At 45.2% G+C, this 57,671-nt stretch carries 43 protein-coding genes (2 of these 43 cut by a window edge); 19 read left to right on the forward strand and 24 right to left on the reverse strand.

The window, feature by feature from the left end; genetic code table 11:
• From sstT to malT, 6 genes are all read right to left on the reverse strand, one after another.
• On the reverse strand, positions 1-13 hold the 5' portion of the coding sequence (gene sstT / locus vsple_RS18785; protein ID WP_032550540.1) for a serine/threonine transporter SstT. 1,208 nt of this gene lie to the left of the window's left edge; 13 of the gene's 1,221 nt are visible here — the first part of the coding sequence; it begins with the start codon at positions 11-13; the stop codon falls past the left edge of the window.
• A gap of 546 nt (positions 14-559) precedes the next feature.
• Positions 560-1,627: a ribosome small subunit-dependent GTPase A gene (gene rsgA / locus vsple_RS18790; RefSeq protein WP_261883398.1), complete on the reverse strand. Its 1,068-nt coding sequence runs from the start codon at positions 1,625-1,627 to the stop codon at positions 560-562.
• 483 nt (positions 1,628-2,110) lie between these two features.
• A complete protein-coding gene (locus vsple_RS18795) occupies positions 2,111-2,701 on the reverse strand; it encodes an SCO family protein (protein ID WP_261883399.1) in 591 nt (196 codons plus the stop codon).
• Positions 2,698-3,135, reverse strand: a complete 438-nt coding sequence (locus vsple_RS18800) for a hypothetical protein (RefSeq protein ID WP_261883400.1) — start codon at positions 3,133-3,135, stop codon at positions 2,698-2,700. Before vsple_RS18800 ends, vsple_RS18795 begins: the two co-directional genes overlap by 4 nt.
• Positions 3,136-3,349: 214 nt before the next feature.
• A complete protein-coding gene (locus vsple_RS18805) occupies positions 3,350-4,273 on the reverse strand; it encodes a polyprenyl-phosphate transporter (protein ID WP_261883401.1) in 924 nt (307 codons plus the stop codon).
• 539 nt (positions 4,274-4,812) lie between these two features.
• Complete coding sequence (gene malT / locus vsple_RS18810) at positions 4,813-7,521, reverse strand: HTH-type transcriptional regulator MalT (protein ID WP_255232160.1); 2,709 nt, start codon at positions 7,519-7,521, stop codon at positions 4,813-4,815.
• 567 nt (positions 7,522-8,088) lie between these two features.
• Between malT and vsple_RS18815 the strand changes: the two genes are divergently transcribed.
• The 3 genes from vsple_RS18815 (at position 8,089) to glgB (ending at position 15,210) form a co-directional block, all read left to right on the forward strand.
• Entirely contained in the window at positions 8,089-10,542 is a 2,454-nt protein-coding gene (locus vsple_RS18815) for a glycogen/starch/alpha-glucan phosphorylase (protein WP_261883402.1), read from the forward strand.
• Positions 10,543-10,673: 131 nt separating this feature from the next.
• Entirely contained in the window at positions 10,674-12,854 is a 2,181-nt protein-coding gene (gene malQ / locus vsple_RS18820) for a 4-alpha-glucanotransferase (RefSeq protein ID WP_261883403.1), read from the forward strand.
• 175 nt (positions 12,855-13,029) lie between these two features.
• The gene (glgB, locus tag vsple_RS18825) at positions 13,030-15,210 is read left to right on the forward strand and encodes a 1,4-alpha-glucan branching protein GlgB (RefSeq protein WP_255232157.1); all 2,181 of its coding nucleotides are present in this window, start codon (positions 13,030-13,032) and stop codon (positions 15,208-15,210) included.
• A 71-nt stretch (positions 15,211-15,281) separates the two neighbouring features.
• Here the strand turns inward: glgB and vsple_RS18830 are convergent, their stop codons facing one another.
• The 6 genes from vsple_RS18830 to vsple_RS18855 form a co-directional block, all read right to left on the reverse strand.
• Positions 15,282-15,752, reverse strand: coding sequence for a TetR family transcriptional regulator (locus vsple_RS18830; RefSeq protein WP_261883404.1), 471 nt, complete (start codon positions 15,750-15,752; stop codon positions 15,282-15,284).
• Positions 15,753-15,931: 179 nt separating this feature from the next.
• Positions 15,932-16,771, reverse strand: coding sequence for an energy-coupling factor transporter transmembrane component T family protein (locus tag vsple_RS18835; protein WP_261883405.1), 840 nt, complete (start codon positions 16,769-16,771; stop codon positions 15,932-15,934).
• Complete coding sequence (locus tag vsple_RS18840) at positions 16,768-18,462, reverse strand: ABC transporter ATP-binding protein (RefSeq protein WP_261883406.1); 1,695 nt, start codon at positions 18,460-18,462, stop codon at positions 16,768-16,770. The genes vsple_RS18835 and vsple_RS18840 overlap by 4 nt, the downstream gene beginning before the upstream one ends.
• Positions 18,463-18,469: 7 nt before the next feature.
• Entirely contained in the window at positions 18,470-19,018 is a 549-nt protein-coding gene (locus vsple_RS18845) for an ECF-type riboflavin transporter substrate-binding protein (RefSeq protein WP_032550524.1), read from the reverse strand.
• A 286-nt stretch (positions 19,019-19,304) separates the two neighbouring features.
• Positions 19,305-20,435 carry an HlyD family secretion protein gene (locus vsple_RS18850; RefSeq protein ID WP_261883407.1) on the reverse strand — a complete coding sequence of 377 codons (1,131 nt, stop codon included), beginning with the start codon at positions 20,433-20,435 and terminating at the stop codon, positions 19,305-19,307.
• Positions 20,435-20,833 (reverse strand): DUF3302 domain-containing protein, encoded by a 399-nt coding sequence (locus tag vsple_RS18855; protein ID WP_261883408.1) that lies wholly within the window; start codon positions 20,831-20,833, stop codon positions 20,435-20,437. Before vsple_RS18855 ends, vsple_RS18850 begins: the two co-directional genes overlap by 1 nt.
• Before the next feature lie 202 nt (positions 20,834-21,035).
• Here vsple_RS18855 and vsple_RS18860 point away from each other — a divergent pair, with 202 nt between their 5' ends.
• Positions 21,036-21,923, forward strand: coding sequence for a DMT family transporter (locus vsple_RS18860; protein WP_261883409.1), 888 nt, complete (start codon positions 21,036-21,038; stop codon positions 21,921-21,923).
• Between the two features lie 97 nt (positions 21,924-22,020).
• On the opposite strand, the gene vsple_RS18865 is transcribed toward vsple_RS18860, so the two are convergent.
• The 4 genes from vsple_RS18865 to deoD all read right to left on the reverse strand — a co-directional run bounded on the left by vsple_RS18865 (position 22,021) and on the right by deoD (position 27,522).
• Entirely contained in the window at positions 22,021-23,601 is a 1,581-nt protein-coding gene (locus vsple_RS18865) for a GGDEF domain-containing protein (RefSeq protein WP_261883410.1), read from the reverse strand.
• The gene (locus tag vsple_RS18870; RefSeq protein WP_261883411.1) at positions 23,582-25,069 is read right to left on the reverse strand and encodes a tetratricopeptide repeat protein; all 1,488 of its coding nucleotides are present in this window, start codon (positions 25,067-25,069) and stop codon (positions 23,582-23,584) included. Before vsple_RS18870 ends, vsple_RS18865 begins: the two co-directional genes overlap by 20 nt.
• Positions 25,070-25,260: 191 nt before the next feature.
• Positions 25,261-26,730 carry a lactate dehydrogenase gene (locus tag vsple_RS18875; RefSeq protein ID WP_261883412.1) on the reverse strand — a complete coding sequence of 490 codons (1,470 nt, stop codon included), beginning with the start codon at positions 26,728-26,730 and terminating at the stop codon, positions 25,261-25,263.
• An 81-nt stretch (positions 26,731-26,811) separates the two neighbouring features.
• Positions 26,812-27,522 carry a purine-nucleoside phosphorylase gene (gene deoD, locus vsple_RS18880; RefSeq protein ID WP_032550517.1) on the reverse strand — a complete coding sequence of 237 codons (711 nt, stop codon included), beginning with the start codon at positions 27,520-27,522 and terminating at the stop codon, positions 26,812-26,814.
• A 343-nt stretch (positions 27,523-27,865) separates the two neighbouring features.
• Here deoD and vsple_RS18885 point away from each other — a divergent pair, with 343 nt between their 5' ends.
• Positions 27,866-28,834, forward strand: a complete 969-nt coding sequence (locus vsple_RS18885) for a L,D-transpeptidase family protein (RefSeq protein WP_261883413.1) — start codon at positions 27,866-27,868, stop codon at positions 28,832-28,834.
• A 125-nt stretch (positions 28,835-28,959) separates the two neighbouring features.
• On the opposite strand, the gene vsple_RS18890 is transcribed toward vsple_RS18885, so the two are convergent.
• The gene (locus vsple_RS18890; protein WP_255232146.1) at positions 28,960-29,226 is read right to left on the reverse strand and encodes an Lpp/OprI family alanine-zipper lipoprotein; all 267 of its coding nucleotides are present in this window, start codon (positions 29,224-29,226) and stop codon (positions 28,960-28,962) included.
• 360 nt (positions 29,227-29,586) lie between these two features.
• Between vsple_RS18890 and vsple_RS18895 the strand changes: the two genes are divergently transcribed.
• From vsple_RS18895 to vsple_RS18930, 8 genes are all read left to right on the forward strand, one after another.
• On the forward strand, positions 29,587-30,918 hold the full coding sequence (locus tag vsple_RS18895; protein WP_261883414.1) for a DEAD/DEAH box helicase: 1,332 nt from the start codon (positions 29,587-29,589) through the stop codon (positions 30,916-30,918).
• 389 nt (positions 30,919-31,307) lie between these two features.
• Positions 31,308-32,240: an esterase/lipase family protein gene (locus vsple_RS18900; protein ID WP_420833819.1), complete on the forward strand. Its 933-nt coding sequence runs from the start codon at positions 31,308-31,310 to the stop codon at positions 32,238-32,240.
• Positions 32,241-32,266: 26 nt separating this feature from the next.
• The gene (locus vsple_RS18905) at positions 32,267-33,139 is read left to right on the forward strand and encodes a lipase secretion chaperone (protein ID WP_261883416.1); all 873 of its coding nucleotides are present in this window, start codon (positions 32,267-32,269) and stop codon (positions 33,137-33,139) included.
• A gap of 183 nt (positions 33,140-33,322) precedes the next feature.
• Positions 33,323-35,335, forward strand: a complete 2,013-nt coding sequence (locus vsple_RS18910; RefSeq protein ID WP_261883417.1) for a prolyl oligopeptidase family serine peptidase — start codon at positions 33,323-33,325, stop codon at positions 35,333-35,335.
• Positions 35,336-37,480, forward strand: coding sequence for a TonB-dependent hemoglobin/transferrin/lactoferrin family receptor (locus tag vsple_RS18915; RefSeq protein ID WP_261883418.1), 2,145 nt, complete (start codon positions 35,336-35,338; stop codon positions 37,478-37,480).
• Between the two features lie 9 nt (positions 37,481-37,489).
• Positions 37,490-39,742: a proprotein convertase P-domain-containing protein gene (locus vsple_RS18920; RefSeq protein ID WP_261883419.1), complete on the forward strand. Its 2,253-nt coding sequence runs from the start codon at positions 37,490-37,492 to the stop codon at positions 39,740-39,742.
• A 33-nt stretch (positions 39,743-39,775) separates the two neighbouring features.
• The gene (locus vsple_RS18925) at positions 39,776-41,209 is read left to right on the forward strand and encodes a DUF1566 domain-containing protein (RefSeq protein WP_261883420.1); all 1,434 of its coding nucleotides are present in this window, start codon (positions 39,776-39,778) and stop codon (positions 41,207-41,209) included.
• A gap of 1 nt (position 41,210) precedes the next feature.
• Positions 41,211-41,777: an Lcl C-terminal domain-containing protein gene (locus vsple_RS18930; protein ID WP_261883421.1), complete on the forward strand. Its 567-nt coding sequence runs from the start codon at positions 41,211-41,213 to the stop codon at positions 41,775-41,777.
• 66 nt (positions 41,778-41,843) lie between these two features.
• Here the strand turns inward: vsple_RS18930 and vsple_RS18935 are convergent, their stop codons facing one another.
• Positions 41,844-43,487 carry a methyl-accepting chemotaxis protein gene (locus tag vsple_RS18935; protein WP_261883422.1) on the reverse strand — a complete coding sequence of 548 codons (1,644 nt, stop codon included), beginning with the start codon at positions 43,485-43,487 and terminating at the stop codon, positions 41,844-41,846.
• A 439-nt stretch (positions 43,488-43,926) separates the two neighbouring features.
• On the opposite strand from vsple_RS18935, the gene vsple_RS18940 reads away from it, so the two are divergent.
• The 6 genes from vsple_RS18940 (at position 43,927) to vsple_RS18965 (ending at position 51,277) form a co-directional block, all read left to right on the forward strand.
• Positions 43,927-44,748, forward strand: a complete 822-nt coding sequence (locus vsple_RS18940; RefSeq protein WP_255232141.1) for a phosphate ABC transporter substrate-binding protein — start codon at positions 43,927-43,929, stop codon at positions 44,746-44,748.
• A gap of 98 nt (positions 44,749-44,846) precedes the next feature.
• Complete coding sequence (gene pstC, locus vsple_RS18945) at positions 44,847-45,779, forward strand: phosphate ABC transporter permease subunit PstC (protein ID WP_255232140.1); 933 nt, start codon at positions 44,847-44,849, stop codon at positions 45,777-45,779.
• 16 nt (positions 45,780-45,795) lie between these two features.
• Positions 45,796-46,659, forward strand: coding sequence for a phosphate ABC transporter permease PstA (gene pstA / locus vsple_RS18950; protein ID WP_032550502.1), 864 nt, complete (start codon positions 45,796-45,798; stop codon positions 46,657-46,659).
• Positions 46,660-46,768: 109 nt separating this feature from the next.
• Positions 46,769-47,518, forward strand: coding sequence for a phosphate ABC transporter ATP-binding protein PstB (gene pstB / locus vsple_RS18955; protein WP_255232139.1), 750 nt, complete (start codon positions 46,769-46,771; stop codon positions 47,516-47,518).
• 285 nt (positions 47,519-47,803) lie between these two features.
• The gene (locus vsple_RS18960; RefSeq protein WP_261883423.1) at positions 47,804-49,948 is read left to right on the forward strand and encodes a sensor domain-containing diguanylate cyclase; all 2,145 of its coding nucleotides are present in this window, start codon (positions 47,804-47,806) and stop codon (positions 49,946-49,948) included.
• Between the two features lie 135 nt (positions 49,949-50,083).
• On the forward strand, positions 50,084-51,277 hold the full coding sequence (locus tag vsple_RS18965) for an ISL3 family transposase (RefSeq protein WP_261883310.1): 1,194 nt from the start codon (positions 50,084-50,086) through the stop codon (positions 51,275-51,277).
• A gap of 75 nt (positions 51,278-51,352) precedes the next feature.
• Here vsple_RS18965 and vsple_RS18970 read toward each other — a convergent pair whose 3' ends face one another.
• The 6 genes in view from vsple_RS18970 to vsple_RS18995 are tightly spaced (at most 8 nt apart) and all read right to left on the reverse strand, a layout consistent with a single transcriptional unit that may run on beyond the window.
• Positions 51,353-53,002: a BatD family protein gene (locus vsple_RS18970; protein WP_261883424.1), complete on the reverse strand. Its 1,650-nt coding sequence runs from the start codon at positions 53,000-53,002 to the stop codon at positions 51,353-51,355.
• A 2-nt stretch (positions 53,003-53,004) separates the two neighbouring features.
• The gene (locus tag vsple_RS18975; protein WP_261883425.1) at positions 53,005-54,930 is read right to left on the reverse strand and encodes a vWA domain-containing protein; all 1,926 of its coding nucleotides are present in this window, start codon (positions 54,928-54,930) and stop codon (positions 53,005-53,007) included.
• Positions 54,923-55,900 (reverse strand): vWA domain-containing protein, encoded by a 978-nt coding sequence (locus vsple_RS18980; RefSeq protein ID WP_261883426.1) that lies wholly within the window; start codon positions 55,898-55,900, stop codon positions 54,923-54,925. The genes vsple_RS18975 and vsple_RS18980 overlap by 8 nt, the downstream gene beginning before the upstream one ends.
• Positions 55,897-56,364, reverse strand: a complete 468-nt coding sequence (locus vsple_RS18985; RefSeq protein ID WP_261883427.1) for a DUF4381 domain-containing protein — start codon at positions 56,362-56,364, stop codon at positions 55,897-55,899. Before vsple_RS18985 ends, vsple_RS18980 begins: the two co-directional genes overlap by 4 nt.
• Positions 56,354-57,286 carry a DUF58 domain-containing protein gene (locus vsple_RS18990; protein ID WP_261883428.1) on the reverse strand — a complete coding sequence of 311 codons (933 nt, stop codon included), beginning with the start codon at positions 57,284-57,286 and terminating at the stop codon, positions 56,354-56,356. Before vsple_RS18990 ends, vsple_RS18985 begins: the two co-directional genes overlap by 11 nt.
• 8 nt (positions 57,287-57,294) lie before the next feature.
• Positions 57,295-57,671: the end of an AAA family ATPase gene (locus vsple_RS18995; protein WP_261883429.1), read on the reverse strand. Its footprint extends 580 nt past the window's final position; only the last 377 of its 957 coding nucleotides appear in the window; its start codon lies beyond the right edge, outside the window; the stop codon is at positions 57,295-57,297.

A 57,671-nucleotide genomic window follows, 5' to 3' on the forward strand; every position in this document is an offset into this window, starting at 1 on the left:
TGTGATTTTGCATAAATTACCTGCAATTGTTAACTTATTATAGTGATATTTCTTTTATAAAATGGAACCATTTTGAACTATACACTAGTCGAATGGGCGCTCATATTAGCTTGATTAATCTCAGTGTCTAGGATTAGTTTCATTTTAGTGTAATTGTTTGCGCTGTGTAGGTGTTTTGGCTTTAATTGTTAAATTTATGTATAACATATAAGATATAAATCTTTACAAATATGCATGCTCAGTTGATGTATCTGTGATTGGATCTGGCAAGAAATGGTTATGCAAACTATGTATTCAGAATTGATACCAATCACAGTAAGTAAGTGATCAAAAATAGCGCAGGAAAAAGGCTTGAGAACAAGGCAGCATTTTTCGATAAGTAGTTATTCTACAATCAAAAATTCTAACGCAGTTATCGAGCATTTTAACAAGCTAGGGTGAGCAATTATTTACTACGATTGGTATGATATCTAAAATATAAAAATGCTGCCGAGTAATCACTCACCGGCAGCATATATGGCTTTATCTTAGTTCGCTATTTGATGACTAAGTATGCATGTTAATCATCAAACTGTTTTCGATGACGGCTTTCGCTTTGAACATTGCGATACATCTTAGTCAACTGCTTAAAATTTGCGCGTTGCTGGGCTAGCGTTGCGCTGTTTCTCGCTTGTTCACGGAGCAGTTTCTGGTAGTTCTTAAACCGACGTTCAGTAAGTTCGCCACTTTCTAGCGCACGCTGAATCGCACATCCAGGCTCAGATTGATGTTGGCAATCTGAGAAGCGACAACGCATGGAAAGTTCTTCAATGTCGGCAAAGGTTTCACTGACACCTTCAGCACAGTCAGAAAGTTGCAGCTCTCGCATTCCTGGAGTATCAATCAACAAACCACCGTCTTTCAGTAAATGAAGAGAACGTGATGTGGTTGTGTGTCGACCTTTACTGTCGTCTTCACGGATCCCCCCCGTCGCTTGAGCCTGTTCAGCCATCAAAGAGTTGACGATTGTCGACTTACCCACACCAGACGAACCCATCAAAGCCACCGTTGCGCCAGATGTGCACCAAGGTGTTAGCACTTGAACCGAGTCCAAATCGAGACCGTTGACGGTTTCAATCATGAGCAACGGATCTAGAGTCTGAACTTGGCTGACTTTGGTCTCCGAGTCGTCACATAAGTCTTTTTTGGTTAAGACGATGACAGGCTCTACTTTCGCTTCATTAGCCAGTGCTAAGTAACGCTCAATACGGCTTAGATTGAAATCGTGGTTCAAGGATACGACGATGAACACGGTCGTAACGTTGGCCGAGATCAGTTGTTCTGCGACTCGAGTACCTGAAGCCTTTCGGCTGAAAAGTGACTGGCGATCCAATAATCGCTCAAATTGTTGGTTGGGTTTGAGTATCACCCAGTCACCCACTGTCATAGCGGGCAGGGCATGGTGAATCGCGAGATGGATTTCTCCTTTCTCAGAAGCAAGTGTATAACCGCTTCGGTGATGTGCGATGACGCGAGCTGCGAAGTTTTCTTGCTCGTAATCTTCAAGTGTTAGCTGTTGTTGAAAAATAGGTTTCCATCCAAGTTGCGAGAGTGAAATTGGATCGGAAAATGCGTTTTTAGAATTCATTGCTATACCTCGACATACAACTCGCGACTTTGGCGCTATTGCGATGTCAAAAAATGAGAATATGGGTCGAATTCAATAGATAGGACCCCGGGTTTTGTGCTTGTCTGCAGCGCAAACCGGGTAAAAGAAGGTGGTAATAGATTTTTCAGCTTAGTGTGAGTGATGTTTACACAATGCTTTACAACAAGTTACAGATACATGAAGTAACTTATTGGTCGTAAGGGAAAGTAAGTGGTTGTTGCCTTACGAGTAGTACGCTTCTTTTACTACGGGCGCTAATAGGTTCATTACAATCATGGACGTTCTCCTTGGTGAGTTATTGACAGTAGTAAGTATAACTCAATGTCATACCACTCGATCTTAAATTGCTTGACAACTTTAACAAAAAACCATGACAACGAGAAGCTGTCATGGTTTTAATTGTGCGAAATTGAACTGAAACTTTCACTTAATCGTGAGAGTGGTCCAAGTTCTTCATTCTATTTATAGCTTTTTAATTGCATCAACAATTGGTGCTGGCGTAAGCGTATGTGGGACCTTAGTAATCAAGGTGCCATCAGGCTTTAAAAAGTAGAAATATGAGCTGTGATCGAGTGTGTATTCAAGCTCTGAGCCTTCTAACTCTGATTTACGGAAGATCACACCGTAGTTATGAGCCAACGCTGTTGTGATATCAAGAGGGCCGCTTAATCCTTCCATATTCGGGTGGAAGTATTGCGCGTATTCATAAGATGCTTCTGCAGCATCACGTTCTGGGTCTAAAGAGATAAACATCGGGCGAACGTTCGCAACCTCTTCTTCAGATAGCTGATTGAGCGCCCCAGCCAACATGGCAAGTGACGTTGGGCAAACGTCGGGGCAGCGTGTGAAGCCAAAGTACACAATGCGCACTCGAGCATCACTTTCGTCGAAGATCTCTACCGGTTGGTTATCTTTACCAAATAGGGTAGTTGCCGAGATCTGTTGCTCTTTCTCTAGTTGCATCTGAGCTTTACTCTGTTCATCAAGGTAGGTTTTGATCCCGAATCCGAGTACGAATGCAACGACTAATGCGAGTGACCAGTTTTTACTCATCTTTCCATCCTTATTGCAGGGTGTACCGTATTATTGCCGTCGGTTAATTCACCGAGCCATGTCATCTTGTCCATGGTACACACAGGTAAAATGACGTCACCTTGGAATGTATTCCCTTCGGTGCGCTTTAATTGAAATCTTGCCGTACCCATCTCCATTTCTAAACCACTGAGTGATAACTGAAGTTGGTCAGAACTGGTGCCATCCCAAGTGACGGTTAGAGTGGCAGGAATCAGAGGTTGAGCGGTATCGTGCTCAAACACCATGGTGACCGAGTCTTGAGCGCACTCTTGCGTGCTCAACATACAGTACTGACTGATGTCTTGCTCTGTTTGAGTGTCTAGCGCGTGAGTAACTTGCTCGAGTAGTTGTGGGCCAAAGAAGCCGGCAAGCAGGGCGGCGCTTACCATCGCAACCTTAAGTGCTGGGTGCATAGGGGCTCTCATCATTCCTTATATTGAGGGGCGATGGTATCACAAAGCTCATTACGTGCTTGTATCAAAAAACAATTTTGTGCGGAGGGTAGAAGCTTTGTTGTGGTGATTAAGCGGGATATTGATCAATGGGTTCGTTGGATAAATCAGATATAAAAAAGCGAAGCTGCTTGCTTCGCTTTGAGTGCTTGTTTGCTGATTACTATCTACTGCTCTATTGATGACCGTTTCGCTCTGCGAATTTCTCTAGGCCAAGTACCAATAGAATCGCTGCCATCATCATGATTACCGCTAGAACCAACTGTGATGGTTGAGAAGTAATAGATTCAAATTCAAATGGAGAAAGATTTTCTTGAATCAACGGCACTTGCTCGCCCTTGGAGTTAGTGCGCCAGCTGATGGTCTCTTTCCAAGGCCAGATTTTTGGCAAGGTGCCAATCATTAAGCCTGTTAGGAATACTAATGTTATATCTCTGAATGAGCGCAGTAGCCAAGAAAGCACGTGAGAGAAGCTTAACAGACCGATTACACAGCCAGAAAGAAACAGCAGTAGGATGTCAATTTGGAATCCCTTTACAGCAGCAAGTACAGGTGTGTACATGCCGATAAGTAGCAAAATGAAACTGCCGGAGATACCTGGAAGGATCATCGCACAGATTGCAATCGCGCCTGCAAGCATGACATTAATGCTGGTTGGTTCCATATGCAGTGGTTTAAGAACCGTGATGCTATAAGCAAAAGCAATACCGAGTAACAGAAATAGACCACGTATTGCGTCGCGCTTTTGAACTTGCTTGAGTATATGGAAGACCGATACCAATATTAGACCGAAGAAGAAAGACCATAACGGTACAGGGTGCGCGACCAATAACCAAGAGATCAGTTTTGCTAAGGTAGCGATACTGGTGAATACACCACCAAATAGAGCAATTAAGAAAAAGCCATTAATGTGGTCGAATGCTGCTTTGAAGCCTTCACGTTTCCAGATGCCTAAAACACTGGGGTTGATTCGACGAATGCTTTCTAGCAGCGTGTCATAAATGCCAGTAATAAAAGCAATCGTGCCACCCGACACACCAGGCACAACATCGGCTGCACCCATCGCCATGCCTTTAAAAAAAGTACTTAAGTAGTTCATTTGTCTTTAAGAGTTAATAATGGTTTGGAGCAGTATACAAACTTTGGTGTAAAAAAAGTATGAATATGCATTCAGGGGAGATCACTTTAATTTTTTGTTCACAGAATCTGGATAGGCTGTCTCATTAAATTCATGTCAGGAAGCAAATTTATCAACCTGACGCTGCACTTCAGTTTGATTTATCTTTTGTTGAAATGAAATTGATTTCTTATTTATATTGCGTTTTATTTGCATAATGCAATTGCGTTTTGCAATTTTAGTATTGCTTAGGGAGGTTTTTTTGCGATGTTCTCCCCAAAAATCTGCGCTTTTAAAGTTGGCACGCATCCTGCTTTAATTAGATTGACCCTTCTTAAGCCGAGGGTCACCTAGCCAACTGACGTTGTTAGTGGACCTAATTCTTGTTCACACATATATAGAGCCAATCGCCAATATTGCGGTTGGCTATTTTTTTGTCTGCAAGTTGGTGTCGTCTGTTTTATAAGCAAAAAAAAGCCAGTCACCATTAGCGACTAGCTGTTCTTTTTTCTCGAATCTCTTTAGTATCCCATTAACTGCAATAAGTTCTCAGCGGTACTGATCGCTTCTTTACGGTTGGCGATATTTAACTTCTGGTACAAGTTACGAATGTGGGTCTTGATGGTTGTCCCTGCCACATCCAGCTCTTGTGCGATCTGCTCGTTACTAAAGCCTGAGTAGATTAGCCCCAGTACTTGCCATTCGCGTTGCGTGAGTGGGCTAGTACGCACAAGCTCAGGAATATTAGGGTGGTTGACCAAGTTCTCGACAAAGTCTTCATCGAAGTGTACAGAGCGGCTGCGCTGGGTGGTTGAGATGTCCTTCATGATCTGTTGCGCACGGTGGCGTTCTAGATCGCCTAGGCCAGGTTTATTACTCAGCTTATCAAGAATGTGTCCAATCGTTGAACCATCAACAAGGAAGTTGCCGACCATACCGGTTTGGTTGGTCATGTGTAGCGCTTCTTCAAGTAGAATGCGCGCACTCTCTTCATCGTTGGTTTTGATTCGCAGTACCGCTTCAACAATCAAGTTGCGGTTGGTGTCTGTCACTAGATTAGAGCGTTTTGCCTCACTCTTCAAAAATAGCAGGGCTTCTTCAGCTTCTTCAAACTGCTCCAACATGATGTGCGCGCGTACGATGTTACGCCACTGGAGTTGGCAGAAGTGGTTACTCGCTGACTCAGGGCGAACTGCTACGTTCAACCAATCTTGAATCGAATCTTTATCTCCTTTCACCTGCCAGAACAGTAGAAGTGAAAGAGAGGCGTTCGCTGTCCAATCTACATGATAAGTGGATTGGCGCAGAAGGTGCTGAATCTGGTCGATAAATTTGGCCGCTTTATCAATTTCACCACGGCTCAGTGCAATCCGAGCTAGCATAGAGTAGCTGTGCAGGTGCTTGCTTGGCGAGTGGTGACCAAGAATATCTAATCCTTTGTAGCAGCACTCTTCCGCTTCGTCTAAGCGGTTCCAACACCAACAGATCTGAGCACGCACGCGCAACAGGAATTCATGAAGTGGTACGTATTGTAGTTGATGCTCTTCGATAAGCTTAAAGGCACTGTCTTGAAGTTCGAAAGCCGCTTGAACGTACCCCTGTGCTATCAGGATTTCGCTCTGTTGCAAAATCGCCCACAGTGCTTGATGGTATACCTGATATTGGCGTGCCAATTTCTCGGTTTGTTGCATCATAGGCAATGCGCGGCTTAAGTTGCCCATTACATGGTTAACTTCACCTACAACCGAAGTGGCAACGATACGGCTGCGGTAGACGGTAGTATTGAGTTGGCTTAGTGCCAATTCTGCTAGCTCGAGTGCCTTTTCAGGTTCGTTGCTGTTAATGGCAACTTGGGCTCGGAGTGCGTTGTACTGACCTTGCTGCTGGGTATCAAGCTCAATATTACGGGCCTGATATTGAGACTCTGCCTCTTCTAACAGTGTGCCTACTTGGTCATAGCGGTGTTGGCTCTGCGCTAACCAAGCACGCAGCATCGACAGTTTTGGGTCACTGTAAAGCTGATCTGGCGTTAGCTGTTTGATCGCCATCTCTAATGAAGAGAGTTCCCCTTGGTTAAACATCTGCCAGCCGTGAGTACCTAAGATCTGGACAATTAACTCAGCATTGTTGGCTCTTTGCGCATGGCGAAGAGCTTGGTGAGGCGTGTTCTGCTTTAGCCACGCTTGGGCGGCTGCATTGTGCAGCTCTGCTTCTTGCTGAGGGATGCGCGCTTGACGTTCGTGAGCTAAAAACTCAGCGAATAGATTGTGGAAACGGTACCAGTTTTTCTCACCCTCTAATGGGTAGATAAACAGTCCAAACCGGTTGAGAGACTCAATCATTCCTAGTGCGTCTTCACGTTGAGTGAGTGCACACACCAACTCATCATTAAAGTGATCTAACACAGAGCACTGCATTAAGAAGTGACGAGTCTCTTTGTCCAGCAAGTCAAAGACTTCTTCTACTAAGTAATCCCAGAGGTGGGCGTGATTAAAGTGAGAAACCGATTCTGCCGATTGAGCAAGTGTACGCTTTTGATGCTGTGCTTGTAGAGCTATCAACTGCAGTGCGGAAGGCCAACCTTCTACATAGGCACAGATGCTGCCCGCTGTGATGTCATCAACGCCATCCGTAACGCGTTGATTAAAGAAGCGGGTCGTCTCTTCTGTATCAAATGCCAACGAGTCGTTACCTAACTCTATCATCAGGTCACGTACGCGTAAGTTTGCTGTGCCAAGTGGTGGTGTCCCGCGACTCGTGACAACAAGCGTTAGGTTGTCTGGCATATGTTTCAAGAAGAAACGCATCGCTTCATGCACATCGTCATTGTTAACAAGGTGGTAATCGTCGAGTACAAGGAAGCACTCATGATGAAAGTTCGCCATTTCAGCGAACACTTCACTCAATAGAGAGTGCAGTGATGAGAACTGACGTTTTTCCGCTAATTTTTGCGCGTTAGGGCAGGCGTTTTGTGTCGCTTTATTGAGAGATTGCAGCAGATAGTTGATGAAACGGAAAGCGTCATTGTCGCTATCGTCAATGCTGTACCACCCGACGTTAGGTTTATCCACCAACCATTGAGCGGCCATCGTCGTTTTTCCGTAGCCTGCAGGGGAGCGGAATAATACAAGCTTATAGCAGTCGGCATTTTGCAGCAGATCTAATACGCGTGGTCTTAAGATTGCGTTGTGTAATCGCCCCGGGCGAGTCAGTTTAGACGGGATCCACATGTCGAAGGTTACCTATTCCGTAGCTCTTATCTCTATAAGGAGAGTCGATTGTGTATAACCGACCATCAGAACAAAAGCCGTTATGAATTAATTCTGAGGCTATGTTACGTGAAGAAAAATGGCACAGACCATGATCAGCCTCAGAAATCTTGCACTGTGGCATGTTTTGACTCAGCTACGCCCTATAAATGTGACATTAATCACCAAATGATGTGGTTTGCGATCGTGATATTGCTCAGTTCTACACGTGAATTTATGTAAAAGGTGAGAATAAGAAAAATATTTCGTGATCCAAATATCAGAACTCGCAAGAAAGTGAAAATAGGTAAACAAAAATTTCATCATTCAAAGTTAAGTTATGGAACGGGGGCTTGTGATCATAATCACTCCTATTTTTTATTCTGGAGCTGAACATGAGATTTAGATCACTAACCCAACGTCAGTACGCCCCCTACGCCCTTTCATCTACTCCTAGTCAGCCGTTAGACCGGGATGATGTTTAGTTAATTGTGACCATGCACGATATGTCACAGATGAATTAGAAAAAATAAAAGCGAGATTTCTGAAATGAAAGCAACTCAGCAAAAAACTTTTGATAAAGTGTCGTTCCAAGAAAGTGTTAAGAAACATCTGTCTGCAACCTACGCAACAACAGTAGAAACAGCGGACAGCCGCGCATGGTACCTAGCAATGGGACGTGCTCTAGCAGAACTGACAACATTCGATCTGCTTGCTACTGAAAATGATGAGAAGATTAAAAACGCCAAGAGCGTTAACTACCTATCTCTAGAGTTCCTCATTGGTCGTCTAACAGGTAACAACCTGATCAGCATGGGCCTTTATGAGCAAATCACTCACGCAATGGAAGAACTAGGTCAAAACCTGACGGATCTTCTAGAAGAAGAGCGTGACCCATCACTAGGTAATGGTGGTCTAGGTCGTTTAGCAGCATGTTTCATGGATTCGTGTGCAGCTCAAGAATTCCCAACAGTCGGTTACGGCTTACACTACGAATACGGCCTATTTAAGCAGTCTTTCGAAGACGGTCGCCAAAAAGAAGCGCCAGATGCATGGCGTGGCGTTGAAGGTTACCCTTGGGAGATTGCTCGCCCAGAACTGGCACAAGAGATCGGTTTCTACGGTCACGTTGAAGTGGTTGAAGAGAACGGGAAACAAGTTCGTAAATGGGTTCCAGGCATGTCTGTTAAAGCAATGCCTTGGGATCTACCAATCGTTGGTTACGAGTCAGATACTGTTTACCCACTGCGTCTTTGGGAATGTCAGGCTATTGCGCCATTCTCACTAGCAAGCTTCAACAACGGTGACTACTTCGAAGCACAACACGCGCTAATCGATGCTGGCAACATCACTAAAGTTCTATACCCGAACGACAACCACGAAAAAGGTAAGACTCTTCGTCTAATGCAGCAGTACTTCCACTCTGCAGCGTCTGTTCGCGATATCCTACGTCGCCACGAAGCAGCAGGTTTTGCTCTAGCGGATCTGCCTAAGCAAGAGACTATTCAGCTGAACGACACGCACCCAACAATCGCTATCCCAGAGCTAATGCGCATCCTAATCGATGAGAAAGGCCTAGATTGGGATACCGCTTGGGATATCAGTGCAAACACGTTCGCATACACGAACCACACACTACTTCCTGAAGCTCTTGAGACTTGGTCTGAGTCGCTAATCCAGCGCCTACTTCCACGTCACATGGAAATCATTTTTGAAATCAACCACCGCTTCCTACAAGACGTTCGTAAAATGTGGCCTGGCGATGGTGAGAAGCAAGCTAAGCTGTCTATCATCCAAGAAGGTTTCCACCGCATGGTTCGCATGGCAAACCTATGTGTGATTGGCTCTTACAAAGTAAACGGTGTAGCAGCGCTTCACTCACAGCTAGTTAAGAAAGACCTATTCCCTGAATTCAACGAGATCTTCCCAGGCAAACTGACTAACGTAACGAACGGTATTACGCCACGTCGTTGGTTGAAGTTCTGTAACCCAGGTCTATCTGCGCTAATCACAGATAAGATTGGTTCTGAGTGGCCGGCGAAACTTGAGCAGCTAGAAGGTATTGCTAAGTACGCGACAGACGCTAAATTCCAAAAAGAGTTCATGGCTGTTAAGAAAGAAAACAAACAGCGTCTTGCTGATTGGGTCCAAGAGAACATGGGTATCGAGCTAGATACTAACGCTATCTTCGACGTACAAATCAAGCGTCTGCACGAGTACAAGCGTCAGCACCTAGACTTGCTACACATTCTATCTTTATACCACCGTATCCTGAACGAACCTGGTTTCGAGTGTGAGCCTCGCGTTTGTTTCTTCGCAGCGAAAGCAGCTCCGGGTTACCACCTAGCGAAAGAGATCATCTTCGCGGTGAACAAGATTGCTGAGAAGATCAACAACGATCCACGCATTGGCAACAAACTGAAAGTGGTATTCATCCCTGATTACCGTGTAAGCATGGCTGAAATCATCATCCCAGCAGCAGACGTTTCTCAACAAATCTCGCTAGCGGGTAAAGAAGCATCGGGCACGGGTAACATGAAGATGGCTCTAAACGGTGCTCTAACTATCGGTACGATGGATGGTGCGAACGTTGAGATTCGCGAAGAAGTTGGCGAAGAGAACATCTACATCTTCGGCCTAGACGTTGATGGCGTTCAAGCGGTGAAAGCACAAGGTTACAACCCTTACGACTACTACCACGCAGACCCACTACTGAAAGCGTCACTAGACCTACTAACGGGTGAAGAATTCACTCCAGGTCAACCAGGTCTACTACGTGCGACGTTTGATAGCCTGCTCGATGGCGGCGACCCATACCTATGTCTGGCGGACTTCGCTTCTTATGTGAAAGCACACGAAGAGATGGACAAGCAGTACAAAGACCAAGCGGGCTGGGCTAAGAAAGCCATTCTTAACACCGCATTGGTTGGTAAGTTCACATCAGACCGCTCAATCCGCGACTACGTGAACAACATTTGGAAACTAGAAGCGGTTAAACGTTAATAGACTCCAGACTAGCCAAGGCAGTTTCTGCCTTGGCTCAATTAGTTGGCTCAAAGCTAAATTGAAAATTAATAAACTTAGATAAATAACCCTACAAAATAGAAAATGCTAGCGCGTTTTCGGAGAGAGCGATGAAAGAACAAAGCGTATTAAAACAAGTCGCAGAAATGGCAAACCTTGCCGACAGTTACGTAAGTGCGTGGGGCGATGAAGCACAAGTATCTGACGAAACACTAACTCGTCTATTGGCTTCATTAGGCTACGACACAAGCAGCGATGACGCTCTGCTTAAGTCAGCAGAGAAAAAACACAAGAAAGATGTATTAGATCCAGTTCTTGTCTTGCGCGATGGTGAGCCTGTAGAGGTTGCACTAAATCTAGGTGTGAGTGCTCGTGAAAGTGAGTTCAGCTGGCGTTTAGAAACTGAGCAAGGAGAGGTACTTGAAGGCTATCTTCAATCTCAAGTTGTACGAGACGAACGTGCAGAGGGTGGCCCTTTAGTGTTTGCATTGCCAAGTGATTTGGCATGGGGTTATCACAAACTTGTGGTGAGTCGTAAGCGCCGTAAAAAGCCTTACGAAATGACGCTTATTATTACGCCAAAAGCGTGTTTCAAACAGAGCCCAATTGAGCAGGGTAAGAAGCTTTGGGGTCCAAGTGTTCAGCTTTACACGCTTCGCACTCAACACAACTGGGGTATCGGTGACTTCGGTGATCTCAAGCAGCTTGTGGCGGACATCGCTTCACGCGGCGGTGATTTCGTGGGTCTTAACCCAATTCACTCTCTGTTTCCAGCAAACCCAGAAGGTGCAAGCCCATACAGCCCATCTTCACGTCGCTGGTTGAACATCCTATACATCGATGTGAGCTCTGTACCTGAGTTCGCGTTGAGCGCAGAAGCGCAACAAACAGTAGGTAGCGCAGAGTTCCAGCAGCGTCTGCAGAAAGCGCGCGATGCTCACTGGGTTAACTACACAGAAGTGTCTGAGCTGAAGATGAGCATTCTTCCGCTACTATTCACTGAATTCAAACATCGTCACCTAGATAAAAACAGCGACCGTGCACAAGCATTCTTGTCGTTCGTTGAAGAGGGCGGTGATAGCTTAATGCATCAAGCGGCGTTCGATGCACTGCATGCAGAGCTTCACGCAGAAGATTCAAACATGTGGGGCTGGCCTGTATTCCCAGAGAAATACCGCACATTTGAAAGCCCGGCGACTCAGAAATACATTAAAGAGAACATTGAGAAAGTACACCTATACATGTACCTACAATGGCTCGCTGATTGTCAGATCAATGATGCGCAATCTTTAGCAGAAGAGAAGGGCATGGCTGTCGGCCTTTACCGTGATCTTGCTGTAGGTGTTGCTGATTCCGGTAGTGAAACTTGGGCGGATGAAGGCAACCTAGTAATGGATGCAAGCATTGGTGCTCCACCAGATATTCTAGGTCCTCTAGGTCAAAACTGGGGTCTTCCACCGCTAAACCCAGAAGTACTTCAGGCGACAGGCTACGATGCTTATATCAAGCTACTACGCGCAAACATGAAGCACTGTGGTGCACTACGTATCGACCACGTACTGGGTCTATTGCGTCTGTGGTGGATTCCCAAAGGTGAAGATGCAACACAAGGCGCTTACATCTACTACCCAGTACAAGACATGCTAGCGATCCTAGCGCTTGAATCACACCGCTATCAGTGTTCGGTAATTGGTGAAGATTTGGGCACTGTGCCTGATGAAATCGTTGACATCCTAGCGGATGCTGGCGTTCACTCATATAAGGTATTCTTCTTTGAAACATCGGAAGAAGATGGTGGCTTTATTTCACCAAAACACTACGCATCACAATCAATGGCGGCACTGTGTACGCACGATATGCCGACACTACGTGGTTTCTGGCACTGTGATGATCTGAAAATGGGTCAAGAGATTGGTCTGTATCCGAATCAAGAGCAGTTGAACGGTCTGTTTGATGACCGTCTGGAGTGTAAGCAGGGCATCTTAGATTCTGTGGCATGGCATGGTTTCCTACCGGATGGTGTAGGTCGCGATGCGAGCCAAGTACCGATGGACTCTTATCTAGCAGAAGCGCTACAACTTCACGTTGCGGCTGGATCTTCGACGCTATTAAGCGTTCAGCTTGAAGACTGGCTAGAGATGGATCAGCCAGTAAATATTCCAGGTACGGTAGACGAATACCCTAACTGGCGTCGTAAGCTATCGATGAACCTTGATGAGATTTTTGCGCATGATGGTGTGAACCGTATTGCTTGTCGCTTGACTGAAGTTCGTGAAAAAGCAGGTAACTAATATGTTTGAGTGGCCCGATAATACTGAGATTTTTGCTTGTTGCATAAGAAACTATAATCTTGGTCACTCAAAGGTTTTCGTACGTCAGGTACAATAAATCGTCGTTATATTGCCCGCATCCATAGCGGGCATTTTTATTTTATATTTTTTGGATGTTTGGTTAGGGAGAAAGGTTTTGGAAATGAGTTCAATTTCAAAGCAAGAACAAATATATACCCAACTATCACAGGCTTCGTTTGCAGACCCATTCTCATGTTTAGGTCCATATCTTCCTTCTGATGAAGGTGCATTACGTGTATGGATCCCGGGCGCAGACAAAGTTGAGCTGATTGTTGGTGACGAGCCTCGTGTAGAATTAATGCGAGAAGGCGACAGTGGTTTTGTCTTAAAGCAAGAGCGTGATCTGCGTTTTACCCACTACAAGCTGGCGATTGATTGGGCAGGCGTAGAGCAAATCTTAGATGACCCTTATCAATACCATGAATTGTATGCGAGCTATGAAGCGCTGCATACGCCAAAAGATATGTACCATCACATGGGCGCTCAGTTTATTACCTTGGAGCGCGACGGGGATTCAATCTCTGGTACTCGATTCTTAGTTTACGCACCTCACGCTTCTGCGGTGAGTCTGGTGGGTAACTTCAACTCTTGGGATGGCCGTCGTCACCCAATGCAGCGTCTTGACTATGGTATTTGGGGGCTATTTATCCCTGAGCTAGAAGAGGGCGCGCAGTATAAGTTCGAACTGAAAGGTCCAAATGGCGAAGGTCTACCGCACAAAGCGGACCCTTGGGGCTTCTATTCTGAACAATACCCATCGTTCTCGTCGGTGACTTATGATCACGCTCGTTACCAATGGCAAGACAGCCAGTGGCAAAACCGTCCAGTAACGGAAAAGCGTAAAGAAGCATTGTCGTTCTACGAGCTGCACGCTGGTTCTTGGAAGCGTGACGCTAATGGTGATTTCTTAAACTACCGCGATCTTGCAAAAGAGCTGATTCCATACCTAACGGATCTTGGTTACACCCACGTAGAATTGATGCCGGTTTCAGAGCACCCGTTCTACGGATCATGGGGTTATCAACCTGTTGGTCTATTTGCACCAACGAGCCGTTTTGGCTCACCAGACGATTTCAAATACTTTGTGGATCAGTGCCACCAAGCCGGTCTTGGCGTGGTGCTTGACTGGGTTCCAGCACACTTTCCAAGCGATGATCATGGTTTGGCTAACTTCGATGGCACGCCTTTGTTCCACGATCCAGATCCGCGTCGCGGCTGGCATCAGGATTGGAACTCATACATCTACGACCTAGGCCGTGAGCATGTTCGTCGTTTCCTAGTTTCTAATGCTTTGTATTGGTTTGAGCAGTTCCATATCGATGGCATTCGTGTAGATGCAGTGGCATCGATGCTTTACCTAGACTACTCACGTAGCCATGACCAATGGGTGCCCAATGTCGACGGTGGCAATGAGAACTACGATGCCATCGCAACATTGAAATGGATGAATGAAGAGGTGTACAAACACTTCCCGAATGCGATGACCATTGCGGAAGAGTCAACGGCATTCCCAGGTGTATCCGCACCGACATTCATGGGCGGTTTGGGCTTTGGCTTTAAGTGGAATATGGGTTGGATGCACGATAGCTTGTCTTACATCCAAGAAGACCCTATTAACCGTAAGTATCACCACGATACGATTACTTTCCCACTCGTTTACGCGCATAGTGAAAACTACGTATTGTCTCTGTCGCACGATGAAGTGGTTTACGGTAAGGGCTCTATTCACAATAAGATGCCGGGTGATGAATGGCAGCAAACGGCTAACCTTCGTGCTTACATGGGTTACATGTACGCACAGCCGGGTAAGAAGCTTAACTTTATGGGCGCTGAGTTCGGTCAAACAGCAGAGTGGAACCACGACGATCAATTACAGTGGTTCTTGTTAGACTACGAACGTCACCAAGGTGTTCAAAAACTAACGAAAGATCTTAACCATCTATACCGTAATGAAGCGGCGATGCATGATTTGGACTTCGACCCGAAAGGCTTTGAGTGGCGTCTTCAAGACTCTGCGGAAGCGAGTATCTTGGCTCATGAGCGTATCAGTGAATCAGGTGAACGCGTATTGGTGGTATCGAACTTTACGCCAGTACCGCACGAGCACTTCCGCTTAGGTGTGCCGGCGCAGGGTCAGTACAGCCTATTACTCAATACTGATGATGCTAAATACCACGGCAGTGGTTTTGAAGTGAAAAAGGTCGCTGAAATTGAAGCGGTTCAGAGCGAAGGGCTAGATACTTCGATCGAACTAAGACTTCCACCATTGGCGACAGTCTTCTACAAGTTGAACTAATGTCTACAGCTCATCCAGTAAGATGAAAGCAAAATGGGAGCCTCAGGGTTCCCATTTTTGTATTGAATTATCTAGCTAGGTCGGAAATCTGTCAGCTTGAGAAGTGAACGGCCGATGACGATTTCAATGACTCGTCTAGCATTTTCACCAAAACTCTCGCGAACTTTTTCACGAAATTCGCCCTCAGCATGTAGATCGAAATTGTCAGACGGTTCCGCTTGTGATGCATGAAAGAAAATCAGTTTGATGACACTTTGAAATGGTGGCTCTTCTAGTGCTTTGTCCCATGAATCGTAGAAAGCATCTTCACTAGAAAAATTCAGAGGTTGCATAAGAACTGGCAGAATGTGGCCGTGCAGTACCGCTCTAATCGCGCGAGTTGATGGAAAATAACCTTGCAGTGTTGTTAGGCTCACGCCAATTTCTTTGGCGATACGTGCGTACGTCAGCGACTCATGACCTTCGGTTAAGAATAGTTCTAGAACGACCTGATTGTACTTTTGTTGGTTTTCGAGTTTCTGTTGTTGGGTAATGCGAGCCATGTATATTGGAATGCTGTTCTGAATTTAGGGTATGGTAATCGGATAACTAAGATATCGCAATTATGAAACAATTAATTTATATTAATTTTTATGAAAAAATAAGTTTTAAAAATAACAAATAAAAAAGCCACTTGGTAAAAGCGGCTTTGCATAACTTAGTATTTTAAAGTGAGAGCTAATTAGAAGGGATACCAAAACAGCTCTGGTTCTAATACTCGTTTGGTAATTGCCAGAATGACAATCAGCACAATAACAACCAGAGCGATGTAATCTGCCCTCTTAAGCGGCGCAGTACTGTACCAAGTGCGTGACTTATGACGTCCAAAACCACGTAGTGTCATCGCGTTTGAAATCTCATCAGCGCGGTCTAAACTCGAAAAGATGAGTGGACCTAAGATCTTAGCAACATTCTTAATGCGAGCTACGAGCGGCGCTTTCTTGGACAGCTCAACCCCGCGTGCTTGTTGGGCATGCATGATGTTGATGAAGTCCTTTTTCACCTCTGGTAGGTAACGCAATGTTAGACTAACTGCATAAGCGATCTTATAAGGCACGCCAATGCGGTTAAGGCTTGCTGCAAACTCTGTTGGGTGCGTTGTAAACACAAAAATTAATGCAATCGGGAACATGCTCATGTACTTCAGAGTCACTGTTATAAGATAAAACAGTGTCTCTTGGCTCAAAGAGTAGTTACCCGGTAGCGTCAGTAGAATGTGCTCGCTACCAATCAGCTCAGTACCTTGTTGAGGGGCAAGCAGATACATAAACAACGCATTCAAACTCAGAACACTAAATGTACCAATCAGCAGTGGCTTATAAACGCTCACAGGCACTCTTGTCATTTTAAGCAGCAATAGACCAGTCGTGATCAGCAATACGATTAAGCGCAGATCAAAGGTGGTCAGTACTACCGTTACCCAGGCCAGAAACAGCGCAAACTTAGTGATGCCGTTTAATGCGTGCAGTGGGGACTGAGTATCAATATAGTTGATACCAAACTTTATCTTAGAGGCGTTCATATTGCGCTTCTCTCGTAGTCGATGAAGTACTGCATAAACGCGTTGGTATCCTCGATTTTCATCATGGTCGCAAGTTCGTAAATACTGGTGGTACACAAGTTGGCACGATCTAACAATGAAGGTTGGCTAAACACTTCAGTCATCGGTGCGTTGGCGATAAGTTTGCTGTCTGCAATAACAATAGAGCGCGTGGTGTACTCAAGCACCAGGTGCATGTCATGAGAGATGATCACCACGGTAATCCCCAACTCTTTGTTTAGCTTTTGGATGAACGCCAACATAGAGGTGTAGTTACGATAGTCTTGACCAGCTGTTGGCTCATCGAGGATTAACAACTCAGGCTCAAGAGCAAGAATAGCTGCAATGGTGACTCGCTTCTTTTGTCCGTAGCTTAGAGCCTCAATTGGCCAGTGACGGAACTTGCTTAAGCCGCAAAGCCCCAGTACTGACTCCACCTTCTGTTTGATGGTCTCTTCATCAATACCACGATTACGCAGACCGAATGCCACTTCGTCGAAAATCATATGGTGTGAAATCATATGATTTGGGTTTTGCATAACCACACCGACTTTCTGGCTGCGCTCAAAAATAGAGAGCGTACTCAGGTCTTCGCCATTGAGGTAAGCAGATCCGGAATCCGCTTCAATCACACCCATAATCAACTTAGTGATGGTCGATTTACCCGAGCCATTTTTACCTAAGATCGAAACAAATTCGCCCTTACCGATTTTAAAGCTGACATCCTCAAGCGCGTTCTTTTCACCATCATAGGAGTAGGTAAGACCATGTACTTCAAGTAGTGGTGTGTATTGCTTTTCAGCTTGTGCTGGTGGACGCTGGTTAAACCAACCTTGAACTGTTGACCTAAACGCTTTGTAATCCAAAGACTTTAAGCTCGAAAGGGTGTCTTTTGCTGAAAGTGGCACCTGTGCAGCTTTTAGCGCTGAAAGGTACAGCGGTTCACGGATCCCGTGCTTTTCGAGAAGTCCTGACGCAAGCAACTCATCAGGCGTCGAGTCGGAAATGATCTCACCTTGGTCCATCAGAATAACGCGGTCGACATGACGATGCAGCACATCCTCAAGACGATGCTCGATAATAATGACGGTTTTGTTGGTTTCACGATGCAGTTGATCGATGATCTCTATAGTCGCTTTGCCCGTCTTTGGGTCTAAGCTCGCTAACGGCTCATCAAAGAGTAGTGTATCTACTTCGTCAACAAGAATACCCGCCAGTGAAACACGCTGTTTCTGGCCGCCAGAGAGGTCGTGAGGCGAACGTTCAAGCATGTCTGCTAGGTCGACCATCTTTGCGGTCGATTTCACTAACGGATACATGTCGATGTTTGACATTAGTTGGTTTTCTAGAGCAAAGGCAATATCTTCACCGATGCTAAGACCAACAAACTGGCTGTCCGTGTCTTGAAGAACGGTGCCGACTTGTTCGGTAAAGTCATGCATAGAGAAGCTAGCGCAATCTTTGCCTGACATCTCCAGTTTACCGTTCACTTCGCCTTTTGTAGCGTGAGGGATTAAGCCATTTAAACATTGACCAAGGGTAGACTTGCCGCTGCCACTTGGTCCGATAATGACGATTTTCTCTCCTTTCTCTATCCTTAGATTGATATTTTTTAGCGTCGGTTTATCCAGCGACTCATATCTAAAAGAGAAGTTCGAAAATGCAATAGTCATTAAACGCTTATGCCTCTGTTAGGTTACGGCTTTGCTTATTGCGTTTTGCAACAGATTTCAAAATTAGGAAACCAACAACAGCGATCAGCACGGTGTTGCCTGCAGCAATGATAGAAAGTTGTGTGAAGACTTTAGTGAACGGTTCTGCGTAAAGAATGGTGTCTAAGAAAGCTGAGCAGCCGTAACCTACCACGTTCCCCGCTAGCGCTAAAATGACGAACAGAGCAAAATCTTTCATTGGTAGTTCACCTTGAGCGAGGCGGTTCTTAGTCATTACTGGGAATAGACCAATGACCATACCCACGATTCCTGAACCTAGTACCCAGGTTAGCCAAACGCCCCAACCAGCGAAAAGGTCGGTAACCCAGTGGCCGATAAAGCCGACAAGGAAACCTACGATAGGGCCAAATAGAACAGAGAACAGCGCAAGCACTGCCATTGCGGGCTTAAGAGTGGTGTTGGCAAAGACAGGCACACCAAACATAGGTAGACCACCAATGCCATATAGGGCGGCGCCGATGGCAATGACAACGACAGTTTTCGCTGAAAAGTTCATAGATAACCTCAAATGAAAAATTTGCTTTATAAAGAGCGTTTATTTGCCATTGAATTATAAGAAGTCTTAAAGACGATTTTTTAGGCAAATTCAAAAAATAAGGCGCGCATTATACAGTAGAAATACGGCATAAGGAAAGATAAGTGTCTGGATGTCTATATATGTTAGGGGCTTGATAAAAGGGTGACGGAGATGAGGTATTTTTGACCTCAGACAACCAAAAAGCCAGACAATGTCTGACTTTTTGGTTTTGCTGTTAACACTCGAATGAGCACGTTTTGAGAGGTTAGTGATCTAAGTAAAGGTAGTTTTGCCAACTCTTCATGCGAATCAAAACCTTACGCATTACGGATACGTGGCTAAAGCTATCAGAATACACCGCAACTTCAACCGCTGTACCCATTGGAAGGTGGTACTCCGAAAGGTCATCCGTAATCGTGAGCTTAACGAACACGCGACCACTGGTTTTGAGTGCTTCAGTACCAAGAAGAGCCCCGCGCGCTTGGAATTGACTTTCACCAATAGCTGGAAGCACCTCTTCAATGCGCCCTTTGAATACTTTGCCTGGAAGCGCTCGGAATAGGAATTCAGCTTCAAAGCCCGGTTTTAGGCGTTGTAGTGAGTTCTGACGGAATGCAGCGGTATAGAATTGCTCTTCAGTGTGAACAAAGGTCATGACAGGTGCGAGTGGCAGCGGCACTGCCATAACACCAGGTCGCAGAGCTAATTGAGTAACGTAGCCGTCTGTTGGGGCACGAACTACCGTTTGGTCAAGATCGAATTGTGCTTTACGTAAGTCAGCCAATAAGCCAGCTACTGCCGTGTTCTCGCCGCCTATCTCTGAATTAAGGGCAATCTGTGCTTGTTCTTGACTTGCTTCCGCTACTTTAAGTGCCGCTTCCGCTGCTTTATAAGCTTGACGACGAGTATCCAGTTGTTGCTCGGTGAACGCGCCACTGTTGAAGCCTCGTTGGTATCGAGAAAACTCACGTTGAGCTTTGTCACGCTCTGCAATCGCTTTGATTTTTGCCGCTTCCGCTTCAGCAACCTGAGATTCAAGACCTAACGCACCTTGGCTTGCCTCTTTTACTTTCGCTTCTAATTTCGCCACTGCTGCTTCAAATGGGATAGGGTCGATCTTAAATAGGATGTCACCTTTTTTCAGTGGTTTGTTTGGTTCAACCGGTACCTCTATGACCTTACCTCTGACACCTGAAACGATGGGTGTGGTTGAGTAGACTTGGTTGCCAATTTGAGTGAATGGATGATTGTAGTTCATTAACAGGATAAGGGTGCCAATGATGAGTACGCCACCTAGAACCGCGGTTGGTACGGTCCATTTGTTAAGAGGGATATTAAACACTTTGAAAATGGTGATACAAAGCGCCGCATAGGTCATTATCAGTAGTAAATCCATTACTTAACCTCCTGATCTTGAGACTTTTCTTGGCTTGGAGTTTCTGGTGAAGCTTGTGCTGCTACTGCTTGTTTGAGCGTTGCAACCTCTTGTTGAAGTTCTGTGACTTGGTCGATAAGCGCATCTACACGGTGGTGAGTGTCGTGTTGTTCCTCTTCTAATTTAGCGAAACCCCAGCCTCGGTCTGTACGCCATAACGTTGCCCAAATCCAGAGAAATGGCCAGATAGCATGGAGCGTAAATAGGCTAACCCAACCGGAAACATGAATCGCGTCTTGATGAGGGTGGTTACGTTCTTTCGCGATTTCATATGGGATGTCATGAATCACGATGATTCCGTAAAAAATAACTAGTGCAACAAAAATCAGCAAACCTAGTGCAAAATAGTCTAAAAACATAACAGGTCCTTGTAATGATATTTGTGGTTTATCAATATAGTACGCTATCGCACAAGTAATTGTTATAAAAATGATTTGTTTGAGGGGGATTTTTAGAACGAGCATTGTTCGGCAAGGAATAGCCACTAGTGTAGTACTTTGTTAGTGTGCACTTACTGATTTGAACCAAGGAGCAAGACATAGTGAACAAACGGGTGAGTCAATGAGTTACATAGGTGAAGTCGCTGCAATCGGTGCAGCGATTGTCTGGGCTGGGGCAACTTGGATCTACAGTCAGTTTAGTCACCGTTTTTCAGCGATGCAGTTGAATATTGTCAAAGGGGTAGTCGCGTCTGCAATGATGGTGATTGTAATCCCTCTGATGCCGGCGCCTGAGATCGCATTAGAGTCGAATCATATACTTGTATTGGCGGTATCTGGAATAATAGGAATCGCGATAGGAGACAGCGCTTATTTTGCATCATTGAAAAGAATAGGAGCGAATAAGACACTGCTGCTAGAATCGCTCGCCCCGCCTTTATCTGGCGTGTTGGCTTTAGTGTTGCTCGGTGCCACACTGTCTCTACAGAGCTGGCTTGGAGTGATTATCACCACACTTGCAGTGACCTTTGTGGTATTTCAGCCTAATCAGCAAGATCAAAGTGTTGATTGGAGTGGTGTTGGTTACGGTTTGTTGGCCAGTGTTTGTCAGGCATCCGGTGTGGTCATTTCACACTATGCACTGGTCGCCGGCGATATTCCGCCTTTACTCGGTGCTTTGATTCGTTTGGCTGTTGGTGTTTTTGCGGTGATGTTAATGATTCGATTCTTTGAACCGAAGCCATTTTCTGATATGGCTAAACACTTAAAGCACATGGGCAAAAACGACAAAGCTTGGCTATTAGGTGCGATTTTCGTAGGAACTTTCCTCGCACTCTGGCTTCAACAAGTTGCGCTTAAACACGCCAACCCTGCGATTGCACAGACACTGATTGCCACGAGTCCTGTGTTTATTTTGGTTATTTACCTCTTAAAAGGGGAGTCCATATCCAAGCAGAGTTTGTTAGGTACTTTGTGCGCTGTAGGTGGTATTTCTCTGTTTTTTCTTTGAGTGTGTAGAGAGTAAATAGAGAGGCGATACCCTCTCTATTTCATGGCGGCTATTGGTCGAGTGTAAGTATCACGCTAGGTGCTCGGTACAGATGAGCTTACTCTGTACAGACTTGATTTCGCCCATTCGCTTTGGCGCGGTAGAGTGCCTTATCAGCACGGTAGAAAGTGCGCTGCGTGTTCTCGCCATCACGGTGTAATGTTATGCCGACACTGACGGTTAACCCTCGTTCTCCCAATATTTCATGCCAGCCAAATTGGAAGATGCGCTCTCGATAATTCTCGGCGTGCATAACGGCTTGTGCTTGAGTGGCGTTTTCTAGAATAACTAAGAATTCCTCCCCACCAAAGCGCACACAAGAAGCGCCACGGAATTTAAAGTAGCCCGCTAACTCCTGCGCTACACTCACGATCGCTTTATCACCGACTAAGTGGCTCAATTCATCGTTGATTGATTTGAAATGGTCGATATCAACCACCATCAGTGCAAATGGCGTATTGTGAATGATAAGGTCTTTGAGCTTCACATCCAGCCATCGACGATTATGTAGTCCTGTCAATGGGTCGGTAAACACGTCTTGCTGAAGTTGAGCGACGGCATTTTTGTGCTGCTCAGTGGTCTCTTTAAGCTCTTTGTTCTCTTGTTCCGATAAAATGAGTTTTAACTGCAACTCGAAACGGGATAGTCGACGAAGTTGATTTGCGCCGAGCTCGCTGATTGGTATCCGTTTCATGAGGTCAGTTTCTATTCGGTAGCCCTTTTTTTCATGCTCTAACGCTTCTTTATAGCGCCCTTGGTGCATACAAACTTCACTCATTGAATCGTAGAAGAGCTTAGCCAACACAGGCGATGAGTAACTTTTTACTCTCTTGCTGGTGCTTTCAAGGATCATACTCGCGTATTCTTGCTTGTTGATGATGGCTAAGCAGTGCGCGAGTTCTAAGCGAATCATAGTGGCTAACCAACTCACCTGTGTATTGGTCGAGGTATACTGCACAGAAGATAGACAACGTAAGGCATCGTGATATTTTTTCTGAGCACGATAAACTTTGGCTTGGTAGAGTGAGATCTGCGCAGTCACTAGCTTATTACTCACCAATATACTCAGCTCTTCACATTCGAGGAGCAGATCGCTTGCGGCAGTGACTCGATTGAGATGAAGTAAGCTAGCGACCATATGCAGTTTGAACTTCAAGCGCAGTAGTCGACTACTGATGGCTTGATCGATACTGCTGATTTTTTGGTAATACCGCATTGCTCGGTTGTGGTCGCCGTAAGCATCACATAGGTTACCCATACCTAAAATAGACATCACATACTCGTCAATATGCCCGTGCTCTATGGCAATGGTTGATGAGCTAATAAACTCATTAAGTGCAGCAGTGTAGTCACTGGTTTCAACCAAGCGATTACTCAGGCTCGTTTTTACCGTCAGTATATCTTCAACATCATTCGGTAAAGTGAGAAGATCGAGCGCTGCGCGCAGTTCATCAATACTGATTTGATTCTGTTGCAACTCCGCGCGGTACTCAGAACTAATAATGTAGCAGTGTGCTTGCTCTTGTTGTGTGGTCGCGATGTGTTGTCGAATGTGGTCCCAGAAAATGAGCGCTTCTTCACCAGAAACAGAAGAAGGGTCTAAGCCCGCGTCCGTGATCTTATTTAATAGCGTTTCCATGAATCTCTTTCTCAGCTTCGTCTTCTTCTAATTGTTCTAAGGTGAACGGGAAGGTCAAAATGTCGTGAAGTGTCACAACCGGTGGCGCACCTTTGAGTCCCTTTCTGTGCCAAGGATAGATGTTGAGCATAGTCGTCAGTTTATCGAAGACAGCTTGTGCAGCATTGCCCTTTTCGGCCAACATGAGCGCAACACGTTCACCGCTCAAGCGTGAGATAAAATCTTCTTGGTTGCAGAAGGTGTGAGCGAGTTCTGTACATACGTCGAGATAGCTAGGGTCGTCATGCTGGAACATAATGATGCTGCGGTTAGAGCGCTTAAGCTCAGTTTTGAAAAGCACCAGCTGCTCCCACCAATACGTCTCCGATACCACATGAGAAAGTTGTTTCTCTGGGTCATACTCGTATTGACCGCGAATACGGTTAATCAACTTGCGAGCGCGTTGTTCGAGTTGACGTTTGGAGCTGCGAGCTTTGTCTAATCCGACACGCGTAGTCTGCTCACGAAGCATGTTGGTCGAATGTTGGCGGTATTTTTTAAACGCCACTAGTGCCGCTTGATAATCTTGGTTCTCTTCTGCAACCAAAGACTGTTGGTAGCAAATTTGGCTGAGTAGTTCTCCATTATCAAACTCGTTGGCTGACTGCTCCGCATGGGCGAGTAGTTCAGACGCTTGATGTGGTCGCTTTCTCAACAGTTCTAAGCGAGCTCGACTAATGAAGGAGTGCGCTTTCATCCACACAAGGTTGTGTTCAACGGCAAGTTTATGGGCTTTGGCGGTCGCTTGTTCAGCGTCATCAAGGCGTTCAAGTCCAAGCAAGGCCAGTCCTCTAAAGTCCCATACTTCAGCATGCCATGTGTTGTCAGGGTGATTTTTTAAGGCTTCTTCCGCACCGTCAAGCACTGACAGCATCTCAACGTAATTGTTAAGTAGATAGTAATCCCACGCCAGTAGGATTCTCGCTTTACCTTCTAGCCACCCAATTCGGCTATTGTTTGCCACTTTTACGGCAAGCTGGTGGGTCGAACGTGCGAGCATGTACTCATGAGTGATACGCCAGATATTGCCAAGCCCGATGAGACATTCGATCTGGATTTCGAGCTCGTCGACTAATGCGGATTGTTCGAGCGCATTAATCCAATATTGTTGAGCAGAGTAGTATTTTGCTTGACCCCAGAATTGGAGTGCATGAAGGTGAAGGATTTCAGGAAGAAAGAGATCAGTATCGAGTTGACTTTGGCGTTTATACGCCTCCTTAATGCATTTTAAGCCTTTACGATAGTCCATTAGGTTCCAGCAGCAACGAGACATCAACATCAATGATCGAATCGCCCCTTCTTCAAACAGAACCTGTTCTGCTCTCACCAAGCATTGCTCAGCCACTTCAAAGACAACGGCCGGTTCCGAGTCTATACGCTTTTTGAGTTGTTCAAGCTCTGTTTCAATTAGATACTGGTTTTTGTCCAAGGCTTAAGTCCATTATTATCGAACGTACTGATAATACCATCATTATAAATGTGTGATTTAGGATAAGCACTAATTATCTAACAAAGAGGTGATACCAAGTAATGATCTTTGTTGATTAATGAGTGCTATCTCATGTTATTACTTGGTATTCAATAACTTCTAGCATATTCAGCTAGATGGTTTGCTTTTTGTTACGACAGTAGCTGCTTCAAGGTAAGAGGTCGTTCGGCAACATTTAAGCGTTGTGCTGCAGTTAGCCCCTCTTTATCTTGGTAGCATAAATTATGCCAAGCTCTAAAGATATCGAGCAGAGGAAGGATACCAGCAGGACGCAGTTTACGTCTTGGTTCGTTAATGAAGCCGTCAAATAGAACTTGGAAGCGCTGTTGATAGAACTTGGTCTGTTTAAGAGAAGCGTGCTCGAACCAATGTTCTGGTTGACTGTTGTTACCCGCTAAGTAACAGATACCTTTTTGCTTGTCACCTTGATTAGCTATCGCCCAACGATCTCGCCACCAACTCATGTGCACAACATCGATTTTATCAAACCCTAGATGATCGTCCCATAAGGCATCTTCTTCGACATACATCAGGTTGACGTTGTTGTTTTGGATTCTTGGTAGGCAGACACTCAATGCCGCTGAACGTAGCAGAGGATCTTGAGGTAAGTAAATAGAAACAGGCTTGCTCTCGTCGCACATGTCTAGCACATGTAAGAAATGAGCATAGGAAGTATAAGGTGGACGAACCAAAGCCCCTTTAGACGGATAGCTGAAAGAGGTGAGGTTACCCATAGGGTCTTCGACATTGCCACGAGCGAGTATCACTTGATATTGCTGCTCAATACGTTTTTTAAGATCGTCAGAAGAGGTTGGTAACTCTATGTTAGCTTCGGAAGAGTGCTCTTTTGAGACGAACCGAGCAACAGAATCATATGGGTTGTGGTCAACATTGCCAACGGGCTCTTCATTTTGAGAGTAGTTGACGTGTTGGCAAAGAATGTAGCCAGAGTGGGCTTCACCGGTCGCGATCCATAAAACGCCGTTGTTGCTATGTGGCTGAAGGCGTTGGTAGTGGGACGCAAATTGGTAATCTTTTGCGTGATTCACCCAGCGTGCATCGATCATCGCCAGTTTGCGTCTACAGCGGCTCGCGATATGATCCACGTGATCGTAGAAGGTTTTCGGGTTGATCTCTAGCTTACGGCATATTTCACGTACAGAGTAACCCATGAACAGAAGACCCATGAGGTTTTCTTGGAATTGCAGTTTCTTGTTAGAGCCTGACCATTTATCAACAAACGTCGACTGACAATCTTTGCAGCGATAGCGTTGCCTATCTCCACTATAGCCGAAAGCATGGTAAAGGTGTTTGTGAGTGTGAACAGAAAGCCCAAAGTTATCGCAATCATCATTGCGACAAGCTGGAAGGCCGTCACTATGTAGGTGACGAAGCCGATGAAGTTCATTCAAAACTTCATGGTTGTTAAGTAAGGGGGGGAAAGCCCCACATTCACGACAAACCATCGCTGGACGCTTTGGGTTTGCATGTTGCAAAACGTAACGCTTTGCATCGCTCAAGCCAAAGTTGTCACACGCCAATGTTTTACAAAAGTTGAGTTGTAAACCGTCCGCGTCTTTTGGCAGCTCGTCGTTGGACACGATCGCCCCCTCGGGATTATTTGGGCAGCCAAGCGAACTTGGCTGCGGGGTATTGCTTTTCAAAGTACCGTTATTCAATGATTAGATGTTGATAGCGGTTTCTAGCGCTACTTTCATCATGTCGTTGAACGATTTTTGACGCTCTTCAGAGCTCAGTTTCTCACCACGGATGATGTGGTCTGAAACGGTTAAGATTGTTAGTGCTTTCGCGCCTAGATCCGCAGCAACACCGTAGATACCTGCAGCTTCCATATCGACACCTAGGATGCCTAGTTTTTCCATCTTCTCAAAGATGTCTGCTTCTGGTGTGTAGAATAGGTCTGCAGAGAATACGTTACCTACTTTCACTGGTACTTCTTGAGCACGCGCTTGGTTTACTGCTTCTTCTAGAAGACCGAAATCCGCGATTGCTGCAAAGTCGTGATCGTTAAAACGAATGCGGTTAACTTTAGAGTCAGTTGACGCGCCCATACCAATAACAACGTCCATAAGTTTAACGTCGTCACGTACCGCGCCACAGCTACCAACACGGATAACATTTTTTACACCGTACTCAGCAATAAGTTCGTGAACGTAGATGCAGCATGAAGGGATACCCATGCCGTGGCCCATTACAGAAACTTTCTTACCTTTGTAAGTGCCAGTGTAGCCAAACATGTTACGAACATCACAAACTTGCTTCACGTCATCAAGGAATGTTTCAGCAATGTATTTTGCGCGAAGCGGGTCGCCCGGCATCAGTACAGTTTCAGCGAAATCACCAGCTTGTGCGTTAATATGAGGTGTAGCCATCGTCGTTCTCCAAATTTATAGCGGTAATGATAGGAACAGAATTTTCAATTACCGTTTCTGTTGAATTGAATTCGTTTCGTTGAGGCAATATTAGCGAGTTAAAACGGTGTTCCTTGAGAAGCGTGTCACAAAAAGAGGCGTTTCCAACCATTGTTCGATCATTAATAACTAAAAATGTTGAAAGCGTAGAGGCAATCGATTTTGCCAAGTCGAGATTTGTGGGTTTGAGAGGTAGGGAGTAGCGAAAATGGTGTGATTCGTATGTGAAACACCATTTATGTGCATTGTCGAGACAAGGATTCAACAGTAATCTAAAATGATAATAATAAAAAAAGGGTTGTTTATGTCGTACCGCTTGAGTTCAACGCTTCGTAACGTAGTAATAAAACGAACAGCAAAAAAACGCATTGCCATTGCGTTAATGCTAACCACTGCCTTTTATTCCGCTTTTAGCACTGGAGCAACTTTTGAATTACCTCCGAGTGACAGCCATGTTGTTGGTCGAATACAGCACCATGAAGTGGTTGCTGGAGAAACGTTAGCTCTGATCGCTAAGGAGTATGATATTGGCTTTTTGTCTTTAATGGCAGCCAACAAAGGTGTCGACCCATTCTTGCCTGCGGAAGGTTATGTGCTGACTATCCCTAGCCGCTTTATCCTTCCTGATACACCACGTGAAGGTATTGTCATAAATCTCGCCGAGTTAAGACTTTACTATTTCGAACCAGAGAAAAATCTTGTGCATGTGTTTCCTGTGGGGATAGGTCGAGTAGGGCGGGATACACCAGAGATGATAACGACGATTAGTCAGAAACGACCGAATCCAACATGGACACCGCCGAAGTCCATTCGCGAGGAGTATTTGAGTAAAGGTATTGAGCTACCGCCAGTCGTCCCTGCCGGACCAGACAATCCGTTGGGAGAATATGCGTTAAGGTTAGCTTACGGTATCGGAGATTATCTTATCCACGGAACCAATAAAGACTTTGGTATCGGCTTACGTGTCAGTTCCGGTTGTATTCGCATGGAGCCGAAAGATATTGAATGGCTGTTTGAGAAAGTGGATAGGGGTGAAAAGGTCACGATCATCAATGAACCGATTAAAGTGGCATTGGAGCCCGACCGTAGTGTCTTTATTGAGGCCCATGAGCCGTTAACTCGCAGCGATGGTTCTAAAAAGTCTTTAACGATGCCTATTGAGTTGAAGTGGTGGCTAGATGCAGCCGATATCTCTAATTCGAAAGCCAAATCTGTCATTTTTGCTCAGAACGGTGTGCCTGTAGAGATAGCGCCACCAACTCAGCAATGGTAGGAACAAGCAGCTCACTACGCCATCGGCATTAAATGAGATAATTCAATCGACTAGGTTAAGGCTATGTAGGGACAAATAAAAACGCCACTGCAAAACAGTGGCGAAAGACCTATTCAGTAGTTATGTTACTTAGTGTATGAGCTGGCGATGTTGTCGATACGCTCATTGGCACGCATAGCTTCCTCTTTCGCTGCCATCGCTGCGTCAGTCGCTTCTTGAGCTTTCATTTCTGCGTCTGCTTTTTCACTCTTAAGTGCTTCAACTTCACTGCTTAGTTGAGCCACTTGATTTGATAGCTGTTCCATTTCAGACATTGTCGCGTCTTCTGGATCCGAAGAACAACCTGCCAATACAAACACAGAGGCTGCAGCTGCGATTAACACCTTATTCATAAGAACTCCTTGCTTATTTATCATCAAAAGATGCGCTATACATTCTTAATCATATAGTCGCTTCACTTTGATTGTAGCGACTAATTACTCAAGCGCAAAAGTGATCTCTGGAAAAATTGCAATTTATTGATGTAATTATCAAGGTGTCACTTTAATTCTCAAAAATGAGAATGATAAAAGCCTCTGTGTTTTAAGCTCGGTATCTTCATGATGCACAACATGAATTTGCAGTATTCATGATAGAACGCGCGCTGAAAGGTATGATAAATTTTCTGTGATCTCTATCCTTATAAAGAGGTTTCGCGGTATCATGTCACGTTAAATTAATTTTGTTCAATACCATCAAGACTGGAGAGTCCTTTGCACTTTAAAGATTTAGGCTTAGATAATCGCTTACTGAAGAACTTAAAACATTATGACTTTAAGAAAGCGACAGAGATCCAACAGAAAGCGATCCCTGTTGCTATTGCCGGTAAGGATCTATTGGCTTCATCAAAAACAGGATCAGGCAAAACATTGGCGTTTGTACTGCCGATGATTCACAAAGCATTAAAAACAAAAGCGTTTTCTGCCCGTGATCCTCGTGGTGTAATCTTGGCTCCAACTCGTGAGTTGGCAAAGCAAGTGTATGGCGAACTTCGCAGTATGCTTGGTGGTCTATCTTACGATGCAGCGTTAATTCTTGGTGGTGAAAACTTTAACGATCAAGTGAAAGCACTGCGTAAATACCCGCGTTTTATCGTGGCAACTCCAGGTCGTCTTGCTGACCACCTAGAGCATCGTTCACTATTTTTAGATGGTGTTGAGACTCTGATCCTAGATGAAGCAGACCGTATGCTTGATTTGGGTTTCGCTCCAGAGCTTCGCCGCATTGCTAATGCAGCTAAGCATCGTCGTCGTCAAACGCTGATGTTCTCAGCAACGCTGGATCACGCGGAAGTTAATGACATTGCTAACGAAATGCTAGATGCGCCGAAACGTATCGCAATCGGTGTTTCCAATGAAGAGCATCTAGACATCACTCAGAAATTCTACCTATGTGATCACCTTGATCATAAAGAAGCGATTCTTGATCGTGTTTTGGAAGAAGCAGAATACCGTCAGGTGATGATCTTCACGGCAACACGTGCTGATACTGATCGTCTGACAGAAAAGCTGAACGAGAAGAAGCTAAAAGCGGTGGCATTGAGCGGTAACCTTAATCAGACACAACGTAACGCGATCATGAGTCAGTTTGAGCGTGCAGTGTACAAGATCTTGGTGACGACAGATGTTGCATCTCGTGGTATTGATATCCCGAACGTGAGTCATGTGATTAACTTTGATATGCCTAAACACACGGAAGAGTACGTTCACCGTGTTGGTCGTACTGGCCGTGCTGGTAATAAAGGTGATGCAATCTCCTTGGTTGGTCCAAAAGACTGGGACAGCTTCAAGCGTGTAGAACTTTACCTGCAACAAGACCTTACCTTCTCGGTACTTGAAGGACTGAAAGGTAAGTTTAAAGGTATTAAACCTCGTAAGCCTGCTTTCAAGAAAGGCGGTCCTGTTAAGAAGGCTAACAAGCCACAAGTGAAGAAAACGCCGAAGAAACCAGTCAAGCGCGATAAGAGCTTCCACCAAAATGTGGCTGTGGGTGATTCAGTCTTTATCCCTAAAAAGAAAGTCGCTCCTAAAGTTGACGATGAATAAATAAGAAAACCGCCGTTAATGGCGGTTTTCTTTTATCTAAGCTGTATGAGGGCTTTAAAAGTCGAGGGTCGACATTGAATCCATCAGAATATGGGTGGCGATGTATTTATGAGTCGCTGTTGTTGGGTGTATTTTAAATCTAATAAAAACAACGTCTTAAATATATATGAGTCATCAAGCTGCTGAGTGGTAATAGCGGCAGAGTGTTAATAGAGGCGGAATCGTAGGGGTTACACTCTTGTGAATCAGTAGTTGATGTTTAATTTAGATGTTGAATGGTCGTTATTGCTCACGATTCTTAATTTATAAATTTCTATTTTCAGAAATCCTCTCCTAGCTTTTCAACTCATCCGAGGTCTAATTAGTTAAGGAGAAAGACGTTGAAAAAGATGATGCTGATGGCGGCTCTGTGCATGGGAAGCGCCAGTGTAAACGCTGGAACGAGTACTGCGCCACTGGAACATTCAGGGTACACACAAACTCAGTACCCAATTGTACTGGTACATGGGTTATTTGGCTTCGATACGCTAGCTGGTGTCGATTACTTCTATGGTATTCCCGAATCGCTAGCAAAAGATGGGGCTGACGTTTATGTCGCTCAGGTCTCTGCAACGAACAGTTCGGAGGTGAGGGGGGAGCAGCTTCTCGCGCAAGTAGAAACCATTATTGCCGTCACCGGAGCGGAGAAAGTTAACTTAGTTGGCCATAGTCATGGCGGTCCGACTGCAAGATACGTAGGCTCAGTGAGGCCAGATCTTGTAGCATCGGTTACCAGTGTTGGTGGGGTTCATAAAGGTTCTAAAGTTGCTGATCTGGTGCGAGGTAATGTCACAGAGGGATCCATTACTGAGTCGATTGCCGTTAAGTTGGCTGGTGGCCTCACCACATTGATTAACTTACTTTCAGGCGGAAGTGACCTTGAGCAGGATGGGCTCGCTTCATTAGAAGCACTGACGACAGAAGGCTCTCTAGCATTCAATCAGCATTACCCAGAAGGTGTACCGACATCGGCGTGTGGAGATGGCGAATGGCAAGCGAGCAATGGTGTCTACTACTACTCTTGGACGGGGTCGTCGACCTTTACCAACTTGCTCGACCCAACAGATGGAGCAATGACAATTCTAGGTTTAGCGTTTGATGGCCCTAGTGATGGTCTAGTGGGTACTTGCAGTGCTCATTTAGGTCGTGTGATTGGCGACAACTACAAAATGAATCACTTGGATGAAATCAACGGGACGTTAGGGATTCACCACCTTTTTGAAACAGACCCTGTCACTCTCTATCGTCAACACGCCAATCGCCTCAAGCTTGCGGGCTTGTAAACCTTTATTATTGAAGGAGTTAATCAATGAAAAAGGCCACACTGCTACTGATGTCAATGATCGCTGTAGGAAGTCTCAGTGCGGTCTTTTATCAAAGCCAGTCACGAGCGCAAGCCGTATCGGCAAAGCACCTCAAGAGTGAATCTCAAAGTGACACAGAGATCGACCAAAGTTCTGCCAAAGATACGATGGATTATTTTATGGCAGCAATGGTTGATATTGACCTCAATCAGGTCAAAGAAAATGTCTCTGACTTCAATGATATCGTCCCTAATAGCGTGATAGATGATCGATTATTTGAAAAATATTTGGAGTACAAATCGGCGCTAGAGCAGATAGATTTTTCGAATAATTATTCTAATTTAAGCATTGAAGAACTGACAGAGTTACACGAACTGTTGTTGGATCAGCAGGCCTATCACTTTACTGCGGGTGAACAAGAGTTGCTGTTTGCACATGAAAATAGAATGCGTGAGCTAGCGATTGAAAAACTGAAACTGAGGCAAGAATATACTGACCCAATTGAATTTGAAATGCAGTGGCTTGAGGTATTAAGTCTCCAACCTGAATATGTTCAACAAACGCAAAAAAACACTTTAACCTTAACTCTGCTTAGCCACGAAAATAGTTTAGATAACCAGCAAAAGTACCTTAACCGAGTAGAGATTGTCGGCGAAAATGCTGCACAACGCTTAAGTGCATTAGACGCCGAACGTGCGCAATTTGATAGCGACTTCCAACGGTTTATTGCTCAAAGAGAGACGATACTGGATAACCCAAATTTGAGTGCTGATCAGCAAGCACAGGAAGTTGCTTTGTTGAGAAACGAGCTGTTTACCGAGCAACACATAAAACGAGTAGAGGCGCTAGAGCGAATTCATGATAGTGAAAAAAACTGAAGTGATCGTTTAACACGCTTAAAATGAATAGTTAGACAGAATAATAAACCAGTAAATTTAGTCAATCGAGCACAATAATTGAGATTCATATCACTGAATTATGAAAATGATAATTGATCTCATTACCATTTAGGTGCAGTATACGCAAAAATTATTAAATTGGCGTATGGATTTGTTGGGTTTATGAAAACGTGTTGCCTGCTTGTTTTAGCAGCTTTAATTTCTGGGAACGTGACTGCTGCGGATCAGTTCTCTTGGTTGAGAGACGATTCTAGAAGCAGTGAGCGTGTATTGGAGTATCTCAAGAAACAGAACGAGACGACTGATGTGTATCAGAAGACCTTACAGAATGAAATCGAATCGCTACAATCCATGTGGCGAGATAACCGACCGCAACGTTCAGAAAAACCTTGGCAAGAAATCAATGGCTTAGAATATTCTTGGAATGACTACACACTGTTGTCGCGTGCACCAAGCAGTGTTGATGCGACCACTGTGATTTTCGATGCCAAACGTCACGCTGCTCAACACGAGTATTATCAAATTGGTGGCTGGAAACTAAGCCCTGACCATTCCCTACTCGCTATCGCAGAAGATCTTGATGGTTCTGAGCAGTATCAAATTAGCATTGTTGAGCTAGCGACCAATCAAATCACGCCTCTTATCACTGGTGTTGAGCCATCTATCATTTGGTCGAATGATGGGGAATCACTGTACTTGGTAAGACAAGAACCAAAGACACAGCGACCACATACTTTGGTCAATAAGTCATTGAAAAGTGGAGTCGAGACATCGCTTTTTCAAGAACAGGAAAGTGCTTGGCTGCTTTCAACCTACCTAACAAGCGATAGGAACTTCGCCGTTGTCCAGAGCAACAGCGATAACAGCAGTGAACAACGCTTTCTCGATCTCAACACGGGTGAGTTGTCACCGCCAATTCAGCTGCGCCGAGAAGGCATTGAATACTATGCAGATCGTTCTGCCGATCATGTGTACATCAATAGTAATTACCAACGCAAAAATTTCCAGATCTATCGTGTAAGTCGTTCTGATTTTATGAACATAAAGGCTTGGCACTCTTTCGGTAATTTTGAAGCGGATGAGGCTATCAACAACTTTCACCTATTCCGTTCCGGTGTTGTGGTTCAAACCAATTTGAAAGGTAAGCAAAAACTGCACGTTTTTGATGAAAGCGACAAGCTGATAAAGGTTGAAAGCGTCGCTCGTGAAGGCGGTGTTGCTTGGGTAAGCCAAGTGGGAGATTACAGCAGCAATAAGCTATATATCCGAAGCATGTCTATGATCCAACCTGGTCTGTGGGAACGTTTCAATACGTTAACGGCAACTCGTGAATCGATAGGGCAAGATGTCTATCCAAATTATCAAGCAGACATGTATATCACCCAAACTCTGAATGTTGAGAATGATGGACAGGCTGTCCCAGTGACACTCGCTTACCGACAAGATCTTCTGAATAAGCAGAGTCCGGTAGTCTTATACGGGTATGGCGCTTATGGAGTCACAATGAAACCATACTTCATGCCACAAACCATCAGCTTACTCGACCGTGGTGTCATCTACGCTGTTGCTCATGTAAGAGGCGGAGGCTTTAAAGGTGAACAATGGTATCTATCTGGTAAAGGCATAAACAAATCGAACAGTATCGCTGATTTCGTTGCTGCAGCTAGAGCACTCCAAAACTTTCAACAAGGCGAACGAGATATATTGGCAATGGGTTCAAGTGCTGGAGGCACCTTAGTTGCAGGAGCCTTAAATGAAGCCCCTGAAGTATTTGCTGGCGCTACCCTCAAGGTCCCATTTGTGGATGTGATCAACAGTATGTCGGATGAGACGTTGCCTTTAACTGCTCAACAGTATGCGGAGTGGGGTGACCCTCATAAAGAGTCTGAACTTTCAGCTATGAGGGCTTATGACCCATATTCCAATCTTTCCAAAGCTGGCTATCCACCTGTTTTGATCAGTGTTGGTTTCAATGATCGACGGGTTCCCTATTGGGAAGGCGCTAAGTATCAAGCCAAGTTGCAATCTTTGACGACAGCAAGTGGTCCCTACTTGTTGTCGACCAACTTTAGCCAAGGTCATTCGAGTGATAGACGGCAGTCTTTATCACAACAAGCGTTCGAATACGCATTCCTATTATCACTTACGCATAAAAATACTAAAGCGGAGCAGTAAATGAAGCTTTCACCCCTTTCTGCAGCAGTACTGAGTGTACTTGCTGCCAACGTCGTGCACGCCGAATCCGAGGTTTTCCAGTTTGAGGAAGTCGTAGTTACTGCGAACAAAATCGAACAACCCCTATCTGAAGTGGCTGGTTCAGTAGCGGTAGTTGATGGCGAACAGATCGAAAAAACCGGCGCGACCGAGCTTTACGATGTAATCAAAAATGAACCGGGTGTCAGCGTGAGTGGTGGGGCAGGCAGGCCTCAGAATATTACAATCCGTGGTATGACAGGCAATCGCATTTTAGTGGTTAAAGATGGAATTAAATCTTCGGATGGTTTTGGTGCAAACGACATCAACGACAAAGTAGGCCGTAATTCGTTTGACCTTGCTGACATAGACAGTATTGAGATTGTTAAAGGCGCAAGCTCTTCGGTGCATGGTTCTGGGGCTATTGGCGGAGTTGTCGTTGTTAAAACGAAACAACCAGGGGACTATCTTAAAGATAGCGACTTTTACAGCGACGTTTCGGGCACTTATACAGGGGTAAGCGATAAATACAGAGGTTCAACTAGGCTTGCGTTTCGTACAGGAAGCTTTGAAAGCTTGATCAATCTTGCATATTGGGAAGGAGGAGAAACGCGTAATTACGACGAAAATTTGTACAAACGCGACATTGATGGTGTTAGTGGTGCTTACACTTTGAATTACTGGGCAGAAGATGATCTTATGTTCAAAGCCAAGGTAGATTACTACAAAGAAAATCTTGGTAGGCAAGAAGGTTTGGCCAAAATTCAAAAAGATGGTGAGTGGAAAACAGAAGAGTTCGACCAACAAGCTTATACAGAGTCTTACACTGCATATATTGGGGCTGAGTATTTCCCAACAAACTCTTGGTTTGAAGAACTCGATACCAAAATTTATTGGCGCAATACAGTAGCCGATGAAGCGGTGAATGCTCTTATTTCGCAAGAGCAAGGTAACATTACTGCATTTCGTAGATTGATCGACGATCGTCACTTCACAGATGAAGTTATCGGTGCAGATGCTGACTTTATCAGTTCTTTCTCAGGTTTGGGTTTCTCTCATACGCTCTCGTATGGTGTGAGCTTCGACACTACTTTTCATGAGCGACCAAGTAACTCACAAATCCTCGACTGGAACGGTCTTACCCAGAAAGATGCAAAACCTTTTGCGTCTGCGCGATCTTATGTTTTTGCTGCGCATCTTAGAGATGTAATTGAAGTAAATCGTTGGACAATTACAGCGGGCGCTCGCATTGATATCCACCAAATTACACCAGACTCAGATAGTTCAATTGAAGGGTATAAAGTAAGCGATAAAACCACAGGTGAGTTGTCACCAAGTTTGTCTCTCGCTTACCAAGTTACCGATTCACTGAACTCATATATTTCCTATAACCATGGTTTCCGAGCACCGACTTACGACAAGATTTACGGTTACCAGAACCATGATTTCGTGCCGATTACACCGTTTGAAATTGTGCCGAACGAAGATCTTGATAAAGAGACCAGCGATTCGTTTGAACTGGGGAGTAAGTTCGACAATGGTCAGACAGTGCTTTATGCCGCTGTTTTCTATCAAAAATTTGAAGATTTCATTGATATTAAGCAGATAACGTCTTCCCCTGATCTGAGTAACAATGGGATGTATTACAAGCAATATCAGAATGTTAGTGGGGTCGAAACCTATGGTTTTGAAGCAACAGCCGCACAACGTTTGAGTGAATCTTGGAGTATCACTACCAAACTGGGCTTTGTTGATGGAGAAAATGACGAGGGTGAGAAGATCCGAACATTGACTCCATGGGAAGGAAACGTCGCATTGAACTACGACAATGAATCTCTTTCTGCTTACACCATGTTGAATTGGGCGCAAGCAATGGATGATGTGCCGGAATGTGAAACTGATATTGGTCTAGCTGTAGATTGTGCTACTACGGCTGGTTGGGCAACCGTCGATATGGGCATTAGTTATTCCTGGAACTTTGGTCTAGACGTTTCTGCAAACGTCATCAACCTGTTTGACAAAGAGTACATCCGATACCAAGACGTAGCGGGCATCATCGACTCCAACAAGCACTACTCTACGGAGCCTGGACGTTACTTCACTGTACAAGCCAAATATCAGTTCTAAGGTAGAATTATGAAACTAAAGCCATTAGCAATATCACTTGTTCTAGTGTGCGCTCCGATCGTTCAAGCTGCTGAGTGGGACTACCCTTCAGCCAACGTTGTGTTAAACGATCAGGCAGCAGTCAAAAGCTACCTCGATTCCAATTATTCTGAGTTTGGCGATTTTGTATTTCGCTACAAAACAGAATCGCAGTTAGGCGAGCATTTCAATTTTAATGTTTGGGTCAACGGTGAATATCAGCCGCAGCGCACAGTCGTCGTAACTACCGATAAGACACAACGCGTTGTACGCGTATTTAAGAGTTTTGAAGATACAATATTAAGGTCGGGTACCCCTACCGTGGCTGCCGAATTGGAAGCGCCACGCACTCTTGAAGCGGAAGAGCCACCAACACTGAGCTCGGGAAATTTGGTGAATGTTGATGTATCTCTATTTGCCCCCGATTTAAGAACGATGCAGCAACAAGAGGCTCCGACATCGACTTGGTCTTTGGTTTCAGAATACCCCCAACCAATCGAATATGTAACTAAGCCCATTGAGGTTCTTCAGTCTGGTGGTCGCTATTATCTCTCTAATTCAAGGCTGAACCAGGTTGATATTACCGCGTTGATCACTGTGCCCTCTGACGGAGGAGAGCCGGTTCGGGACACTTCTGGTTTCTTGAGTTCTGAAGGTGTTCAATCGTTCGATAGTGCTGAAGCCATTGAAAGTGTTCGTTTTGGTGATGATGCCTTTCCACAAATTATGGCTTTTTATCACCTTGATACGTCTTTGAAGTATCTAGAAAGTTTGTCTTATCAACTATTTGATGATCCGTTGCGCTTTGATGCCAGAGGGTTATCTCTAGACAACTCATCCTACTATTACGGCCCGCGAGTGGTTACTTTTGGTATTGGCGGAGCTTCACCAGATGCTATTGATTCAGATGTTGTTTTGCACGAGCTTGGGCACGGTATTCATTACCAAGCCGTACCGGACTGGGCTTACGGTCATACTGGTGCTATCGGTGAAGGTGTCGGTGACTATTGGGCTGGTAGTGCGAGCTATCGTTCCCAATACTTAGACGCTTCTCGTCGTGGACAAGAGTTCGAGTTGGATACCGTGTTTAACTGGGATGGCTTGTTTGGTGTCCGTCGTACTACTCGCAGTTTGTGGAATCAGCGCGCGCGCTACTTTGAACGAGCAGAATACCCAGCCCACGTGAGTGTGGGAGGGGAGCTTGGTGACGAACTTTGGTCAACTCCGCTTTTCCAAGCGTTAAAAGCTGCTGTAGAACGTTATGGCGATGGCACAGATAGCGTTTTCCGTGAGTTCGACGCCATTGTTGTTGAAGGGCTTTATGGTGTTGGTCGTGGGGTAAAAATGCATGATCTAGCTGAGTCGACAGTATTTGCTGCTAACGCACTGTTTCCAAACAAAGAGTACGCTCAATTACTTACTGATAGCTTTAATCAACACAACTTATTGAAGCCTCCTTTTGTGGTTCGCCACGATAATCGCTATATCGGGGAAGGCGATGATGTCACTGTTCATCTGGCACAAAATGGTCGTCAAGCGACAGTAAAAGGTCAATGGCGACTGAATAATGAGTCGGTTTTCGACATTGATCAAACTGTGTCTGATTCATCAAGTATGAGCGTTTCATTGCCTTCTAACTTGGCTTGCGGTGTGCAATTCGATTCTGAAATCTCACTAGACTATCAATTTGGTCAAGATCTAAAAACACACCAATGGGCCAGTAGCACTAAGTTGGTGAATGGTCTTCCAAAGTTAACCACGCCGCCAACCGTGTCAAATTCAACGCTCCCAGAGCTGGGTGACAAAATTTATGTTCAAAATTTGTCTGATAAAGAAGTCACGATTGACGACACTTTTGCAGTCTATCTGAATATCGAACATGCCTCGCTCGAAGATCTGTATGTCAAATTGATTTCTCCTCAAGGTAAGTCGGTGGTGCTACTTAACCACCAATCAAGCAGCAGTAATGGTTTTAAAGGTTATTTCACAGCTCAGTATGACGACGAGTTAAAAGAACTTGTCGGTGAGCCGAGCTGGGGAACTTGGCGCCTTGAAATTTCTGATCGTGTTTCAGGAAATTCTGGGGTCTTGAAAGAGTGGGGTGTGAGTCACTTTGCTCAGTATCAGTGCAACACTGATACCACTAATGAAAGCAGTAGCGGTAGCTCAGGTGGTAGTGGTTCACCTTTGGGTTTGTTGGTCCTGCTAATGCTATCAATGGTGAGAGTGATTCGCTCTCGATAAGCCACAAACTATTAATTAAAAGAAGATAAATCTATGAAGTTACAATATTCTTTCATTGCTGTATCGCTTGCCCTTGTTGGCTGTGGTGGTGGCTCTGGTAGTGACTCAGCGGCGCCAACTTACGACGTTGCTGGTACTATTCGTGCACAAGGTTCTCTACTTGATACTCCTGTTTGCATCGATTTAAACCAAAACTTTGTATGTGATAGTAATGAGCCAAGTGCGAAGAGTGACAATACAGGTCAATATTCGCTGAATTCGACAAATAAAAACATTCTCAATAGCACCATTCTTGCAGAAGTCGATGCCGGTTCGGGCAAAACACTGCGTATTGCCACTCCGGGTCAAGGTTTAGCAACTGGTAATTCTATTAATGCAGTTACGACTTTGGTGGCGGGGTTAGTTATCGACGGAAAAACAGTTGCCCAAGCTGATGAGATTGTCAAAGCGCAAGTAGCAAGTGCGGGTGTCTCGTTGACCGATACAGTGATGTCTGATCCCATGGTAAATGAGCTAACCAATCTTGAGCAGAATACTATTGCACTACTTACTGAGATGAAAGTGGAGGAAATGACTCAAGGCGTCGCTCTGGTCGCTAAAAAGTTGAGTTACGAGAACAAATCTCTTGTGTCAGGTTTACTATCAGCGGCTGAAACTACAGCATTTACTCAAGAGCTATCTCTTGTTGCTGGTCAAACATCAGGCTCGAATGACACGGGTGCAGTGCTGCACTTTGCTGACGGTGCTAGCGACGTTGCGGAAGCTCAGGCAGATTACCCTGGCCAGGATGCAGAGTATGGATTTGATATAGACGACCTACAAGCAACAACGGGTGCTGGCTTCAAATTTGTAAAACTTGACGATAAAGGTGCAGCTTTAGCTGCAGATGCAACGGAGTGGTCATGTACTTTGGACGAAAGAACAGGGCTTATTTGGGAAAATAAGAGTGCTGATACAAACTCAGTACAGTTTAAAGACCGCACGTTTGTTTACGAGTCAGATACCTTTAAGCCATATTCTGAAGATTTGGCTGCTGTAGGTTGTGTGGCTGCTGGTGATGAAATCTGTTCAACGAGCCAGTATGCAGCGCATATTAATCAACAAGCGCTATGTGGTGTAAATGAATGGCGTTTGCCTACCTATCTAGAATTATACGATATATTAGATTTCGGTGAGACTGAGCGAGACTCTGACGGTGAATTATACGGCTTAAACCATACTTATTTCCCGAATCAAGGAGTAGGAAGTCCTGATATAGAAGCCGGCTCTATGTGGGTTCATGATTTTAGTTACGTAAATTATTCAGTGCTAGGTGAAGACGCTGCAAAATACTTTGCATTTATCGTAACCAGAGGAGACTACCGAGGCAATATTAGTTTTGATCAAATCTACACAGATAAAGCTGATCAAGATAGTGGTACTTCTTACCAATTTCCAATTCGTCTAGTTGCAGTAAAGGGTCAGTAAGATGAAAAAACTTATTCCGGTATTATCCTTAGCGTTAGTTTCTCAGATGGCTTTCGCAGCTCAAGAATGTTCTGTTGATTTTTCTAAATCTGCGCCCAACACACGATACACCTACTCTGATACTGGTATTGTGACAGACCTTAAAACGGGTCTAACTTGGATGCGGTGCCCAGTAGGTACTACATGGGACAAGAGTAGTGAAGCTTGTTCTGGCGAAGCTGATAAAGTGACATGGCAAAGTGCACTACTTACTGCAAAACAGATTCGCGATGAAAATGGCAATCATGCATTATATGAGTTTGGCGGTAAAAAGAACTGGCGACTACCGAACATTAAGGAGTTAGTCGCACTAACAGAGCATGCTTGTTATGGGCCCGCGTTGAATGGAACCGCATTTGCGAGTGGCTATAACCTAGAAGCTGGCGATCTAGCTGGTTATATATGGAGCAGCACTCCACATGGTAATGGTTCACAAGTTATCGCTTTTGACTCTGTCAATGGTGAGGTCTACGAATACGCACCGTCTAGCACTTTTTCGGTTTTGTTGGTAACCGATGAAGATCAATAAGCTGAACGTTACGTGAAAGCACCGCCAATACGGCGGTGCTTTTTTATGTAAACCTTTCTTTATTCTCTACACCTTAAAGTGATTCAGTGCCTGCTTCTGTCGTTCTGATAGCCCAGACAGTTCATGAGCCGCGGCTGCAGATTGAGTAATACCAGTGACGTTTTGGCTTACCAGCTCATAAATCGTGCTCAAGTTATTGTTGATGTCTGAAGTTACCTGTTTTTGCTCTTCGGATGCTGTTGCAACTTGAGTATTAATACTGTTTAGGTCGGCTATCGCGTTGTTGATGTCACTCAGAGAGCTGCTCACCTTAGTCGCAAGTGCTTGGCTATCTTCAAGCATAGCTAGGCTTGAGTGCATACTTTCATTTGCTTGGCCAGATTGAGTCTGTAGCTCTTCAATAATCGTCTGGATCTCTTTGGTCGACTCTTGAGTACGTGCCGCAAGCATACGAACTTCATCTGCTACCACGGCAAAACCACGGCCACTTTCACCTGCACGAGCCGCTTCAATCGCCGCGTTAAGTGCGAGTAGGTTAGTCTGCTCAGAGATACTTTCAATAACTTCGATGACTTTACCAATTTGTTCTGATTGCTCTTTCAAAGAGGTAACGACATCCGCGGCTTTGTTTAATTGATCAGACATTTTTTCGCTTGCACGCGCGCTCTCTTCAAACATGTTTAAGCTTTGTGTTGTCAGTTGGCTAGCTTGACTTGAAGCATTGTCGGCTTGTTGAGCGTTGGATGACACTTCAGTTGCTGTCGATTCCAATTGGTTAACTGCCGAGGCTACTTGTTCAACTTCTTGCTTCTCTTGATCAGAATTGACACTAGATTGAGTCATCACTGCAGCAAGTTCTGTTGATGCAGACGCCACCTCAATACTGATGCGGGATAGTGAACCGACGGTTTCACGAAGTTGATCAACGGTTTGGTTAACGTCATGAGCCAAATGAGTGATCTCGTTGTTGCCTTCGGCTTTTGCTTTCACCAATAGATTGCCTTTAGCGACTTCACGCATGGTTTGTTGAAGCTCGCGGATAGGTGTCACAATCACACCCGCTAGGGTCCAGCTAATGACTAGCGCAATAGATAGAATGACGACAAGGCCGATTTTGGATGACGTCAATGTGGTGTCATGTTTCGCGCCGTTTGTCTCAACCTCTTTTAGCGCAATATGATTGAGTTGTTTAGATAAATCATTGATCGCTTTTACCATTTCATTACCGGCGTGACGATATTGGTCAGTCGCGATTTGATATTGGGTATCAAAGCCGCTTGGTGGAACGCCATTACCGTGTTTGATTTTTAGTAAAGGAAGCATGGTCGAGCGAGAGAAGTCGACATAGTGACCCATTGCCTTGCGCATTGCTGCTACCTCATCCTGCAGTCCAGGCACAGTGTTAAGTGAGTTAAGCAGTTGCGTATTCTCGTTGCGCTTTTGATTTAGTGTGTCGATTAACGTCGAGACATCGTCAGGGTTAAATAGGCTGTAAATAGCTTTAATACGCATACCATAGCTATTATCGACAATGTCGCTGAGCTCTTCTTTATGGACAATCAGGTTGTCTGTTGCTGTTGAAACATCTTGGAAAGCTTCTTCAAGTTTCTCACCCCCTATAATGACTCCGGTTAGCAGTAGCACGACAGAGAAAAGCACGGGGAGTAAAATTTGTATTTTAATGGATAAGCCGCTGAGTGACTGGCGCATGAATAGGTCCTCTTGGTAATGCGTAATTGAGAATTATTATTATTTAATTGTGTTGAAACCGAATTCTAACTAATGAGACTGACACTTCAATCAATAAAAGATTACATTTTGTTATGTGCGATCCGTGTTGAATTACATTTAGTAATCAATATGCTGATTAATCACTCACTTATATTGATGATTATTGTGAGTTATGCGACATATTACAGAAGAGTGAAAAAGATATGTAGGTTTAATTGGCTTACTTATTCTAGGAAAGAGTACTTTCGGAACAAAGGCTTAGTAATGAAGTGACAAAAGAGGGGAGTGATATAAAGACAAAAATTTCAGTTGTCACATAGGCTTCAATTTACTGAAACACAACTGTCATATTCGAAACTTAAAGTGAGCACCGTTCAAGTAAAACACAACGGCAATAACGCCACTTAAGGAAATTGTGATGAAAAAGACAGTTATCGGTGCAATAGCACTACTAGGCGCACTAACAGTTAATACAGCTTCAGCTAAAGAAACTATCTCTGCAGTGGGTTCTAGCAGCGTAACTCCACTGATGGAAGTTTTCTCTGAAACATACATGAAGACAAACCCGAACGTATTTATCGAAGTTCAAGGTCCTGGTTCATCTGCAGGTGTTAAAGCTGCGAAGAACGGTTCTGCTGACCTAGGCATGTCTTCTCGCAACCTAAAAGAGTCTGAAAAGGAGCCAGCGTTAAAAGAACAAGCAGTTGCTTTAGACGGTATCGCGGTTGTTGTAAACCCACAAAACAAGCTGTCAGGCCTAACAGCAGAGCAAGTTACTGCAATCTACAAAGGTGAAGTAACAAACTGGAAAGACGTTGGCGGTGCAGACAAGCCAATCGTTGCTATCACTCGTGACACGGCTTCTGGTACTCGTGGCGCATTCGAAGACATTATGTCTCTAAAAATGAAGATTTCTGGTAAAAAAGTTTCTGCAATCTCTCAACGTGCTCAAGTTGCTAATGGTAACGGTGCACTGAAGACAATGGTTGCTTCTAACCCATACGCAATCGGCTACATCTCTCTAGGTACGGTTGATTCATCTGTAAATGCACTTCCAATTGATGGCATCCAAGCTTCTGTAGACAATGTGAAGAACGGTTCTTACAAAGTTGCTCGTCCATTCCTTGTTCTTTACAAAGAAGGCAAGCCATCAGCTGAAACTCAAAAATTCCTAGACTGGATGCTAACTGACGACGCGCAAGCGCTAGTTGACCAAAAAGGTTACATCTCAGTTAACTAATCCTATCCGGACTCTAAAGTTTGCTCAGCCTAACGTTTCGGGCTGAGCCTTTTCTATCCATTGTGTTCGACGCCATTGCCAAGAACCGTGAGATTTTTATGACCATCGCAACAAATAGTGAAAAGCTTATGACTACTGACGCAAAAGCGATCAGCAAGCCAGGCCTACGCGAAAAACGCCGCGTTGACTGGAAAGAGCGCATCTTCCACGGCTTGTTCCTAACGAGTGCTGTAATCGGCATCGTATCATTAGCAGTTATCGCATACTTCATCGTTCGAGAGAGTATCCCAGCATTCCAAGAAGCGGGCGTCTCGGGCATCGTTTTAGGCCAAAACTGGCTGCCACCAGCACTTTATGGTGTTGCAACCATGATTGTTGCTTCTATCGTTTCAACGTTAGGCGCGGTTGTCGTGGGTGTACCGGTTGGTGTTTTGACCGCTATCTTTATCGCTGAAATCGCACCAAAGCGTTTAGCTGACATCATCCGCCCTGCGGTTGAGCTTCTAGCTGGTATCCCTTCGGTGGTTTACGGCTTCTTCGGCCTTGTCATTATCGTTCCAATGATTCAGAACATTTTCTCAGTACCAGCGGGTAACACTATCCTGGCGGGTATTATTGTTCTGGGTATCATGATTCTACCGACTGTTATCACAGTATCTGAGACGTCGATTCGCGCGGTACCTCGCGCATACAAAGAAGGCTCTCTAGCGCTTGGTGCTTCTAAGATCTTTACCATCTTTAAACTTCTCGTTCCTGCTGCTCGTTCGGGCATCATGACAGGTGTGATTCTAGGTATCGGTCGTGCATTGGGTGAAACCATGGCAATCATCATGGTTATGGGTAACGCCCCAGCGATGCCTGAAGGCATTTTGGACTCTGCTCGTACACTAACAGCAAACATCGCGATTGAAATGTCGTACGCAAGTGGTGTTCATGCTAACGCTCTGTACGCAACGGGTGTGGTACTTCTAGTGTTCATCATGATGCTAAATGGTGCTCTACTTTATCTAAACCGCGAAAAAGCAAAGTAAGCGGAAGGTGGAAAAAATGGATCGTGTAAAATTAAAACAGTCTCGCCAGAATAAAGACAACATTTTAAATGCCTTTATCTGGGCAGCAGCGGCTGTCACAGTCGGTTTCCTATTTTGGATCATCTGGTACATCCTTTCTAACGGCTTACAGCACGTAGATTGGAACTTCATTACGGACAACTACACACGTACAGGTACTGAACACGGTATCTTCCCAATGATCGTTGCTACCATCTACATGGTTATCGCTTCGATTGCGGTGGCAGCACCACTCGGTATCATGACGGCAATCTACCTAACGGAATACGCGAAAGTAGGGAGTCGTTTGGTGAAAGTTATTCGCTTCTGTACTGAATCATTGGCGGGTATTCCATCGATCATCTTTGGTCTGTTTGGTATGACTTTCTTCGTATCGATTCTTGGTCTTGGCTTCTCGATTCTATCGGGCGCCCTAACACTAAGTATCCTGATTCTTCCTGTAATCATCCGTACTACAGAAGAAGCATTGATGGCGGTACCACAAACATACCGCGAAGGTTCTTATGGCCTTGGCGCTTCAAAAATCTACACTATCTGGCGCTTAATCTTGCCGAGCGCGATGCCAGGTATCTTAACTTCGGTCATTCTTAGTATTGGTCGTGTAATCGGTGAATCAGCACCTGTTTTCTTAACAGCAGGTATGGTGGCACGTATTCCAGAATCTCTAATGGATTCGGGTCGTACCCTAACGGTTCACTTATATAAGCTAACTACCGAGCTGTTCACCATTGATGAGTGGAACCAAGCTTACGGTACAGCGACAGTCCTGATTGTGCTTGTTCTTCTGATCAACATGGTCACAAAACTAATTGCAAGACGCTTTAACACAGCAACGTACTAACGACTTCTGGGCATAGAACAGTGAAATGCCCTTAGTACAGGGCTCCAAGTAGAGCCCACTGACAAAGCATCAAGTTAGACACGAATTTAAGAATTTAGAGATTAAGAACATGAACAAATTTGATATTGAAAACCTAGATCTGTTTTACGGCGAAAACCAAGCACTTAAATCTATCAACCTACCAATTCCAACGCGCCAAGTAACAGCTCTGATTGGTCCATCAGGTTGTGGTAAATCAACACTACTACGTTGCCTGAACCGCATGAACGACCTAATCGAAGGCGTGACGATTAAGGGCAAGCTAGATATGGATGGTACGAACATCTATGGTGACATCGATGTTGCTGACCTACGTATCCGTGTTGGTATGGTTTTCCAAAAGCCGAACCCATTCCCAATGAGCATTTACGAGAACGTGGCATACGGTCTGCGCGCTCAAGGTATCAAAGATAAGAAGTACATTGATGAAGTCGTAGAGCGATCACTGCGTGGTGCCGCACTTTGGGATGAGGTGAAAGATCGTTTGAAATCTCACGCATTTGGTCTGTCGGGTGGTCAGCAGCAGCGTCTATGTATTGCTCGTACTATCGCAATGGAACCAGATGTGATTTTGATGGATGAACCTACATCGGCACTGGATCCAATTGCAACACACAAGATCGAAGAGCTGATGGAAGATCTGAAAAAGAACTACACCATCGTTATCGTTACTCACTCAATGCAACAAGCTCGTCGTATTTCAGACCGCACTGCATTCTTCCTAATGGGTGAACTGGTTGAGCACGATGACACACAAGTTATTTTCAGTGACCCGAAAGACGACCGTACTAAGGGTTATGTAAATGGTGACTTTGGTTAATTTTAACCTTTGCCATCACCGCGCTTAATTTACTGGCATATCACTACAATAATAAGCGATGGACTTTTGCCCCACTCATTTGTGGGGCTTTTTTGTGTATCGAAGAAAGTCATTTTGTCGATGAAAATTTGGGCAGAAAATCCCATTTTTGTAGCGCTTCTCAAGCTTGTGATAAAGGAAAATAGGAAATTGCGAGACGCTTAACATCTCATTTTGTCTTGGATTGATTGCATATTCAGGCTTAGGTATTTTTGCTACATTCTTACAACCATTGGATGGAATGTCGTGCCAGTAAAAGCCTTTGCAAAACAAATATCTTCCACTCGCGACCACCGCCTTTTAGCTGATTCTCTGTTTGAATATTTGTCTCATCTATTAGACCCGCACGGTATTGGTATATTTGTCGAGCCGGCTTCCATCTCTAATCGCACACCGATATACCAGTGTGGTGAGCTTACCAGTCTAAATGATTACCCTGCGACTTTTTGGACGTGGGTTTCTCAGTTTGATACTGCTGATGGCGTTTTGCCAATGACGATCAATACCTGTAATTGGGATCATTTTGATGCCCTCGGTGGTGAATCTTTTATCTTGATGCTAGACAACTGTCCGAGTTGTCGAACCTATCTCATTATTCAAAATTGCGCCGCTGACAGAGCGAATCAAACCTTTCGCGATGGAGGAGATGTGCTGCAATTGGCCGCGGCGAGGTGGCAGTGCATTCGTGCAGAAAAAAATGCGGCAAGCGAAATAAAAAATAGAGACACTCGTGAAGCACAGTACCTCGATGAAATTAAGCTCAGAGAGCAGTTTGTCGAGAACATGAAGCTCGTTCATCAAGTGGCGTTAGATCTTTCTAATCCAGATTCGTTAGATGCTCTATACAGAGCTTCGGTTGAAGCCGTCAGAGATCGTCTCGGCTTTGATCGCGCCATTTTTATGTTGCTTGATATGAAGAAACGCTGCTTTAGTGGTACTTACGGTACTGATGAAAACGGTAAAACCAACAGCGAGCATCATACTCAGTATGATCTCCACCAATTGGAGAGCGAGTACATTGAAGCGCTTTCTGACGACCACACCAATTTAGTGATCATCGAACAAGCGCCGCTTTATACCGCAGGTCAAGTGGTGGGGCAGGGTTGGAATGGGATGCTGATCTTGAGAGAAGGGGGTAAGCCAGTTGGTTGGATAGCGATGGACAACTATATTAATCGCGCCCCAATAACCGGTTATCAAAGACAGATGTTGGAGTCTTTTGGCTCGCTACTTTCTCAGATCTACATTCGCAAACGTCAAGAGCAGAATATCCGCATGTTGCACTCTAGCATGGTGGAGTTATCCCGTTGTGACAACGTGAGTGCGGTGTGCAAATCGGCGGTAAGCTTTGCTATTCAACATCTTGGTATTGATCGTCTAGCCGTGTTCTTAACCGATAAAGAGTGTTCCTACATGCAGGGAACTTGGGGTACTGACATTCAAGGTAACATAGTCGATGAGTCCTACTATCACTCAGATCTGGTTGAACGTGACATTGTTGCCGCAGCAAGATCGCGTCCTAACGAAGTCGCTTTTGAAGAGTCAGTGCCTATCTATCATGACTACAAAATCGTCGGAGTCGGTTGGACGGCGATGACACTACTCACCAGTAATACTGGTGTGCCGATTGCTTTTATTGCCGCGGATAACCTGCTAACGCGCAGTTCATTAACCTCTCAGCTTCGAGAAGTGATTCGCATTTTCGCATCAAGTCTGGCGGAAGCTTTGCAAAGAACCATGGCGCAGGAAGAGCTTAAAGAACTCAACGAAAGGTTAGAGGAAGAGGTGAAAAAGCGCACCTTAGAGCTGCAACTGGCCAATGAGCAGTTGGATGTTATCTCTAAGTTGGACCCCCTGACGCGCCTAGGTAATCGTCGTATGTTGGCACAGGTATTGGAAAATCTGAATTCCACCCATTTTGAACCAAGCAGACCCAATGAGAAGGTCGTGTTTGGCTTGATCTTGCTCGATTTAGATCATTTCGGATTGTACAACAGTGTTTATGGTCATACGGAGGGGGACTCTGCACTACGTTCGGTTGGAAAAATTTTAAGCGACCATATTCTGCATGAGAATGACACCTTCTGCCGTATCGGTGGCGAAGAATTTATGTTGTTGATGGTAGATACTTGTGACAGCGAAACCAAGCAGCGTGCAGACAGTATCAGACGCTGTATCGAGGAGGCGCAAATTCCGCACTGTGAGAGTTCAACCAGCGATTACTTAACTGCCTCGGTGGGTTTTGCCTCTTTGAGTGCGAGCTTGGATTGTCTTGATTTTGACTTACTCTATGACATGGCAGATAAGGCGCTGTATCAAGCCAAAGACCGAGGACGGAATCGTGTAGTATCAGCATTTGAAAATAGCCAGCTTGAGGCGACATTTTATTAGCCAAGCACTAGCTTGTTAGATTATATGGCCTAATAGAAAAGGTTCATCGCGGATTAGCGGGAACTTAAAACAAAAACGGTAGTAAGTGATATGGTTTAGTCGCCAAACAAAAATCATACACAAACTACCGTTTCCATGCCGAATCATACTTTCCTATCTTCATTCTGGGAAGGCTTTCAAATAGTAAAGTCTCACCAGACAGCAACACTTATTACCCTTACTCTTAAACCTAACTCTGAAGCTAAATGCCTCTGTGGTCTTGAAGACGAAGCTATCCATGAGTATCAATGGCGTCATGTAAAGGATGCCATGTTACTCGGTGTTCCAGTTGAACTTTCCGTTCAAACTCGAAGGATTAAGTGTCGCGACTGCGGCATAAAAACAGAGTCTCTATCTTGGTTAGAGCCTTATGCTCGCATAACGAAGCGCCTAAAAAGCTATATAGAACAACTATTACCTCTTCTCCCTATTAAGCATATCTCCCAGTTAACGAGCGTTCATTGGCACACAATTAAAGAGATAGATAAACGCCGGCTTAGACAAGTTGTACCGTCAATAAAATGGGAAGACCTAAGGCAACTCGTCATGGACGAGTTCGCCATCTTTAAAGGACATCGATATGCCACGGTCATCGCTGATGCTAAGACTCACCAAGTCATTTGGATAGGATTAGGTCGTAGCCGCAAAGACATACGACCGTTCTTCGAGCAATTAGGCGAGCATGGGATAAATATCGAAGCCGTCGCGATGGACATGAATACGGCTTTCGATCTTGAAGTTCAAGCACACTGTCCGAACGCAAAAATCGTTTACGACTTATTCCATGTTGTCGCTAAGTTCGGTCGCGAGGTGATGGATAGAGTTAGAGTCGACCAAGCCAACAAACTTAAGCAAGACAAAAAAGCGAGGCAATGGGTGAAGCGTTCACGCTGGGTACTGCTGAAAAATAGAGGCAACTTAAATACACGCCAAGAAAGCTATCTTACTGAAATATTGAATATCAATAAGGACTTAATGACCACTTATATACTCGGAGCTCAACTCAAAGAGCTTTGGTATTGTGAATCAGAAGGGCGCGCTAAGGAGCTCTGGGACGCGTGGTGGGAACAAGTGCAAGAGAGTGGGATTAAGCCATTAAAAGAGTTCGCACGAAAACTCAGACCATATCTTCACGGGGTTATCGCATCGGCAAGTTATCCGTTAAATACCTGCACGCTTGAAGGGATAAACAACAAGATAAAGCTAATCAAGCGAATGGGGTATGGTTATCGAGATACTGACTACTTCTTCTTGAAGATAAAAGCGGCTTTCCCCGGAAAGCCGCGATGAACCATAGAAAAGCCCCTGAGTCTACCTTGAACTCAGGGGCTTAGTTTTATCTGTATTTAAGCTTCTAACGACAAGCTATAAAGCCGCAAGTTGGTCACTTGTTTTTGCTGTACGATTACGGTTGGCTGCATTAATAGCGTTAATGGCCGTGTTTGGTGACCAACCAGCCCCACCATCCGCTTGCGGACCAAATAGGTGTTGGTTGAGTTTGTCGATCTCTTTCTTCACTGTATCAAGGTGCTGTTGCGAAAGATCTGGGTTCTCTTGTTGCCACTGACTGAGTTTGGCGCTTGCCATTAGTGCATCTTTTCTCTGAACTGCGTCGATAAGCTCAGCTTGGGTCTCATCTTTGCCTACGACTTTCGGTGTCACGGTGTTCGTTGAACCTTTTTTACGCCATAGGCTTAAGGCAAATACAGAAGTGAATAGCCACAATAAGGCAAAAAGCGCCGTTAGGTAAGGCCAAATACCTGGTTGGTAAGTTGTTACTACTTCAACCTTATTTGGCTTGTCTGCTGAAGTTGGAGCCTGCACTGGTGCATCGTTGTTACCAGTGACGCTTAAGGTTAGCCCTTTAATTTGGCTAGTGGCTTTCTGTTTGGTTTCAGTGTTAAACCAAGCTTGTTCAAACCCCGGAAGTTCGATAGTACCTGCTGATTTTGGAATCAATACCTGTTTATAGACAACAAGATTGTCTCCGGAGTCTGTCTTGCCAAACTGTGGCTTCTCCTCATAAACGCGTACGCTATTTGGGTACTGAACATTAACACTTGGCAACTGGTGAGCTTTAATGCCCTTAGCACTCACAGTAATGGTGCGTGTTAAGGCATCACCGGCTTCTAGATCTAATTGTTCTGGGGAGCGAGTGAGCCTAGTATCGTTAATGCTCCATACTTGATCGACGCTTAAGTCAGTCGTTGGCAACCAATCACCTTGTGCATCGCCCGGAATGGACAATACCTCAACTGGTAGCGTTTGAACGGGCGTATCGAGCTGAAACAGACGCGTCTTGTTTGAGTTGTTAGCAGAGTAGACCACCGCACCTGTCAACTTTGGCCCGCGCAACTCAAACTTACCCGCAGTATCTGACGATATCTCAAAGCTCTGCTGAACGACCGTCACCTCTTTGCCATGGTATACATCTTGGTACTGTTTTGATTCACCAATAGGTTCAACCTTTAGGCTCGAAGAGCTCGGTGGATCAATGCGCGGATCTTGCAAGCGTCTTGGGTCAGCCTTGATGATCAGTTTTACATCCAAAATCGCCACTTCACCAACATAAAGGGAATCTCTATTCAGGTCGAGTTTGAACTCAGCCATCTGATCTTGTGTGGGTGCGGCTCTGTTCTGAGCGACATTGATTTCAATCGGTTGAGTTTGTGCTCCTTCGATATCAAAGGCTGGAATGGTTAACTTACCCAGACGCAGTGGTGCAAGGGTGATGGTCCATTCGCTTGAAACGGTGCGGCTGCCATTGATGATGCGAATCGAAGAACCAAAGTTTGGCCTGCCAATGTAAAAGTCACTTTCAAGCGCAGTCAGGTCCAAAGCGTCTGAGCTCACTTTTTCATCGGTTGAAACTCTTAATAGAAATACTTCGTCTTGAGTAACTTGATTCTCACTAACACTGGCAACGGCTGTCGCTGCGTAGGCTGTATGGCTACTGAAAACACTCATGAGAAGTGAGAACAGCAGTGTCAAAAATGGTGTATGAATACGTTGCATGGTTACCACTTTTTCGATTGGTTATTCGGAGCGCCTTGTTGTTGCGCTTGTAACATCATTTGAGCTCGAAGCAAGCGGCTTGGGTCGCGCGCGCTCTCGACTTGCTCAAGTTTTTTACGGTCTGGGTCTTGCGAAGCTTCTGAGGGTTGAGCATGTGCCATTTGCGGCGAATCTTCGGAATCAGACTCTTGTTGCTGGGCTGCAGTCGGCGTAGCCGAGGCGCTTGAACCTTGTTTTTCATCCTCTTCATCAGCTTTGGTTTGATTAGCATTGCTACCGTTTTCCTGCGATAGCTCCTGTTCAGACGATGATGTTTGGTCGTCACCACTGCTGCTGCTGCTTTGTTGTTGGTTTGCTGATGGCTGAGACTGTTCTCTACTCGAATCTGAAGCCGATTGTTGTGACTGGTCTTGGGGGCTTGACGAGCTTCCCTTGTTTTGGTCATTTTCTCCTTGCTGACCTTGCTGACCTTGCTGACCTTGCTGACCTTGCTGACCTTGCTGACCTTGCTGACCTTGCTGACCTTGCTGACCTTGCTGGTCCGCTTGATCTTGAGATTGGCTCTGATCATCATCTTGCTGTTGCTGTTGCTGTTGCTGTTGCTGTTGCTCCAGAAGCTCTAAATTGCTTTTAGCAAAAGTGTGGTTTGGGTTGTCCTTAAGGATGCGTTTGTACTCGTCAATGGCGGGTTCGAACTTCCCTTGCTGTGCGAGAGCATTGGCGTGGTTGTAGCGCGCACGCTCTGTATCTAACGCAGACAGTGTGTTTTCTGCCTCTTGATATTGTCCGGCTTGATATTGAGCGACTCCTTTCCATTCAGGATCAGTAAACAGTTTTGCTGCTTGCTCAAAGTCACCTTGTTCATAGTATTGATGGGCTATCTGATCATCAGTAAGCCAAGGGTTAGCGAATGCTGGGTTTGGCTGAGTCGCCAATAACGCAAAGCCTAGCACGCTCCAAATCACGCCCGGTCGAAACAGCCCCAACGCAGGAAAGAGAATCAATGGCAGTAGCCAAAAGCCGTGGTTTACGCGGCTAGTCACACCTTGTGTTGTCTTCTCCACTTCAGCACTCAGGCTATGAGATTCAATAAATTGAGTGATTGTCTCTATATCTGAGTTGTCAGCTTGTACCAAAGCAAACGCACCTTGGTTAGACTGGCTGATCGAACGCATGTTGCCGATGTCACTTTTGGCGATTACGGTTTGACCTGAATCTTGAGTGAGCATGGAACCATTGCTCAGCGTAATCGGTGAACCAGCTCGACTGCCAACGGCTAAAACTGACAAGCGCCAAGGTGTACCAGAAAGTAGGTCATTGATCGCTCTTTTCTCGTTGTCGTCGATGTCGTCAGCGATCAATACCAGATCGCCCTGGGAGACGTTGGTGCGTTGCAGCATCTCGATACTTCGCTCAACCGCCTTGGCTGCATCAGCACCTTGATAAGGCATAATATCTGGTGACAGGTTAGGGACGAAGTTTGCGATGGTCGCGCTGTCGGTAGTAAGAGGGCTGACAGTATAAGCGTCACCCGCGTAAGCGACCATACCTGTTACTCCTTCACGCCATTGAGAGAGCAGATCCAACGCCTTGTAACGAGCTTGGGTTAATCGGTTAGGTTTGACGTCGGTGGCGTACATCGACATCGACATATCCATGATCAAAACTCGCGCTTGCGTCTTTTCAAAGCTTGGGCGTTCGCTGGCGCTAAAGCTCGGGCCCGCCAACGCGATGATGGTGATGACCCACCAGATTGAGAAAAGTGATAGTTTGCTGCGTGAGTAGGTTGCTTTCGCTGGGTCTAGATATTGTGCTATGTGTGGTGCAAGTAAGCCTTGCTTTCGGTTACGACGTACTAGCATCAAAATCACAGGCAGCGCAAACAAAGCGAGCAACCAAGCTGGATAGATAAAGGTAAAGTTAGACATTGTTTCTCCTAATGACTAACAAAATCAGTGATAGAGCGACAGCAACTGTAAGCGGCCAGTGGAACCACTCTTGCTGTGGGCGCCATACCTTAGTTGCGCCTGATATTGGCTCTAAACTATTAATCGTGTCATAGATGGTCGCCAAATCTTGGCTGTCACGCGCTCGGAAGTATTGGCCTCCGGTTCGCTCTGCTATGTCCATCAGAGTTCTTTCATCTAGGTCTTCGGCAGTATTCACCTTACGTGACATGAAGAACTCTTTGACCACCATTTCGCCAGCGCCCACGCCAACGGTGTAAATGGTGGTATCGAACTTCTTGGCAATATCCGCAGCTTCAAGCGGGTCGAGAACACCAGCAGTATTACTGCCATCACTGAGCAAGATCATCACTCGTTGTGGCGCATCGCTGTCGACGAAAGTTTTGGTAGCAAGGCCGATGCCGTCACCAATCGCTGTTTGAGTGCCGATAAGTCTTAACACTGCTTGATTAAGCTGCTGGCTGAGTGTGCTTCTGTCGAGTGTCAGAGGTGTTTGGAGATAAGCATGATCGGCAAATAGAACTAATCCGACGCGATCTCCTTTACGTTTATCAATGAAGTCACTAAGTACGCGCTTTACCGCTGACAAGCGATCGATGTACTCGCCATTAAGCGCCATATCCTCTTGGCTCATTGAGTAAGAGAGATCGACCACCAACATCAAATCACGGTGCTTAGGTTGAAACTCAACCGGCTCGCCGAACCAGACAGGTCTGGCACTGGCCGTAATCAACATCAGCCATATCAACGAAGCTATAACTTTAGGTAGGCGAGTGCTAGGCGCTTTACCGTTGGTATTGCTAGGTAAAAAGGGCAGTGTCAGCGTGTCTGTCGGCTTAGCAGCAGGCGCAAAACGAAGTACAAGCAGTGGTAACGGCAGTAGTAAAAACAACCACCACCACACAAATTCAATATTCAATAGACTACTCATAATTGAACTCTCTTCGGTGGCAGTGCATGGCGAACCCAATAGATGCAGTCATCGACTAGCATGTCGCGCGTTGAGGGATCGATTGCAACCTGCTCGCTTTGATATAGAGTTTGTTGCCACACCTCGCTATGGTCAACAAAACGAGGTGACTTTAACTGCGCATCAAGAAACTGATACCACTGTTCTCCCTGCAAAGAGGCGATCGCTTCTCTTGAGAAGTAGCTCATTGCCGCTTGACGAACTGTTGTGAGCGCCTCTGCGGGTGAAAGCTCAGGATTCTGCGTCAGTTTGGTTAGAGCGATGTTTTGAACCTTGCGCTCCTGCTTATATTTTTTGTAAAGCATTCGACCAATCACAACGAGTGCGATAATTGCGATAGCAAGGCTCCACCAACCCCAAGCGAGTGGCCACCAATATGGCGCTTCGGGTGTAATAACGGGGCTGAGGTCTAATTTAGGCGTCATGCTTGCCCCCTGAAATTTGCTTCATCAAGGGCTCTGCACTGGTGATTGAGCTATAAGGAATAGCAAGACGTAAGCAGAGATCCTTGATCTGTCGTTGATGTTCTTCAAAAGCGGTCTTTAGCTTGTTCTTCTCTGCTTTTGAAGAGAAGTTAAACCATTGAGTTCGCTCACCATCGCTGACATGCTTCATGCCTTTAAAGTTGGTATTCCCTTGCTCTAAAGGATCATAGAAGTGAACAAATCGCATCTTGTTGTGTTGACGTATCTGATTTAATAGTGAGTAGTCACTATCTCTATAACGATTGAAATCGCTTAAGAAAATTATGTCGCTGCCTTTAGGGCTGAGTCGGTTCAATGACTTGAGTGCCATTGCAAAATCTGTCTGACAAGCAAGCCTAGACGATTGCACAGATTGGTTATTAATCGCAATTAACTGCTGCAAGATACGCAATGGCGCTTGATGGCTGGCGCTCGGTTTGATCTCTGTTAGCGTCTGACCATCATCGATAACAGCACCTATTCGGTCTTTGCCAGCGATCGTCAGCCAGCAGAGTTGACTAGTGAGATGGGCAAGTTGAACCGACTTTAACATAAGGGTCGACCCAAACATCATGCTATTCGACATATCCAAATAGAGGATGACGGGTTGCTCCCGCTCTTCAGAAAATAGCTTAGTGTGCGGCTTACCGGTGCGGGCCGTGACGCGCCAATCAATACTGCGAATGTCATCGCCAGCTTGGTATTGACGAACTTCTGAAAAGTTCATGCCTCTGCCTTTACTGCGGCTTTCATGTTGTCCGTTGAGCTGCGACCACAGGCTTTTTGCTGGTGGCAACCAACGAATCGCTTGAGCTTTATATTGCAAAAGTTCATCTAAGCTGAGTAACACGCCGTTACTGTGCCGAGGGAGTTGCTGATTCATGCTAAAAACTACGCGCTGCCAACAAGTGAGATAAGTTGAGTGATTACCTGATTCGGTGTAATGCCTTCAGCTTGTGCATGGTAGCTGCGCAATAGACGGTGGCGTAGCACAGGGAAGGCCATCGTTTGTACGTCTTCAGGCGTGACATAGTCTCGGCCAGATAGCCAAGCGTGAGCACGCGCGCAGCGATCAAGCGCAATGGTGGCACGAGGACTAACCCCCATATCTAACCATTGAGCAAGCTGTGGGCTGTATTTCTCTGGCTGACGAGTTGCCATAACCAGTCTCACAATATACTGCTCAATGCTCTCAGCCATGTGCACATTCAGCACTTCTTGTCTCGCTTCAAATACGGCTTGTTGCGGCATGGGTTCGGGCTGAGTCA

It is taken from the genome of Vibrio pelagius, assembly GCF_024347575.1.
Lineage (GTDB): Bacteria > Pseudomonadota > Gammaproteobacteria > Enterobacterales > Vibrionaceae > Vibrio > Vibrio pelagius.

What these genes read in the sequence shown, in the direction of transcription:
- vsple_RS18940 (WP_255232141.1), top strand. Translation starts at nt 43,927, where the DNA reads ATGAAAAAGACAGTTATCGGTGCAATAGCACTACTAGGCGCACTAACA.
- vsple_RS18920 (WP_261883419.1), top strand. Translation starts at nt 37,490, where the DNA reads ATGAAACTAAAGCCATTAGCAATATCACTTGTTCTAGTGTGCGCTCCG.
- malQ (WP_261883403.1), top strand. Translation starts at nt 10,674, where the DNA reads ATGAAAGAACAAAGCGTATTAAAACAAGTCGCAGAAATGGCAAACCTT.
- pstC (WP_255232140.1), top strand. Translation starts at nt 44,847, where the DNA reads ATGACCATCGCAACAAATAGTGAAAAGCTTATGACTACTGACGCAAAA.
- deoD (WP_032550517.1), bottom strand. Translation starts at nt 27,522, where the DNA reads ATGGCTACACCTCATATTAACGCACAAGCTGGTGATTTCGCTGAAACT.
- vsple_RS18930 (WP_261883421.1), top strand. Translation starts at nt 41,211, where the DNA reads ATGAAAAAACTTATTCCGGTATTATCCTTAGCGTTAGTTTCTCAGATG.
- vsple_RS18910 (WP_261883417.1), top strand. Translation starts at nt 33,323, where the DNA reads ATGAAAACGTGTTGCCTGCTTGTTTTAGCAGCTTTAATTTCTGGGAAC.
- vsple_RS18800 (WP_261883400.1), bottom strand. Translation starts at nt 3,135, where the DNA reads ATGCACCCAGCACTTAAGGTTGCGATGGTAAGCGCCGCCCTGCTTGCC.
- vsple_RS18795 (WP_261883399.1), bottom strand. Translation starts at nt 2,701, where the DNA reads ATGAGTAAAAACTGGTCACTCGCATTAGTCGTTGCATTCGTACTCGGA.
- vsple_RS18905 (WP_261883416.1), top strand. Translation starts at nt 32,267, where the DNA reads ATGAAAAAGGCCACACTGCTACTGATGTCAATGATCGCTGTAGGAAGT.
- vsple_RS18890 (WP_255232146.1), bottom strand. Translation starts at nt 29,226, where the DNA reads ATGAATAAGGTGTTAATCGCAGCTGCAGCCTCTGTGTTTGTATTGGCA.
- vsple_RS18835 (WP_261883405.1), bottom strand. Translation starts at nt 16,771, where the DNA reads ATGAACGCCTCTAAGATAAAGTTTGGTATCAACTATATTGATACTCAG.
- vsple_RS18965 (WP_261883310.1), top strand. Translation starts at nt 50,084, where the DNA reads ATGCCGAATCATACTTTCCTATCTTCATTCTGGGAAGGCTTTCAAATA.
- rsgA (WP_261883398.1), bottom strand. Translation starts at nt 1,627, where the DNA reads ATGAATTCTAAAAACGCATTTTCCGATCCAATTTCACTCTCGCAACTT.
- vsple_RS18805 (WP_261883401.1), bottom strand. Translation starts at nt 4,273, where the DNA reads ATGAACTACTTAAGTACTTTTTTTAAAGGCATGGCGATGGGTGCAGCC.
- vsple_RS18830 (WP_261883404.1), bottom strand. Translation starts at nt 15,752, where the DNA reads ATGGCTCGCATTACCCAACAACAGAAACTCGAAAACCAACAAAAGTAC.
- vsple_RS18985 (WP_261883427.1), bottom strand. Translation starts at nt 56,364, where the DNA reads ATGACGCCTAAATTAGACCTCAGCCCCGTTATTACACCCGAAGCGCCA.
- malT (WP_255232160.1), bottom strand. Translation starts at nt 7,521, where the DNA reads ATGTGGATCCCGTCTAAACTGACTCGCCCGGGGCGATTACACAACGCA.
- vsple_RS18860 (WP_261883409.1), top strand. Translation starts at nt 21,036, where the DNA reads ATGAGTTACATAGGTGAAGTCGCTGCAATCGGTGCAGCGATTGTCTGG.
- vsple_RS18850 (WP_261883407.1), bottom strand. Translation starts at nt 20,435, where the DNA reads ATGGATTTACTACTGATAATGACCTATGCGGCGCTTTGTATCACCATT.
- vsple_RS18815 (WP_261883402.1), top strand. Translation starts at nt 8,089, where the DNA reads ATGAAAGCAACTCAGCAAAAAACTTTTGATAAAGTGTCGTTCCAAGAA.
- vsple_RS18840 (WP_261883406.1), bottom strand. Translation starts at nt 18,462, where the DNA reads ATGACTATTGCATTTTCGAACTTCTCTTTTAGATATGAGTCGCTGGAT.
- vsple_RS18885 (WP_261883413.1), top strand. Translation starts at nt 27,866, where the DNA reads ATGTCGTACCGCTTGAGTTCAACGCTTCGTAACGTAGTAATAAAACGA.
- vsple_RS18970 (WP_261883424.1), bottom strand. Translation starts at nt 53,002, where the DNA reads ATGCAACGTATTCATACACCATTTTTGACACTGCTGTTCTCACTTCTC.
- vsple_RS18925 (WP_261883420.1), top strand. Translation starts at nt 39,776, where the DNA reads ATGAAGTTACAATATTCTTTCATTGCTGTATCGCTTGCCCTTGTTGGC.
- vsple_RS18980 (WP_261883426.1), bottom strand. Translation starts at nt 55,900, where the DNA reads ATGAGTAGTCTATTGAATATTGAATTTGTGTGGTGGTGGTTGTTTTTA.
- vsple_RS18855 (WP_261883408.1), bottom strand. Translation starts at nt 20,833, where the DNA reads ATGTTTTTAGACTATTTTGCACTAGGTTTGCTGATTTTTGTTGCACTA.
- vsple_RS18900 (WP_420833819.1), top strand. Translation starts at nt 31,308, where the DNA reads ATGATGCTGATGGCGGCTCTGTGCATGGGAAGCGCCAGTGTAAACGCT.
- vsple_RS18975 (WP_261883425.1), bottom strand. Translation starts at nt 54,930, where the DNA reads ATGTCTAACTTTACCTTTATCTATCCAGCTTGGTTGCTCGCTTTGTTT.
- pstB (WP_255232139.1), top strand. Translation starts at nt 46,769, where the DNA reads ATGAACAAATTTGATATTGAAAACCTAGATCTGTTTTACGGCGAAAAC.
- vsple_RS18865 (WP_261883410.1), bottom strand. Translation starts at nt 23,601, where the DNA reads ATGGAAACGCTATTAAATAAGATCACGGACGCGGGCTTAGACCCTTCT.
- vsple_RS18935 (WP_261883422.1), bottom strand. Translation starts at nt 43,487, where the DNA reads ATGCGCCAGTCACTCAGCGGCTTATCCATTAAAATACAAATTTTACTC.
- vsple_RS18845 (WP_032550524.1), bottom strand. Translation starts at nt 19,018, where the DNA reads ATGAACTTTTCAGCGAAAACTGTCGTTGTCATTGCCATCGGCGCCGCC.
- vsple_RS18915 (WP_261883418.1), top strand. Translation starts at nt 35,336, where the DNA reads ATGAAGCTTTCACCCCTTTCTGCAGCAGTACTGAGTGTACTTGCTGCC.
- pstA (WP_032550502.1), top strand. Translation starts at nt 45,796, where the DNA reads ATGGATCGTGTAAAATTAAAACAGTCTCGCCAGAATAAAGACAACATT.
- vsple_RS18990 (WP_261883428.1), bottom strand. Translation starts at nt 57,286, where the DNA reads ATGAATCAGCAACTCCCTCGGCACAGTAACGGCGTGTTACTCAGCTTA.